The sequence below is a fragment of the Pseudomonas sp. ICMP 460 genome (assembly GCF_002723595.1).
Classification (GTDB): domain Bacteria; phylum Pseudomonadota; class Gammaproteobacteria; order Pseudomonadales; family Pseudomonadaceae; genus Aquipseudomonas; species Aquipseudomonas kitaguniensis.
Genome location: NZ_LKBR01000036.1, coordinates 1 through 47,755, shown reverse-complemented (window position 1 = coordinate 47,755; position 47,755 = coordinate 1). Strand labels below are relative to the sequence as shown.

43 protein-coding genes are annotated in these 47,755 nt (G+C 60.8%); 15 read left to right on the top strand and 28 right to left on the bottom strand.

The window, feature by feature from the left end; genetic code table 11:
- Positions 1-172: 172 nt before the first annotated feature.
- Positions 173-2,236 carry a transketolase gene (tkt, locus tag AO240_RS21845; RefSeq protein WP_099239166.1) on the bottom strand — a complete coding sequence of 688 codons (2,064 nt, stop codon included), beginning with the start codon at positions 2,234-2,236 and terminating at the stop codon, positions 173-175.
- Positions 2,237-2,411: 175 nt separating this feature from the next.
- Between tkt and AO240_RS21840 the strand changes: the two genes are divergently transcribed.
- A complete protein-coding gene (locus AO240_RS21840; RefSeq protein ID WP_099239164.1) occupies positions 2,412-2,636 on the top strand; it encodes a YdcH family protein in 225 nt (74 codons plus the stop codon).
- A 159-nt stretch (positions 2,637-2,795) separates the two neighbouring features.
- Here AO240_RS21840 and AO240_RS21835 read toward each other — a convergent pair whose 3' ends face one another.
- Positions 2,796-4,172, bottom strand: a complete 1,377-nt coding sequence (locus AO240_RS21835) for a VOC family protein (RefSeq protein WP_099239162.1) — start codon at positions 4,170-4,172, stop codon at positions 2,796-2,798.
- A 231-nt stretch (positions 4,173-4,403) separates the two neighbouring features.
- Here AO240_RS21835 and AO240_RS21830 point away from each other — a divergent pair, with 231 nt between their 5' ends.
- Entirely contained in the window at positions 4,404-7,037 is a 2,634-nt protein-coding gene (locus AO240_RS21830) for a glucosidase (protein ID WP_099239161.1), read from the top strand.
- 5 nt (positions 7,038-7,042) lie between these two features.
- Here AO240_RS21830 and AO240_RS21825 read toward each other — a convergent pair whose 3' ends face one another.
- The 3 genes from AO240_RS21825 to AO240_RS21815 form a co-directional block, all read right to left on the bottom strand.
- Entirely contained in the window at positions 7,043-7,375 is a 333-nt protein-coding gene (locus AO240_RS21825; protein ID WP_099239159.1) for a hypothetical protein, read from the bottom strand.
- Positions 7,376-7,619: 244 nt separating this feature from the next.
- A complete protein-coding gene (locus AO240_RS21820) occupies positions 7,620-7,934 on the bottom strand; it encodes an SCP2 sterol-binding domain-containing protein (RefSeq protein ID WP_099239157.1) in 315 nt (104 codons plus the stop codon).
- A gap of 56 nt (positions 7,935-7,990) precedes the next feature.
- The gene (locus AO240_RS21815; protein WP_099239155.1) at positions 7,991-8,701 is read right to left on the bottom strand and encodes a histidine phosphatase family protein; all 711 of its coding nucleotides are present in this window, start codon (positions 8,699-8,701) and stop codon (positions 7,991-7,993) included.
- On the opposite strand from AO240_RS21815, the gene AO240_RS28465 reads away from it, so the two are divergent.
- Together AO240_RS28465 and sohB are read left to right on the top strand one after the other, a co-directional pair.
- A complete protein-coding gene (locus tag AO240_RS28465) occupies positions 8,675-8,887 on the top strand; it encodes a hypothetical protein (protein ID WP_143505429.1) in 213 nt (70 codons plus the stop codon). The genes AO240_RS21815 and AO240_RS28465 overlap by 27 nt on opposite strands.
- Positions 8,888-8,908: 21 nt before the next feature.
- Positions 8,909-9,934, top strand: coding sequence for a protease SohB (sohB, locus tag AO240_RS21810; protein WP_099239153.1), 1,026 nt, complete (start codon positions 8,909-8,911; stop codon positions 9,932-9,934).
- Between the two features lie 269 nt (positions 9,935-10,203).
- Here the strand turns inward: sohB and dhaL are convergent, their stop codons facing one another.
- The 7 genes from dhaL to AO240_RS21775 form a co-directional block, all read right to left on the bottom strand.
- Positions 10,204-10,848 (bottom strand): dihydroxyacetone kinase subunit DhaL, encoded by a 645-nt coding sequence (dhaL, locus tag AO240_RS21805; RefSeq protein ID WP_099239151.1) that lies wholly within the window; start codon positions 10,846-10,848, stop codon positions 10,204-10,206.
- Positions 10,849-10,851: 3 nt separating this feature from the next.
- Positions 10,852-11,853 (bottom strand): dihydroxyacetone kinase subunit DhaK, encoded by a 1,002-nt coding sequence (locus tag AO240_RS21800; RefSeq protein ID WP_099239149.1) that lies wholly within the window; start codon positions 11,851-11,853, stop codon positions 10,852-10,854.
- A gap of 62 nt (positions 11,854-11,915) precedes the next feature.
- Positions 11,916-13,031: an alcohol dehydrogenase catalytic domain-containing protein gene (locus AO240_RS21795; RefSeq protein WP_099239147.1), complete on the bottom strand. Its 1,116-nt coding sequence runs from the start codon at positions 13,029-13,031 to the stop codon at positions 11,916-11,918.
- A 26-nt stretch (positions 13,032-13,057) separates the two neighbouring features.
- Entirely contained in the window at positions 13,058-13,813 is a 756-nt protein-coding gene (locus AO240_RS21790; protein WP_099239145.1) for an SDR family oxidoreductase, read from the bottom strand.
- 25 nt (positions 13,814-13,838) lie between these two features.
- Positions 13,839-14,846, bottom strand: a complete 1,008-nt coding sequence (locus AO240_RS21785; RefSeq protein ID WP_099239143.1) for a substrate-binding domain-containing protein — start codon at positions 14,844-14,846, stop codon at positions 13,839-13,841.
- 58 nt (positions 14,847-14,904) lie between these two features.
- Complete coding sequence (locus tag AO240_RS21780; RefSeq protein WP_099239141.1) at positions 14,905-15,882, bottom strand: ABC transporter permease; 978 nt, start codon at positions 15,880-15,882, stop codon at positions 14,905-14,907.
- Positions 15,879-17,366: a sugar ABC transporter ATP-binding protein gene (locus AO240_RS21775; RefSeq protein ID WP_099239139.1), complete on the bottom strand. Its 1,488-nt coding sequence runs from the start codon at positions 17,364-17,366 to the stop codon at positions 15,879-15,881. Before AO240_RS21775 ends, AO240_RS21780 begins: the two co-directional genes overlap by 4 nt.
- Positions 17,367-17,649: 283 nt before the next feature.
- Here AO240_RS21775 and rpiB point away from each other — a divergent pair, with 283 nt between their 5' ends.
- The 3 genes from rpiB (at position 17,650) to AO240_RS21760 (ending at position 21,035) form a co-directional block, all read left to right on the top strand.
- Positions 17,650-18,111, top strand: coding sequence for a ribose 5-phosphate isomerase B (gene rpiB / locus AO240_RS21770; RefSeq protein ID WP_099239137.1), 462 nt, complete (start codon positions 17,650-17,652; stop codon positions 18,109-18,111).
- A 63-nt stretch (positions 18,112-18,174) separates the two neighbouring features.
- Positions 18,175-19,155 (top strand): sugar-binding transcriptional regulator, encoded by a 981-nt coding sequence (locus AO240_RS21765; protein WP_058412610.1) that lies wholly within the window; start codon positions 18,175-18,177, stop codon positions 19,153-19,155.
- A gap of 317 nt (positions 19,156-19,472) precedes the next feature.
- Complete coding sequence (locus AO240_RS21760; RefSeq protein WP_099239135.1) at positions 19,473-21,035, top strand: TerC family protein; 1,563 nt, start codon at positions 19,473-19,475, stop codon at positions 21,033-21,035.
- Between the two features lie 183 nt (positions 21,036-21,218).
- Here the strand turns inward: AO240_RS21760 and AO240_RS21755 are convergent, their stop codons facing one another.
- From AO240_RS21755 to AO240_RS21745, 3 genes are all read right to left on the bottom strand, one after another.
- On the bottom strand, positions 21,219-21,962 hold the full coding sequence (locus tag AO240_RS21755; protein ID WP_256586021.1) for a hypothetical protein: 744 nt from the start codon (positions 21,960-21,962) through the stop codon (positions 21,219-21,221).
- 205 nt (positions 21,963-22,167) lie between these two features.
- Entirely contained in the window at positions 22,168-22,536 is a 369-nt protein-coding gene (locus tag AO240_RS21750) for a thioredoxin family protein (RefSeq protein WP_099239133.1), read from the bottom strand.
- Between the two features lie 93 nt (positions 22,537-22,629).
- The gene (locus AO240_RS21745) at positions 22,630-22,878 is read right to left on the bottom strand and encodes a hypothetical protein (protein WP_099239131.1); all 249 of its coding nucleotides are present in this window, start codon (positions 22,876-22,878) and stop codon (positions 22,630-22,632) included.
- 331 nt (positions 22,879-23,209) lie between these two features.
- On the opposite strand from AO240_RS21745, the gene AO240_RS21740 reads away from it, so the two are divergent.
- The 8 genes from AO240_RS21740 to AO240_RS21705 all read left to right on the top strand — a co-directional run bounded on the left by AO240_RS21740 (position 23,210) and on the right by AO240_RS21705 (position 29,801).
- Positions 23,210-24,058: a transporter substrate-binding domain-containing protein gene (locus tag AO240_RS21740; protein WP_058412605.1), complete on the top strand. Its 849-nt coding sequence runs from the start codon at positions 23,210-23,212 to the stop codon at positions 24,056-24,058.
- Positions 24,059-24,110: 52 nt separating this feature from the next.
- A complete protein-coding gene (locus AO240_RS21735; RefSeq protein WP_058412604.1) occupies positions 24,111-24,773 on the top strand; it encodes an amino acid ABC transporter permease in 663 nt (220 codons plus the stop codon).
- An 11-nt stretch (positions 24,774-24,784) separates the two neighbouring features.
- On the top strand, positions 24,785-25,447 hold the full coding sequence (locus tag AO240_RS21730; protein WP_058412603.1) for an amino acid ABC transporter permease: 663 nt from the start codon (positions 24,785-24,787) through the stop codon (positions 25,445-25,447).
- Entirely contained in the window at positions 25,444-26,226 is a 783-nt protein-coding gene (locus tag AO240_RS21725; RefSeq protein WP_099239129.1) for an amino acid ABC transporter ATP-binding protein, read from the top strand. The genes AO240_RS21730 and AO240_RS21725 overlap by 4 nt, the downstream gene beginning before the upstream one ends.
- Before the next feature lie 14 nt (positions 26,227-26,240).
- Entirely contained in the window at positions 26,241-26,630 is a 390-nt protein-coding gene (locus AO240_RS21720) for a RidA family protein (protein ID WP_099239127.1), read from the top strand.
- A 166-nt stretch (positions 26,631-26,796) separates the two neighbouring features.
- Entirely contained in the window at positions 26,797-27,561 is a 765-nt protein-coding gene (locus AO240_RS21715; protein ID WP_099239125.1) for an IclR family transcriptional regulator, read from the top strand.
- Between the two features lie 10 nt (positions 27,562-27,571).
- Positions 27,572-28,780 carry an amino acid deaminase gene (locus tag AO240_RS21710; protein WP_099239123.1) on the top strand — a complete coding sequence of 403 codons (1,209 nt, stop codon included), beginning with the start codon at positions 27,572-27,574 and terminating at the stop codon, positions 28,778-28,780.
- Between the two features lie 115 nt (positions 28,781-28,895).
- Positions 28,896-29,801: a sugar kinase gene (locus AO240_RS21705; protein WP_099239121.1), complete on the top strand. Its 906-nt coding sequence runs from the start codon at positions 28,896-28,898 to the stop codon at positions 29,799-29,801.
- A gap of 127 nt (positions 29,802-29,928) precedes the next feature.
- On the opposite strand, the gene AO240_RS21700 is transcribed toward AO240_RS21705, so the two are convergent.
- The 13 genes from AO240_RS21700 to AO240_RS21635 form a co-directional block, all read right to left on the bottom strand.
- The gene (locus AO240_RS21700; RefSeq protein ID WP_058412597.1) at positions 29,929-30,204 is read right to left on the bottom strand and encodes a peptidylprolyl isomerase; all 276 of its coding nucleotides are present in this window, start codon (positions 30,202-30,204) and stop codon (positions 29,929-29,931) included.
- A 50-nt stretch (positions 30,205-30,254) separates the two neighbouring features.
- Positions 30,255-32,792, bottom strand: coding sequence for a PAS domain-containing protein (locus AO240_RS21695; protein WP_099239119.1), 2,538 nt, complete (start codon positions 32,790-32,792; stop codon positions 30,255-30,257).
- A 171-nt stretch (positions 32,793-32,963) separates the two neighbouring features.
- The gene (locus AO240_RS21690) at positions 32,964-33,737 is read right to left on the bottom strand and encodes a 3-hydroxybutyrate dehydrogenase (RefSeq protein WP_099239117.1); all 774 of its coding nucleotides are present in this window, start codon (positions 33,735-33,737) and stop codon (positions 32,964-32,966) included.
- A gap of 110 nt (positions 33,738-33,847) precedes the next feature.
- A complete protein-coding gene (locus AO240_RS21685; RefSeq protein ID WP_099239115.1) occupies positions 33,848-35,425 on the bottom strand; it encodes an ABC transporter ATP-binding protein in 1,578 nt (525 codons plus the stop codon).
- Between the two features lie 10 nt (positions 35,426-35,435).
- The gene (locus AO240_RS21680; protein WP_099239113.1) at positions 35,436-36,458 is read right to left on the bottom strand and encodes an ABC transporter permease; all 1,023 of its coding nucleotides are present in this window, start codon (positions 36,456-36,458) and stop codon (positions 35,436-35,438) included.
- A complete protein-coding gene (locus AO240_RS21675; protein ID WP_099239111.1) occupies positions 36,458-37,519 on the bottom strand; it encodes a microcin C ABC transporter permease YejB in 1,062 nt (353 codons plus the stop codon). The genes AO240_RS21680 and AO240_RS21675 overlap by 1 nt, the downstream gene beginning before the upstream one ends.
- Positions 37,519-39,378, bottom strand: coding sequence for an extracellular solute-binding protein (locus AO240_RS21670; RefSeq protein ID WP_099239109.1), 1,860 nt, complete (start codon positions 39,376-39,378; stop codon positions 37,519-37,521). The genes AO240_RS21675 and AO240_RS21670 overlap by 1 nt, the downstream gene beginning before the upstream one ends.
- Before the next feature lie 134 nt (positions 39,379-39,512).
- Positions 39,513-39,794, bottom strand: a complete 282-nt coding sequence (locus AO240_RS21665) for a peptidylprolyl isomerase (RefSeq protein WP_058412590.1) — start codon at positions 39,792-39,794, stop codon at positions 39,513-39,515.
- 241 nt (positions 39,795-40,035) lie between these two features.
- A complete protein-coding gene (locus tag AO240_RS21655) occupies positions 40,036-41,646 on the bottom strand; it encodes an ABC transporter ATP-binding protein (RefSeq protein WP_099239105.1) in 1,611 nt (536 codons plus the stop codon).
- A gap of 1 nt (position 41,647) precedes the next feature.
- Entirely contained in the window at positions 41,648-42,667 is a 1,020-nt protein-coding gene (locus tag AO240_RS21650; RefSeq protein WP_099239103.1) for an ABC transporter permease, read from the bottom strand.
- A 1-nt stretch (position 42,668) separates the two neighbouring features.
- Complete coding sequence (locus AO240_RS21645) at positions 42,669-43,742, bottom strand: microcin C ABC transporter permease YejB (protein WP_058412587.1); 1,074 nt, start codon at positions 43,740-43,742, stop codon at positions 42,669-42,671.
- A complete protein-coding gene (locus AO240_RS21640) occupies positions 43,743-45,581 on the bottom strand; it encodes an extracellular solute-binding protein (protein WP_099239101.1) in 1,839 nt (612 codons plus the stop codon).
- Positions 45,578-47,407, bottom strand: a complete 1,830-nt coding sequence (locus AO240_RS21635; RefSeq protein ID WP_099239099.1) for an extracellular solute-binding protein — start codon at positions 47,405-47,407, stop codon at positions 45,578-45,580. Before AO240_RS21635 ends, AO240_RS21640 begins: the two co-directional genes overlap by 4 nt.
- Positions 47,408-47,755 lie beyond the last annotated feature (348 nt).

Here is a 47,755-nt window from a genome sequence, read left to right as displayed (position 1 = left end):
GCTTTTTTCTCAAACCGCGCTAGAACTTCTGCCCACATCGATTTCGTTCCCCTGACTGGCGTTTTGGGGGATTTTATCAAAGACCTTGAAAGGGCTGGCTGTAAGAGCGGAACCGATATAAGCCATAACCTCAATAACGGATACGCACTCAAAACCCCAGCCCCCCCCACACTCAAGCCTGCGCGAGTTGAATCTGCTCCTTGGCCAACTTCACCACATTCTCAGCCGTAAACCCGAACTTCTCCTGCAGCTTGGCCAGCGGCGCCGAGGCGCCAAAACTGTTCATCACCACCTTGGCGCCGGTCTGCCCGACATACCGGTCCCAGCCCAATGGCCCGGCCTGTTCCACCACCACCCGGGCTTTCACCGCCCGCGGCAAAACGCTGTCACGGTACGCCTGGTCCTGGTCTTCAAACAGCTCCCAGCTCGGCATCGATACCACCTGCGCGGCGATCCCTTCGGTCTTCAACTGCTCATAAGCCGCCACCGCCAGGCTGACCTCGCTGCCGGTCGCCAGCAGCAACACCTTGGGCTCATCAGCACTCGCCAAAACGTAAGCCCCTTTGGCAGCACCCGAGGCGCTCGCGTACTTCGTACGGTCCAGCGTCGGCAATGCCTGACGCGACAACACCACGCAACTTGGCCGATCAGTCTGCGCCAGCGCAACCTTCCACAGCTCCAGGGTTTCATTCGCATCGCCTGGGCGCAAGGTCAGCAACCCCGGCGTCGCGCGCAGTTGCGTCAAGTGCTCGATCGGCTGATGCGTCGGCCCATCCTCACCCACGCCGATGGAGTCATGGGTAAACACAAACACCACCGGCAATTCCATGATTGCCGCCAGGCGGATCGGCGGTTTCATGTAGTCGCTGAACACCAGGAACGTCGAGGTGTAGGGCCGCAGGTACGACAGCGCCATGCCATTGGCAATTGCGCCCATGGCGTGTTCGCGGATACCAAAATGCAGGTTGCGCCCGCTGTAGTCGTCCGCGCTGAAACGCCCCGCGCCGTCGAAGGTGAGGTTGGTCTTGGTCGACGGTGACAAATCCGCCGAGCCGCCCAGCAGCCAGGGGATTTGCTGCGCGAAGGCATTCAGCACCTCGCCACCGGCGGCGCGGCTGGCGACGCCCTTGGCGTCGGTGTCAAAGGTCGGCAACGCGGCTTGCCATTGCTCGGGCATTTCACCGGCGCGCATGCGGCGCAGTTCATCGGCCAATTGCGGTTCGTGCTGTTCAAGCTGCGCCAGGTGCCGGGTCCATTCTTCATACAGCGGCTGGCTGCGCTCAAGCAGCGCGTCACGCAGCACGGTGCGCGCCTCATCGGGCACCAGGAAGCTTGAATCCTGCGGCCAGCCGTAAGCGGCTTTGGTCAGGCGAATTTCTTCCTCGCCCAGCGGTTCGCCGTGGGCAGCAGCGGTGTTGTGTTTGTGCGGCGAGCCGTAGCCGATCACGCTGTCGACCACAATCAGGGTCGGCGCGCCGGTATTGGCCTTGAACGTCTCCAGGGCGGCGCTCAGGGCTTGCAAGTCGTTGGCATCGGTTACGTGCACCGTATGCCAGCCGTAGGCCTGGAAACGCTTGATCACGTCTTCGCTGAAGGCAAGCTCGGTATGGCCCTCAATGCTGATGGTGTTGTTGTCGTAGATCCAGCACAGGTTGGCGAGCTTCAAATGCCCGGCCATCGAGGCCGCTTCGCTGCTGATGCCCTCCATCATGTCGCCGTCACCGCACAGGGTGTAGACGTTGTAATCGAACAGCGCCTTGCCCTCGCGGTTGAAACGCTGGCCCAGCCAACGCTCGGCCATGGCCATGCCCACACTGTTGGCGCAGCCCTGACCAAGCGGACCAGTGGTGGTCTCAACGCCGGTGGTCATGCGGTACTCGGGGTGGCCGGGGGTTTTCGAACCCATCTGCCGGAACTGCTTGATGTCGTCCAGGCTGATCGCCGGTAGGCCGGAGCGCTTGCCGTGGGCATCAATCTCAACCACGCCCGCGAGGTGCAGCAGCGAATACAAGAGCATTGACGCATGCCCCACCGACAACACAAAGCGGTCGCGGTTAGGCCAATCGGGATGCTCGGGGTGGTAACGCAGGAACCGGCTCCACAGCGTGTAACCCACCGGCGCCAGGCCCATGGGCGTGCCGGGGTGGCCGGAATTGGCCTTCTGCACGGCGTCCATGGCCAGCGTGCGAAGTGTGTTGATGCAGTGCGTGTCGACAGCAGTGGCAGCGTGATTCATGAAACCGTTCTCCCTCGGGTGGCGATTTACAGTGGAGGGCAGTGGCCGGCAAAGGTTTGATCCCATCGCCGTGGCAGCGACGAACGGGGCAGCGCTGCGCGCAAATATGACAAGCGCCCCAAGAATGGTCTAGCTTCAAGAGCGTAGGCCATTGATCAACTTGCGGAGGTACTCCATGCCAGTGAAACACGACCTGTATCAGGATTTGGGTTTGACCAAGGAAGTCGTTCACGAACGCAGGAGGCGCGATGACCGTTTGAATTCGCTGCTTGAGCAATACGAGGCCGCCGATAAGGAGGTGCTGGCTTTCGAGTCGTCAGGCGGGGCCGATGAAGCGTTGGAGAAGCTCAAGAAAAAGCGCTTGCAGGTTAAAGACAAAATTGTGCTGCAACTGGGCTAGGCGCGAGCGCGCGCACGCCTGCAGCAAGGCGGTAATATTTATTCAGAATTGTCTGAAGGACAAGGCGCTTTTGCCTGATTATGATGCGCACCGTCCGCTCGGCTCTGGGGGCTGTTACGGCGCAAGGATTGCGCTGTTGAGCCGGGCGGGCAGCTTGTTTCACGCCAGCAGCGCTTGAGTGCACTCATCCATTGAGCGCTGTTGCGTCTCGCCATACAGCTGCAACTCGTCAAGCGTCTTGCGGCCCAGCGCCTGCCCGAATTCGGCCTGGTTCGAATTCGCTGCATAGTGGCTCTGCGCGGCATCGCCCAAATTCGACTGAAAAATACCCGCCGCACTTACCGGCAGAAAATCCTCGTACACCAGCGGCTCCACGTCGACGTGGCCGGCTACAATCAGCGCGTCCAGCGTTTGCGGTTGATTGGCTTGGCCGCGTGCGGCCAGACCTTGCTCGGTGGCGAAGTAGCGAAAATACGCCAGGCCCTGTTCGCGCATCTGCATGTGGTTGTCAGGGAAGGCCTCGAAATGCGCTTCCAGCAAGTGCACATAACGTGCGGCATTCGCCTCATTCGGGAACGCGCCCAGTGCATCGCGCGCGGCGTTCAGCAGTTGGTCATACAGCGCGCGGCCCTTGGGCGTGAGCGCCACACCGCGCTGTTCGATTTCGCCAAAGCGTGCGCTGTGGCTGCCTTGGGCGTCGGTGAAGGCGATGGGCTCGTCGAGGGCCTTGAAGCTGGTTTGGCGCAGCAGGATCGGGCAGCGACGGCGCGGCGGTCCTTCGATCACCGCTTTGGGCGTGATGCCTTTGCCGGGCATGGCCGCCTGGACGTGGTCGATGTCCAGCGTGCGCGGGGTCAGGTGGTTGATGTGCGGGCCTTTGAACGCCACCACGTCGGCGACCAAACGATGCTGGTTGCTCAGTTGCTGGTACTGCGCGCGGGTGACGGTGGCGGTGGGGTGCCAGCGGAAGGTTTCGAGGGCCTGACGAACAAATTCATCAGCCTGCGTCGTGTTCAGGCCGCCGTGCTGCTCGGCTTGTTCGATCAGCCCCAAGGCGCCGGGGGTAAAGATTTTGCGCTTGGCCAAAACGCTTTCGGCGAAGGCGCGCAGGTCGGTATTTTCGATCAGTTCCAGGCGCAGCAATGAAGTAAACACGCGGAACGGGCTGGCCTGCAGCGCGCGTTCATGCACGGCGCGAAACGCCGTGGAGTGCACCGGAACCCCGGCCGGCGTGAGGTCGTAATAACCCACCGGTTGCATGCCCATCACCGCAAACAAGCGGCTGATGGTCGCCAGTTCCTCAGCGCTGCCCAAGCGGATCGCGCCGTGGCGTTCCATGCCCAGCCGCTCGATCTCTGCGGTGCGTTGTAACTGCCGGGCCAGGGCCGAATCATTCTCCAGCGCGTGGGCGTTGGTCGCCGTGACCAGCTCCATCAACGCGCCATACAGCGGCACTTCCTCGCGGTACATGTCGGACATGGCCTTGGAAAAGGCCTTGCGAATCGCGTCCGGGCTGACATGGGCGGCATTTGGCATAGAAAAATTCCTGAACGCTGTGGCGCCGAGTGGGCCGTTCTGAGGATTTTGTTGAGCTTGCGGCGGTGTTGCAAACGAAGATTCCTCAGGACTTCATTCTGCAAATGACTGAAACGCTTGGCAGCGCAGACGCGTGAGCGTGTTTTTTGTGCGCACGCCGCAGACTTCATGTGCATCCGGGCGCGCATGGGTTCTACACTGCCCCCAACTGTGCCAGTGATGGAGGACCCGATGACGGCCACGCCCGCAACCCACATCCTTGAAACGATTGAAGGCCAGCGCCTGGCCACTCAACAGGCCGAACGCTGGCGCGAGTGGGGGCCGTATTTAAGTGAACGCCAATGGGGCACGGTGCGCGAGGACTACAGCGCAGACGGCGACGCGTGGGCGTATTTCCCGCATGAACATGCACGCAGCCGCGCCTACCGCTGGGGCGAGGACGGCTTGGCCGGGTTCAGCGACAAGGCGCAACGCTGGTGCCTCGGCCTGGCGCTGTGGAACGAGCGCGACACCATCATCAAGGAGCGCCTGTTCGGCCTGAATAACGCCGAGGGCAACCACGGTGAAGACGTCAAGGAGCTGTACTTTTTTGTCGACGGCGTGCCCAGCCATGCCTATATGCGCATGCTTTACAAGTACCCGCACGCGGCCTTTCCGTATGCCGACCTGACCGCCGAAAACGCCCGCCGAGGGCTTGCAGATGCCGAGTACGAGGTGCTCGACACGGGCGTGTTCGAGGACAATCGCTACTGCGATGTCAGCGTCGAATACGCCAAGCATCAGCCTGACGATATTTTTATGCGGGTCACCGTGCACAACCGCTCGGACCAACCGACGCGCCTGCAGGTGCTGCCTCAAGTGTGGGCGCGCAATGACTGGAGCTGGACGCTTGACGCCGCCAAGCCGCAGTTGCGGCTGGACGCTGAGCACGTGCTGGCGTGTCACCCTGAACTGCCTGACCGGTACCTCAGCGCGTGGGGCCAGGACGGCGTGGAGTGGCTGTTCTGCGAAAACGAGAGCAATTATCCCAAGCTGGACGGGCAACCGGCGCCGGGGCCGTTCAAGGATGGCATCAACGACTACGTGGTAGATGGCGTTCAATCGGCGATTCGCCGCGACGCCGGCACCAAGGTCGCCGCGCGCTTTATTGTTGAGCTGGCGGGCCTGGAAAGTAAAAGCCTGTACCTGCGTTTTGCGCCCGCCGACGCGCCGCAGGTCAACGCGCGCAAGCTGTTTGAACAACGCCGACAGGAGGCCGACGACTTTTATGCGGCCCTGCAACAGGGCATCGCCGATGAAGACGCGCGCAACGTGCAACGCCAGGCACTGGCCGGTTTGCTCTGGTCCAAACAGCTCTACTATTTTGACGTGAACCAATGGCTCGACGGCGACCCGGCCCAGCCCGCGCCACCGCCTGAGCGCCTGCATATACGCAACACGCATTGGCGGCACCTGTCCAACTTCGACATCCTGTCCATGCCCGACACGTGGGAATATCCGTGGTACGCCTCGTGGGACCAAGGCTTTCAGGCGGTGGCCATCGCACTGATTGACCCTGAGTACGCCAAGCAACAGTTGTTGCTGTTGGTGAAGGACCGCTTCATGCACCCCAACGGCCAACTGCCGGCGTATGAATGGCGGTTCGACGACGCCAACCCGCCAGTGCATGCCTGGGCCAGTTGGCGCGTGTATCAGCAAGACAAAGCGTTGACCGGCGTAGGCGATATGGATTTCCTGGAGCGGATTTTCCACAAGCTGCTGCTGAATTTTTCCTGGTGGGTCAACCGCAAGGATGCCGAAGGGCGCAACCTGTTTCAGGGCGGCTTTCTGGGGCTCGACAACATCGCCTTGTTCGACCGCTCGGCCGCGTTGCCGCCGGGTTATCAACTGGATCAGGCCGACGGCACCGCGTGGGTCGCCGCCTATGCGCTGGACCTGATGCGCATGGGCCTGGAACTGGCCAAACGAAATGCCGTGTACGTGGATATTTCGGTGAAGTTTTTCGAGCACTTTTTGTACATCGCCGGGGCCATCAACCGGGTCGACGACAGTGCCGAAGGGCTGTGGGACGAGCAGGATCTGTTCTTCTACGACGTGCTGCATCGCCCCGACGGCCAGAACGAGCCGGTGCGCCTGCGTTCCATCGTCGGCTTGATGCCGTTGTTCGCGGTGCTGGTGCTGGAGCAGCGCGAACATGAAGGTTTGGACGGTTTGCGCGAGCGGCTGTTGGGTTTCATGCAGCACCGGCCGGACCTGGCCAAGTTGGTCTCGCGCTGGAACGAGCCGGGGCAGGGTAACCGCCTGTTGCTGGCGCTGTTGCGCGGCGAACGCACCAAAGACCTGCTGCGGCGCATGCTCGATGACAACGAGTTCTTGTCGACGTTTGGCGTGCGCTCTTTGTCCAAAGCCTATGCCGAGCAGCCGCTGGCGCTGAAGATGAACGGCGACACGTTGTGCGCACGCTATCAGCCGGGTGAATCCGACTCACGCTTGTACGGCGGTAATTCCAACTGGCGTGGGCCGTTGTGGATGCCGGTGAACTACATGCTGATTGAGTCGCTGCGCGAGTTTCACCGTTACTACGCCGACAACTTCTCTGTGGAATACCCCACCGGCAGCGGCTATCTGGCGTCGCTTGAGGAAGTGGCCGACAGCCTCAGCCAACGTCTGACGCGGTTGTTTTTGCGTGATGAAGATGGCCTGCGGCCGTCGATGGCGGGGTATGCGCAATTGCAGGCAGACCCGGCCAGCCGCGATCTGGTGCTGTTCCATGAGTACTTTCATGGCGAGACCGGGCGTGGGTTGGGGGCTTCGCATCAGACCGGCTGGAGTGCGTTGGTGGTGCTGTTATTGCAGCCTCGATAGTAGGGTTATGTTAACGGCACCCTAATTCCATTGATGTAAGTGAACGTCAGGGGAGGGTTCGGCTTGGCACCGCCGGCTACGGTTGTAGCAAGGTTGCCAGCAGCCAATGTGATACCGCCGAAGAGTCTCGCCGTAATCGGTTTGGTCGCCGGGGAAACCTCGACGATCTCATCAATTTTAATATTATCGCCCAACGCTGTGATAATGCTCGCTTGGTCCTCACTCAGCGCGACGATCTTGGTCGTAATCGTACCGTTGTTTTTTGTCGTTATAGTGACCTGTTCGTCCGGACTGATCGATACCGTTACATTCCCGAGCGCAGTAGATTGGCTTTGCATTTTGAATACCCTCTTGAGTGTTAGAGGGTTTTACTGTGTGGCTATCACTGGTCGGCGACTACTGTCAGAAATACCAGTAATGAAGACTCTTTAGCGATAAACCACTGGGTTGTTATTGTTTATGCTTCCTTGTTGGCGAGACCGCCCCTAGTGTGGGCTTCACAGGAGACTGGGTGGTAGCCCCAACCCTATAAACGAAAAATCCCGCCAGTTGGCGGGATTATTGTTTGGACCGCGGCGTTTATCAGGCCGGGAACAGGTCGCTCAGCTTCATCGCCAGCATCATGTCGCCTTCGGTGCGCAGCTTGCCGCCCATGAAAGCCTGCATGCCGTCGGTTTCGCCGCTGACGATGCCTTTCAGGGTGTCGCTGTCCATCACCAGGGTCACTTGGGCGTCCGGGTTTTCACCTTCGAGCAGCTCGCAGGTGTTGTCCTTGACCACCAGCGAGAAGTTCTGGGTCTCGTCAATACGGAAACCGAATACCAAGTCCAGGCCATCAGCAGCGCTTGGGTTGAATTTGGCTTTCATTGCTTCTACAGCTTTAGCTACGTCAGTCATGGTTTCGATCCTTTAGGGTTGAGTCCAGTGACCTTGGGGTCACGGTTGGCCGCACTTCATCGGAAAGTGATGAGCTGCGGCGCCTTCATCAGTTGCAAGTGGGTATGACTGTTGAAGGAAGCCAGCGCCACCTCGCGACCACGGAATTTCAGCTGGTTGAGCGAGGTGTTAACAATTTGCCAATTCAGTTCGAAGGCCTGGGCGGCGGGCATTCGGGTTATCAGATGGAGCAGGGCGGTGATGCTGCCGCCGGAGGTAAACACGGCGATCTTGTGCGAGCTGTCGGCCGCTTCAAGAATGCGTTGCAGGCCACCTTGTACCCGTTCGACAAACCCCAGCCAGCTTTCCAGCCCCGGCGGGTCATACGTGCCGGCCAGCCAGCGCTCGATGATCAGGGCGAAGATGCGCTGGAATTCGCTGCGGTGTTGCGCGGCGTTGCGCAGAACCTCTATGGCGTTGGGTTCGGCGCCCAGCAGGTCGGGGAGCAGGGCGCGGATGATCGCTTCGGCGTCGAACTCATTGAACGCAGGGTCGATTTCCAACGCCGGAACCGACAGGCCCAGGGCAGCGTACTGATCGAAAGCGGCGGTAGCGGTGTGCTGCTGGCGGCGCAGGTCGCCGGCGATACAGCGGTCGAACCTTATGCCCAGCGCTGCGAGATGGCGACCGAGCACGTGCGCTTGCTCCACGCCGATGGGCGACAGCACGTCGTAGTCGTCTGCACCGAAGGAGGCCTGGCCATGTCGAATCAGGTAAATGCTGCCCACGTCCGTTTTCCCGGTACGTTGAAAGTCTGGCGAGGTTATGAGGATGCCTGCAAGCTGTCAATGGAAAAACATACGCTCGTTTTAAAATCTCATTGGAGCTCGCTTGGTGGCGGTTTGATGACTGGCTCGAACGCCGTGCCGCCGGTATGCTGGGGCAATCTGCGCCTGGCGCACCGCCATCTGTAAACCGCACCTGTAAGGAGTCACATGGATTTTCTGGCTGAATACGCAAGCTTTTTGGCTAAGACCGTCACCCTGGTGGTCGCCATCCTCGTGGTGTTGATCAGTTTCGCGGCGCTGCGCAGCAAAGGCCGTCGCAAATCGGCCGGTCAATTGCAGGTCAGCAAGCTCAATGACTTCTACAAGGGTTTGCGTGAGCGCCTGGAGTCGAGCTTGCTCGACAAGGACCAGCTCAAGGCCCTGCGTAAGTCCGAAAGCAAAAGCCAAAAGAAGAACAGCAAGAAGAAAGCCGAGGCCAAGCCACGGGTGTTTGTGCTGGATTTCGACGGCGACATCAAAGCCTCGGCCACCGAGAGCCTGCGCCATGAGATCACGGCGCTGCTGAGCCTGGCCACGGCGAAAGACGAAGTGGTGCTGCGCCTGGAAAGCGGCGGCGGCATGGTGCACAGCTATGGTTTGGCGTCTTCGCAACTGGCGCGTATCCGCCAGGCTGGCGTGCCGTTGACCGTGTGCATCGACAAGGTCGCGGCCAGCGGCGGCTACATGATGGCGTGCATCGGCGAGAAGATCATCAGCGCGCCGTTCGCCATCCTCGGCTCGATTGGCGTGGTGGCGCAGTTGCCCAACGTTAACCGCTTGCTGAAAAAGCACGACATTGACTTTGAAGTGCTGACTGCCGGTGAGTACAAACGCACGCTCACGGTGTTTGGCGAAAACACCGAGAAAGGCCGCGAAAAGTTCCAGGAAGACCTGGACATTACGCATCAGTTGTTCAAGAACTTCGTCTCGCGTTATCGCCCGCAGTTGGCGATTGATGACGTGGCGACGGGTGAGGTGTGGCTGGGTGTTGCAGCCCTCGACAAGCAACTGGTCGACGAGCTGCAAACCAGCGACGAATACCTGGCCAGCAAGGCCAAGACCGCCGAGGTGTTCCACCTGCACTATGCCGAGCGCAAGAGCCTGCAGGAACGCGTAGGCCTGGCCGCCAGCGGCTCGGTGGACCGCGTGTTGCTGACCTGGTGGAGCCGTTTGACGCAACAGCGCTTCTGGTAACCGAAGCACATCCCCCGGCAGGCTTATTCTGGCAAGCGGGCTTTTGTGAAAACCCGGCTCGTGTGGCGAGCGGGCTTGTGTGGCGAGCGGGCTTGCTCGCGTTGGGCTGCGCAGCAGCCCCTCTAAAACCCCCGCGGTGCATCAGATCAAACCAGCCAGCTCAGCAAGGGGCTGCTTCGCACCCCAACGGGAGCAAGCCCCCTCGCCACAGGGGCATTTGCAGCTCATGCCACATGCAAGTTCCCTCGTCACAACAGCCAGTTGCAACATCACCTCAACCGCTGCTCAACCGAACCGGCCAAACACGTCAGGATCAGGCAGCACGACACCGCCCCAGCGTCCAGCACGCCCAGCGAGCGCTCGCCCAAACGGCTGGCCCGGCCGATTTTAGCCACCAGGTCTCTGGTCGAGTCACGCCCTTGCGAGGCGGCGCGCTTCATCGCTTCCAGCGCCTGATTGAATGACGCCCCACTTGCATGCGCACGCTCAAAGGCCTCAACCGCCGGGATCAACGTGTCCATCAAACACTTGTCGCCCACACCGGCCTCGGTGATGTCTTGCAGCGACGTCAGCCCGCCGCGCAATAGACCGGCAAAGGTCGCGGCGTCGATGTCTTCGCGGTTGCGCACTTCATCGGCCATGCCGATAAACAGGCTGCCGTACAGCGGGCCCATGGAGCCGCCGATGCCTTCCATCAGGCTCAAGGTCAGTTCATCCAGGGCTTCGGCGAGGCTCAATTGGCGGCCCTCGATGTTGCGCCCGCAGTCGGCGAAGCCTTTGGCCATGTTGATGCCGTGGTCGCCGTCGCCAATCGCGCCGTCGACTTCGCTGAGGTATTCACGGTTGGCCACGATCACGCGGACCAGGTCGGCAACGATGGCGCTGCCGTCGTCACTGCAAAAATGCTCGCTCATGGTTCATTCCGCCTGGGTCATGCCGATGGAACGGCAGGGGTGGTCGATCAGGGTTTTCAGTTCGGCATCGAGGCCGAGCAGGGTCAGGGTCACGCCCATCATCTCCAGGGAGGTGAAGTAGTTGCCTACGTAGCAACGGTGAATCTGCAAGCCCTTGGCCTTGAGCTGGCGTTCCACTTCGGCGTAAAAAATGTACAGCTCCATCACCGGTGTCGCGCCGAGGCCCGAGACCAAGACCACCACGCTGTCGTCCTGGCTGAAATCGCGGTCGGCGAGGATCGGCGCGAGCATGCGCTCGGCCATCGCAGCGGCGGATTCGATGGGGATGACCTGAATGCCCGGTTCGCCGTGGTGGCCGATGCCTAATTCCATCTGGCCATCGGCAATCTGGAAATTCGGCTTGCCCACGGCGGCAATGGTGCAGGGCGTCAGGCCGATGCCAATCGAGCGGCAGTGGTCCACCGCCTTCTGCGCGACGCGAATAACCCCGTCCAAATCATACTGGTGTGCGGCGGCGGCACCGCCGACCTTCCACATGAAGATCTCCCCGGCCACGCCGCGCCGTTTGGCGATCTCGGCCTTGGGCGCGGAGGCCACGTCGTCATTCGCCACCACGGTGCGGATGTGCAGGTCTTTGCTGGCGGCCATTTTCATCGCCAGCTTCACGTTCATATTGTCGCCGGCATAGTTGCCGTACAGGCAGGCCACGCCCGCGCCACGCTCGGCCGCGCGGAAGGCATCGAAGAAACTTTTGGCGGTGGGCGAGGAGAAAATCTCGCCGACCGCCACGGCGTCCACCAAGCCCGGGCCGACATAGCCGAGGAAGGCCGGTTCATGCCCTGAACCGCCGCCGGTGACGATGCCGACACGGCCTTGCGCAGACGGTTCGGCTTTGACGATCACCCGCGGGTTGCTTTCGTATTGGTGCAGTTCGGGGTGCGCGAGCAGAATCCCGCGCAGCATGTCTTCGACCACTTGGTCTGGATCGTTGATGACTCGATTCATAACGCGGTGTCCTGTTGTTGTTTTCAAAGGCACAAAAGATCAAGCGGCGGCGCTGTTTGGGCTCAGGGCTGCAAGACGACTTTGAGCGATTTGTCGCCGCGCTCCATCACCGCGAACGCTTCCTTGAAGTCCGCCAGTGCAAACGTGTGGGTCACCACGTCGCGCATGTCGATCTTGCGGTTGCCGATAAAGTCGATGGCGCGCGGGTACATGTACGGCCCCAAGTGCGAGCCGAGGATGTCCAGTTCCTTGCGGTCGCCAATGATCGACCAGTCCACCGTGGCCTCGTCATTAAACACGCTGAACTCAACAAAACGCCCAAGCTTGCGCAGCATCGCCAAGCCTTGGTTCACGGCTTTGTGGTGCCCGGTGGCTTCGATATAAATGTCGCAACCATAACCGTCGGTAATTTCACGGATCCTGGTCAGCACGTCGACTTCGGCCGGGTTCCACACCTCGTCGGCGCCCATGCGCAGGGCGAGGGCGGCGCGCTCGGGTTTCATGTCCAATACGATGAGTTTTTTCGGGTTGCGCAGGCGCACCGCACCGATAATACCCAAGCCCAGCGTGCCGGCGCCGGCCACCACCACCACGTCGTCGAAATCGACATTGGCGCGTTCGGCCGCGTGCAGTGAGCAGGCCAGCGGTTCGATCAAAATCGCCTCTTCCGGCGCAATCGAGTCCGGCACCTGATGCACGATGCCTTCCTTGGTGAAGATCATGTATTGCGCCATGGCGCCTTGCACATTGTTCTGGAAACCATAGAGGTCATGCTTCTGGCACATCCAGTACTGCCCGTGATTGCAGAAGCGGCAGCCCCAGCACGGCACTATCTGTTCCGAGATCACCCGGTCGCCGACCTTGACTCCGCGCTTTTCTGCGCCGGGGCCGAGGGCAACCACGCGACACACAAATTCATGCCCTGGAATCATTGGCGGTTTGACGTAGCGCGGTTGCTCGGCATCGCCCCAAAACGACGGCGCGCCGCGATAGGTCTTGATGTCGCCCATGCAAATACCGCACAGCTCGACTTTGGTCAGAATCTCATCGGGGCCAGGCGTGGGCACGTCGACGGTTTCCAGGCGATAGTCTTCCGGACCATGGCAGACCACGGCCTGCATGGTTTTGGGGATGCTCGGCGCGCGTTGTTCGGGTGTGCTTTCGGTGACGTTGGACATGACAAAACCTCACGACAAAAGATGAATTACTGAATGCTGTAGCCGCCGTCGATCAGCATGTTGGCGCCGGTGATCATCTGCGCGGCATCGCTGAGCAGGTACAGCGCCAGCCCGGCAATTTCTTCCGGCTGCGCAAAACGCCCCGCCGGAATCTGCAATTTGGCCCGCTCACCGACTTCACCGGCCCAGGCTTTTTTACCCAGCGCGGTCTCGACGATGGTCGGAGAGATGGCGTTGACGTTGATCTGCGGCGCCCATTCCATCGCCAATACTTTGGTCATGCCGACGATTGCGGCTTTGCTGGCGCAGTACGCGACGTGGCGGTCCAGGCCAATCACGGCGGCCTGCGAGGCGAGGTTGACGATGCGCCCGTGGCCGCCGGCGAGCATGTGTTTGGCGCAGGCCTGGGCCACGAAAAAGCTGGCCTTGAGGTTAATGTTCAAGGTGCTGTCCCAGGCGCTTTCGCTGACATCCATGGCCTTGTCGAGCAGGGCGATGCCGGCGCTGTTGATCAAGTAATCCAGGCGTTGGAAATGCTCGAACACGGTGTCGATGGTGCTGTGTATCTGGTCGACCCGGCTGAGGTCGACGGCAATGCCCAAATGCCCGGCGCCCAGGCTGGCCGCGACGTCGACCACTGCCGGGTCGCGGTCGAGCAAGGCCACACGCGCGCCGCGCTCCACCAGCAGGCTGGCACAGGCCAGGCCGATCCCGGCGGCGCCGCCGGTGATCACTGCGCAACGGCCACTGAGGTCGAAGGCTTGGTTCCAGAATCCAGACATGTAAGTGACTCCACTTTTTGATCCGTTACTTGCCGCCGCTGACTTGTTTGTACAGCGCGTCGGCGTTGGCATTGGTCACCGGCACCCACGGCAATATGTAGTTCTTGGCCGTGCCATCGCCCCATTTCAGGTCTTTGGCATAGCGCTGCCAAATCACCGACTGCGGCGTGTAGTCCTTGCCCGCCAGCGCGCGCAAAGCCACGTCCAGCGCGCCTTGGGATTGCGCCTGTGCGTCTTGCAGGAACGTAGTGATTTCGTCTCTTTTCGCCGCCTGGATCGCGTCCGGCATGCCATCAATCGAGGTCACCGGCACCTCTTTGGAGGTCAACCCGTGCGATTTCAGCGCCTGCACGGCGCCGAGGGCCATGTCGTCGTTCTGCGCGATCACACCGTTGATGCCTTTGGGGTGGGCGTTCAGCCAGTCTTCGGTCAGCGTCATGGCCTGGGCGCGGTCCCAGTTGGCGGTCTTTTTCTCGATGATCTTGATGTCGGGGTGCTTGCCCAACACTTCCAGCTCGCCTTTTTCGCGATCGATTTGCGCCGACTGGCCAATCGGGCCTTGAATGATCACCACGTTGCCTCGGCCCTTGAGCTTGTCGACCATGGCCTGGGCCTGCAAACGGCCGCCTTCGACGTCGTCATTGCCCACATACGGAACGGCGGCATCGGCGACTTTGGTGTTCGAGGCGATCACCACCACGTCGTTGCTCATGGCTTGCTTCACGGTGCCGACACCCGCCTTGGTGTCGATCGGCACGAACAGGATGGCGTCGTAGTGCTGGGTCACCATGTTTTCGATTTGGTTATTCTGGGTCAGCGCGTCGTAGTTGCCGTCGAACACGGTCAGTTGCACGGTGCCGTCCTTGACCGCCGGATGCTCCTTCAATTCGCGCACCCAGTTCTGCATGAACTGGCCCTTGAGGCCGTAGACGGCGGCGCCGATTTTGTAGGTCTTGCCATCGGCCGCCAGGGCGATACTGCTGGCGAGCAGGGAGAGGGCCGCGACAGCAGCCAAAGACATTCCAGCTTTCATGGTGAGAACTCCGCTTATTGTTGTGGGTCGTTCAGTTCATTTTTTTGGGCAAAAGCGACTAGCGTTTTTTCTTGCGCCACACGTCTATCAGTACTGCGAACACGATGATCAGGCCCTTGGCGACCTGTTGGTAATAAGACGAAACCCCGAGCAGGTTCAGCCCGTTATTGATCACGCCGATCAGCAGCGCGCCAAACAGCGTGCCGACAATGCTGCCGGTGCCGCCCGACAGGCTGGTGCCGCCGATGACCACTGCGGCGATTGCGTCCAGCTCATAGGAAACCCCGGCTTGCGGCAGGGCAGAGGTGGTGCGTGCCGACAACACCACGCCGGCCAGGCCTGCGAGCAAACCCGAGACCACGTACACCGAAAACATGACCTTGCGCACACCGATGCCCGAGGTGCGCGCGCTCTTTTCATTGCCGCCCACCGCGTACACATAACGGCCATAAGTGGTGTAGCGCAGAACCATCCAGAAAATCAGCGCGACCACGGCGAAGATCACGATGGGCACCCCAATCGGGCCGATCTTGCCGATGCCGAGTGCCAGGTAAGTGTCGGGCAGGTCGGTAATCGGGCTGCCGTCGTTGAGGATGAAGGTCATGCCCCGCGCGATGCTGAGCATGCCGAGGGTGGCCACGAACGGTGGGATCGACAGGTTGGCGACCATAAAACCGTTGACCACGCCGAGCATCGCGCCAGCAAACATCCCCGCACTCGCCGCCGCCAGCACGCCGTAGCCCTGGGTTGCGACCATAGCGCTGCACAGCCCGGCAAAGGCCAGGATCGAGCCCACCGACAAGTCGATGCCCTTGGTCAGGATCACGTAGGTCATGCCCACGGCGAGGATGCCGTTAATTGAGGTCTGGCGAAGGATGTCCATCCAGTTGCGCCAGGTCATGAAGTATTCGCTGGAAAACGCCATCACCACGCACAGCAAAATAAACACCAGTGGCAGGCCAAAGCGGTCGAGGGACACCCGCAGGCGGTTGCGCGGCGCGGCAGTAATCGGTGCAGTCAGGGTTTTGGCAGTCATGAGGCAAGACTCAACAAGGCTTCCTGGGAAAGGGCGGTGTCGCTGCTGATGGTCACCAGCCGGCCGCCTTTGAATACCGCGATGCGATCACTCAGGTGGAGCAATTCCGGGGCTTCTGACGACACCACAATGGCCGCGCCGCCGGCGCGCACAAACTGGTCCAGCAGGTGATAAATCTCCTGCTTGGCGCCCTCATCAATGCCGCGGGTCGGCTCATCGCACAGCAGGCACACCGGCTCGGTCGACAGGCATTTGGCGAGCACGACTTTTTGCTGGTTGCCGCCGCTCATCGAGGCCACCGGCAACGCCAGTGAGGTCGCCTTGATCTGCAGGCGCTTGACCATCTCTTGTGCCAGTTCGGTTTCCTTGCGCGCATTGATCAGCGACCAACTCGACAGGCGCTTGTAGGCCGACAACGCGATGTTCGACAGAATGCTGCCGGTGAGTATCAGGCCGCTGTCTTTGCGGTCTTCGGTGACCAGCGACACACCGGCGCTGATCGTTGCTTTGGGCATGCCGATGGGCATCGGTTTGCCTTGCAGGGTCACGCTGCCTGCGTCCGCGACCGTGAGGCCGTAAATGCAATTGAGGAACTCGCTGCGCCCTGAACCCATCAGGCCGTAAATGCCGAGAATTTCACCCTGGCGCAGTTGCAGGCTGATGTCGTGGAACTCGCCGTTGCGGCTCAGGTGGTCGACTTGCAGGCAGGTGGCGGCGGCACATTCGCGGCCGACCTTGTGGTCGATGCGCGTCAGTTCCTGGCCGACAATGCCGCGCACCAAGTGGTTGCGGTCGATGTCGGCCATGCGCCCGCTTTCGACAAAGGCGCCATCGCGAAAGATGCTGTAGTCATCCGCGATCTGCGCCAGTTCGCTCAAGCGGTGCGACACATACACGATGCCGGCGCCGCGCGCAGTGAGGCGCCGGATGGCCTTGAACAGCGTTTCGGCCTCGCGCTCGCCGATGGCCGAGGTCGGTTCGTCCATGATCATCACTTGGCAGTCATGGCTGAACGCTTTGGCGATTTCCACCAGTTGAATCTGCGCCACGCTCAGGCGATGCATGGGGCTGCTGGCGTCGACCTCGAACTCCAGGTTGTCGAGCAGCTCGCGGGTGCGCCGGTTGAGCGCCTTGCTGTCGACGATGCAGCCGGCGCGGCGCGGCTCGCGGCCCAACCATATGTTTTCGGCGACGCTCATGTAGGGGATGGGTTCGAGCTCTTGGGTGATCATCGCGATCCCCGCCGCCAACGCTTCACTCGGGCGGTTGAACTGCACGGGCGCGCCGTTGAGCAAAATGCTGCCGGCATCCCGCGCGGTGATGCCCATCAAAATGTTCAGGAAGGTCGACTTGCCCGCGCCATTGCCGCCACACAGCGCATGAACGCTGCCGGCCCGCAGGGAGAGGCGCCCGTCACGCAGGGCAGGCACCCCGGCGTAAGCCTTGGCGACGTGTTCAGCCTGGAGCAGTAATGGCGTGGCCATTGGCGTGTCCTCGTGCTGTGAATTCTTATTAGGTCGCACAGTCATGTTTCGCTGTGATCATATGTGTATCAAATGAAATTCTGATCAGTCAATCTGTTTCAGATAAAACCTGTAAATCTCAGGTCAACTGTCAATAACGCCTGCCTATAGGGCTTTGACTGCCAAGTCAGCTAAAACTTGCTTGACAGAAGCGAGTGAATACTTGAGAAATGACTGAGTGAAATTTCATCGAGTGATCATATGATCATTCTAAAATACGATCACGGCAGCGGAGCCAGACGCCATGAACACACCTTTCCCGGTGGCTATCGGATGCGATGAAGCGGGTTTTGAGCTCAAAGAGCTGTTGAAGCGCCATATCGAGGCGCTGGGTTACCCGGTGACCGACTTCGGCACCCATTCCACCGCGCCGGTGCTTTACCCGGACATCGCCCTGGCCGTGGCCAGCGCGATTAATGCCGGGCAGCAACGGCTGGGCGTGCTGGTGTGCGGCACCGGAATCGGCATGGCGATTTCGGCCAACAAGGTCCTCGGCATTCGCGCGGCCCAGGCCCACGACACCTATTCGGCGGAGCGCGCGCGCAAGAGCAACGATGCGCAGATCCTGTCCATCGGCGCGCGGGTGATCGGCGCGGAGTTGGCCAAAAGCGTGGTCAAGTCGTTCCTTGAATCGGAGTTCGAAGCGGCGCGCTCCGGGGCCAAGGTCGAGCGCATCAATGCGATCGAGCGCGATGGGCATCAATAGTGGACGGCACGGGGCAAGAGTCGGGAGAATGCGCCTTTGACGTCGAAACGGAAGCCCGTCCCCATGAGTGACAGTACCCAGCGTATCGCCAGCGATATCGATCAAATGACCGAAGTGGCGATGCTCTATTACCTTGAGAACGTCACTCAGGAGGCGATTGCCAAGCGCTTCGACCTGTCGCGCGCGAAAGTCAGCCGCTTGCTCAAACGTGCGCGCGATGAAGGCATTGTCGAGGTGCGCGTATTGCAGCACCCGGCGATGAACAACGAATTGGAGCGGGCGCTGGTCGAGCGCTTCAAGCTCGACCGCGCCTTGATCGCCGTCGACCACAGCGACCCCGACACGCAGCGCTCGGCCGTCGCCAGCCTGGTCGCCAACTACCTGAACAAGACCCTGAGCGACGGCATGATCGTCGCCGTGGGCATGGGGCGTAACGTCGGTGCGGTGGCCGATAACGTGTTTTTGCCGGTGACGCGCAATTGCACATTTGTCTGCGCCATCGGCGGTTCGCTCAAGGCCGGTGAATACATGAACCCCGACCATATCTGCCGGCGCCTGGCCCTGCGTTTTGGCGGCGAAAGCGAAAGCCTGTACGCCCCGGCGCTGGTGGCCAACCCGGAGCTGCGTGGGGTGCTGATCAACAACGACACGGTGCGTTCGACGCTGGACCGGGCGCGACGCGCGGACATTGCGCTGATCGGCATCGGCGACATGAGCGAAAACAGCAACATGGTGCGCATGGGCTGGTTCTCGCCGCAGGAAATTGCCCAGGCGCGCTTGTCCGGCACCGTCGGCGACATGATGGGCTACGACTTCATCGACATCCACGGCCAGCCTGCGGTCAACGCGATTCAAGGGCGGGTGATCGGGCTGACGGTGCAAGAGCTGTTTCGCATTCCGGACGTGGTCGCGATTGCCAGCGAGAACACCAAGGCCGCGGCGACGCTTGGCGCACTGCGCTCGGGCGTGATCAACACGCTGGCGACCACGGTGACCAACGCGCACACGATTCTGGCGCTGGACGACGCCACCCGAAAGCCTTGATTCAACACAGATCAAACGGTGTGCGAGTCGATCGTTCCCACAGAGCGTGGGAACGAGCATCGCTGTTGCGCTTACAGATTTTGTAATAGTTTTGCGTTGTAGGAAATCCGTGTTTCGGTTGTACGATTCAAGTCCTTTTCTTAGTGCAGGACTTGCATGAACACCCTCTCGGAGCCTCCCAGTCGTCTTTCCTCAAGACCGCCACTGCCTCTGTTCCCGCTGAAGCACCCCGTATACCCACGGCTAACCATGCGCCGGTCGACTGACCGCACTTTGCCGTGCCCGGCATTCTGAACATCAATAAAGAGACCCTATAAATGGAATGGTTAGCGGACCCAACGGCCTGGCTTGGCTTGTTGACGTTGATTGTGCTGGAGCTGGTGCTGGGCATCGACAACCTGGTGTTTATCGCGATTCTGGCCGACAAGTTGCCGCCCGAGCAGCGTGACCGGGCGCGCTTGATCGGTTTGTCCCTGGCGCTGTTGATGCGCCTCGGCTTGCTTGCGAGTATTTCCTGGTTGGTCACGCTTACTCAGCCGCTGTTCGAGGTGTTCGACAAGAGCTTCTCTGGCCGCGACCTGATCATGCTGTTTGGTGGTGTGTTCCTGCTGTTCAAGGCCACCATGGAATTGCACGAACGTCTTGAAGGGCATGTGGCGCAGCGCTCGGGCAATGTGGCCTATGCGATGTTCTGGCCGATCGTGGCGCAGATCGTGGTGCTCGACGCGGTGTTCTCGCTCGACGCGGTGATTACTGCCGTCGGCATGGTCGATGAGCTGGCGGTGATGATGATCGCGGTGATCGTATCCATCGGCCTGATGATCGTCGCGAGCAAGCCGCTCACGCGGTTCGTCAATGCGCACCCGACGGTGATCATGCTGTGCCTGGGCTTCCTGATGATGATTGGTTTTGCCCTGACCGCCGAAGGCTTGGGCTTCCATATTCCAAAAGGCTACCTGTACGCCGCGATTGGTTTCTCGATTCTGATCGAGATGTTCAACCAGATTGCCCGTTCGCGCCGCAAGAAGTCGGCGCAAGGCGTGTTGCCGGTGCGCGAACGCACCGCGCATGCGGTGATGCGTTTGCTCGGCGGCCGCAGCCTGGCGGTGGAGGAAGTGGGTGATGAGGTGGCTGACTTGCTCGGCGAGCCCGACGCTACCCAAGGCCCACTGTTTGATCGACGCGAACGCGTGATGATCAGTGGCGTGTTGCAATTGGCCGAGCGGCCGATCCGCAGCCTGATGACGCCGCGCGCCAAGGTCGACTGTATTGATTTGGCCGACGACGCCGAGACTATCCGCCTGAAGTTGATGCACTCGCCTTACTCGCGCCTGCCGTTGATTCGCAACGGCGCAGTCGACGAGCCGTTGGGTTTTGTGCACAAAAAGGAGCTGCTCAAGGAATACTTGGCCGGCACCGAACCAAACCTTGAGCACCTGGCACGCCGTGCGATCAACCTGCTGGAGAGTTTTTCGATTCTCAACGCCTTGGAACAAATGCGTCAGGAATCGACGCACATTGCCTTCGTGATCAACGAATTCGGCGACTTCATGGGCGTGTTGAGCATGACCGACATCCTCGAATCGATCGCCGGCGAGTTACCCGATGCCAGCGAAATCGAAGGGCCGGACATTGTCGAGGACGGCGATGGGTTTCGCGCCAACGGCGCCTTGAACCTGAACCTGGTTCGTCAACGCACCGACTTCAAAGCCGTCGCCACCGAGGACTATCAAACCCTGGCGGGCTTGGTCATGAGCCTGCTCGACCGCCTGCCTGCGGTGGGCGACAGCCTTGAGCATGAAGGCTGGCGCCTTACCGTGGCGGCGGTGGAGGAGCGGCGGGTGACTCAAGTGCTTTTGCGTCGAGCTGAGGCTGCTTGACCGGCAGCGCAGCGATGCAGATTGATAGTGCATCGCTGGCTGCGCGTGTCTGAGTCATCATTCAGATGCGTTCGGCGATGAAGATCAAGCATCCGCTGAACAGCGCGAAACGCACTGCTCAGGCTGCCGTCCCTGGGTGGCCTGCGCGAGCGGTCCAAGACTCATCGATCATGCCGCTGCTCTTCAGTTAACCGCTACATCACTGAACTTCACCACGTTGTCCTCACCCTTGAGGCTGCGGAACTTGACCTTGAGTGCGGGAATACTCTCCAGCTTGCCGCGTACCGGCTGGAAGATCAGGGTGATGCGGGTCGGCACATTGCGCACCAAGGGGAAATCATTCCAGCTCTTGATTTTCGTTTGACCAACCTGCAGTTGATCGATATCCAGCGAGCCACCGGTTTTTTCAAACAAGGTGCTGTTACTGATTCCGCGCAAATCACGGTCAACATTGGTATTGGTCAGTTCCAGCACGCAACTGGGGGCTTGGCCAATCTGCTCGCATTCCACCAGTTCGATTCGCACGCCATCGACCAACTCGATACGCTTGCCGAACAAGTTGGCCCCATCATTTTCCACGATCAGCTTTTGCGACTGCGCAAATTCGAAGGTGGGTTTGGCGTATTCACTGCCGAGGGTAAAGAACCCGCCAGCCAGCAAGGCTGCAAGGATCAACGAAAGTGTGCCTTTCATCGCGTCTGGCAAACGGCGCGCCTGCCAGCCGATAGACAATGCTGCCAGGAACAGAAATACGCTGATGAGCAGGATCAGGTTCTTCCAATTGACGAAGCCAAAACCAAATACGCTGGGGTCAGGAAAAACATAGGTGATCAGTGCCCACATGGCGCCAAGCGTGGCGCTGATTCCGGCCATGATTTTGGTGATTGCGATGTTAAGACGGTTTTGTGGAAGAGGCGAAGTGTCCATACAGGTTTAAAAATCCATCGAAGCCAGAAGGGGAAGCCGATCGCTGACAATGCGCAGTCGCGGCTCCCCGCCATTATCCAGTAAGTAGCTGCCGGGTAAAGCCGTGCGATTGAAGATCGCGCAATCGGCACACACTCGGCGCGAGGGCAGCGCTCTGGTTTGGCGGCTGTTGGCTCGGCTAAAGGTGCATCAAACCTTGCGATTATTAGTCGGCGGCGTGCAGGCGAGTAGTCGCGAGGGTATCGCTTGTGGCGTAGCGTTTGAACGTGCGCATCAGACGCTTTGCCTGGCCCTCGTAATCGCCAAAGCCCTTGAGTTTTTCCTGCAATTGCCCGTTGAGATACACCAATAGCGTCGGGGTACCGCTCACTTCGGGGTGTCTCGGGGTGTTTTCGCAGTCCAGCACCAGGCTCACTGCGAGCGGGTATCGAGCGGCGACCAATTCGAATAACTCCACGGCATCCGGGCAGGCAAAGCAGTGTTGCGAGGCAAATAACAAGAATACCGGGTGAGGTGTACTCAGAATTCTTTGATAATCCTCTGCATTGGCAATGGTTGCGCTGGCAATTACCATCACAGTTTGACTCCTGGGCAATAGTGGGCGTGACCGACACTAGGCCCACAGATCACCCGCGTCTACTGTCAACCTTCACAGGGTGCCCGGTGTTCACGCGTCCTGCGCACGCTCCACGCGCTCGCGTGCCTTGCGCGCCTGGCTCGCACATTTGCGGTATTCCTCATTGTCCCTGGAGGCCTTCGCCTGCCGGTAGCCATGGTGGTTCTGGCTGGTGTAGTTGGTGCTGAAAGCTTCCTTGAGCTTTCGCAGTTCTTCTTTGCATTCGCGGCGGTCGTTACTGGCCGAGGCGCTGCCGGCCGCCAGAAAGCACAATACAAGCACAGTGAGACGCAGCTTCATGGCAAACGGGTCCTTGTCGGGCTGATGTGCCAAGGCTAGCCCAACGCCGGGAATTTTCCACGCCGCCGCGTGCTGCATTCGTGCGCGGTAACGCCCTGATAGCGCACTCGCGTGGGGCCTTTCACCGCAGGGTGGGGCGTTGGGTAGCAATTTGATGCCAAGTGCTGGCGCAACGCCGCCTGGCGTTTAAAGATTTATCTGGCTGATTTTTAACGTATTTGTACCTGTCATATTTTTGTGTTGCTGCGTGTGGCACACTTTCTGCTGTTTATTCCGTTGTTACATACCAAGTTCCGGTATAGCGGAATACACAACTCCTGGAGTGCTTGTCATGCATCACCGACCTTCCGTGTTTAAAGCGTGTGTTTTTCTCTTCGCCGCATCGGCTTGCCTCGCCAGCACTGTGCAGGCTGCGGGCAGCAAGCTGGACGATGTGCTCAAACGTGGGCATCTGATCGTCGGTACAGGCAGTACCAATGCGCCGTGGCACTTCCAGGGAGCGGATGGCAAGTTGCAGGGTTTTGATATCGACATCGGCCGCATTGTGGCCAAAGGGTTGTTCAACGACCCGAGCAAGGTCGAGTTCGTGGTGCAGTCGTCCGACGCACGCATTCCCAACTTGCTGACCGACAAGGTCGACATGAGTTGCCAGTTCATCACCGTCACCGCCAGCCGTGCGCAACAGGTGGCGTTCACCTTGCCGTACTACCGCGAAGGCGTCGGCCTGCTGTTGCCGAACAACAGCAAGTACAAGGAAATCGAAGACCTGCAAGCGGCGGGCGACGGCATCACTGTGGCTGTGCTGCAAAACGTTTACGCCGAAGAACTGGTGCACCAGGCGCTGCCAAAAGCCAAGGTTGACCAATACGACAGCGTCGACCTGATGTACCAGGCAGTCAACTCGGGCCGCGCCGATGCCGCCGCCACCGACCAGTCTTCGGTCAAATACCTGATGGTGCAGAACCCCGGCCGCTACCGCAGCCCGGCCTACGCATGGAGCCCGCAAACCTACGCGTGCGCGGTCAAGCGTGGCGACCAGGACTGGCTGAACTTCGTCAACACCGCGCTGCATGAAGCCATGACCGGTGTGGAGTTCCCTACCTACAAGGCCTCGTTCAAGCAATGGTTCGGTGTCGACCTGCCAGAGCCTGCGATTGGTTTTCCTGTTGAATTCAAGTGACGTGTAAACCGGGGGCGCTGCGTTTGGCGCCCCGCTTCAGGTACTGCCGACCATGAACTATGAGTTGAATTTTGCCGCCGTGTGGCGTGATTTCCCCAGCTTGCTGGCGGGGCTCGGTCTGGGCCTCGAACTGGCCTTGCTGTCGATCGCGATTGGCTGCGTGATCGGCCTGATGATGGCGTTTGCCATGCTGTCCAGGCACCGCGCGTTGCGACTGTTCGCCTCGGTGTATGTGACGGTGATCCGCAACACGCCGATCCTCGTGCTGATCTTGCTGATCTATTTCGCATTGCCGTCGCTGGGGATTCGCCTGGATAAAATCCCTTCATTCATCATCACCTTGTCGTTGTACGCCGGTGCCTACCTCACCGAAGTTTTCCGCGCCGGGCTGCTGAATATTCCCAAGGGCCTGCGTGAAGCCGGCTTGGCCATCGGCTTGGGTGAGTGGCGTATTCGCGCCTACATCACCGTGCCGGTGATGCTGCGTAACGTGTTGCCGGCGCTGTCGAACAACTTTATTTCGCTGTTCAAGGACACCTCGCTGGCCGCCGCTATCGCGGTGCCGGAACTGACGTATTACGCCCGCAAGATCAACGTCGAAAGCTACCGGGTGATTGAAACCTGGATGGTCACGACCGCGCTCTACGTGGCGGCCTGTTACTTCATTGCCATGCTGCTCCGATACCTGGAACAGCGTTTGGCGATCCGTCGTTAAGGAGGGGTTCCATGTACGAGTCCCCAAGCTGGTTGCATGAGTTGTGGGTCGCCCGGGATACCCTCTGGGCGGGGTTTCAGACCAGCGTGTATTGCTCGGCGCTGGCGATTTTTTTTGGCACGCTGATCGGCATCGTCGCCGGGTTGGTGCTGACCTACGGCAAGTTCTGGATGCGCGCGCCGTTTCGTCTGTATGTCGACCTGATCCGCGGCACGCCGGTGTTTGTGCTGGTGCTGGCGTGTTTCTACATGCTGCCGGCGCTCGGTTGGCAAATCAGCGCGTTCCAGGCCGGTGCGGTCGGGTTGACCTTGTTCTGTGGCTCGCACGTGTCGGAAATCGTGCGCGGCGCGCTGCAAGCCATTCCGCGTGGGCAACTGGAAGCGGGCAGGGCGATTGGCCTGACGTTCTACCAGTCCCTCGCTTACGTGCTGTTACCCCAGGCGCTGCGGCAGATATTGCCCACGTGGGTCAATTCTTCCACGGAAATCGTCAAGGCCTCGACCTTGCTCTCGGTGATCGGCGTGGCTGAATTGCTGCTGAGCACTCAGCAAGTGATCGCGCGCACCTTCATGACCCTGGAGTTCTACCTGTTCGCCGGGTTTCTGTTCTTTGTCATCAACTACGCCATCGAGTTATTCGGGCGCTACATTGAAAAGCGGGTGGCCTTGCCATGAACCAACCTCTTACAAACCAACCGCTGCTGAACATTCGCGGCCTGCGCAAACAGTACGGCGCGGTGGAAGTGCTCAAGGGCGTCGACCTGTCCATGCAGCGCGGTAACGTGGTGACTTTGATCGGCTCCAGCGGCTCGGGCAAAACCACGCTGTTGCGATGCGTGAACCTGCTGGAAGAATTCCAGGGCGGGCAGATCACCCTCGACGGCGAGTCCATCGGCTACAGCGACATCGCCGGCAAACGCGTGCGCCACCCCGAGCGGGTGATTGCCCAGCACCGCGCGATGACCGGCATGGCGTTCCAGCAATTCAATTTGTTCCCGCACCTCAGTGCCCTGCAAAACGTTACCCTCGGCCTGCTCAAGGTCAAAAAAATGGGCAAGGACGAGGCGGTGGCGCTGGCTGAAAAATGGCTCGACCGCGTCGGCCTGCTGGAGCGGCGCAACCACTTCCCCGGCCAGCTCTCGGGTGGCCAGCAACAACGCGTGGCGATTGCCCGCGCCATCGCCATGAACCCCAGCTTGATGCTGTTCGACGAAGTCACCTCGGCGCTCGATCCGGAGCTGGTCGGCGAAGTGCTCAGCGTGATCAAGGGGTTGGCGGAAGAGGGCATGACCATGCTGTTGGTCACCCACGAGATGCGGTTTGCCTACGAGGTCTCGGACAAGATCGTGTTCATGAACCAGGGCCGCATTGAAGAGCAGGGCACCTCGAAGGACATCTTCGAACGCCCGCAATCGCCGCGCCTGGCGGAATTTTTGAAGAACATTCGTTTTTAATCAGGAGCAATTTTATGAGCATTACTCGTTACGGCACCGGCAGCACCGCTGGCGGCGGCCAACCCCGTCCTTTCGCGCGTGCGGTGGAAGCCGACGGCTGGCTCTACGTCTCGGGCCAGGTGCCGGCGGTGGACGGTGAAATCATCAACGGCGGCATTGTTGAGCAAACCCGCCAGACTATGCGCAACGTGGTGGCGATTCTTGAAGAGGCCGGCTTTGAGCTCAAAGACGTGGTGCGCGTCGGCGTATGGCTGGAAGACCCTCGCGACTTCTGGAGTTTCAACAAGGTGTTCGGTGAGTATTTCACCCCGGAACACGCACCGGCGCGTGCCTGTGTGCAGGCCAACATGATGGTCGATTGCAAGGTTGAGATTGATTGCGTGGCCTACAAGAAAAAAGGCTAAATGCAGCGATCTTAAGACCACCCAGAATCCAATGTGGGAGCTGGCTTGCCTGCGATGACGGCGTGTCAGGCAACCCATGTGCGACTGAACCACCGCCATCGCGGGCAAGCCCGCTCCCACAGGGTTTCGCTGTGCAGCATACAACTATGACCGGACCGACACTGCCATGACCGAAGACACCATCAAACGCCGCGCCAAAGGCCTGGACCGTGCATTCGATATCCTCGATTTTCTCAAGGAAGTCCGCCAGCCGCTGCGCCCGAATGATATTGCCAGCGGCATCGGCAGCCCCAAATCCACGGTCTACGAACTGGTCGCCTCGTTGCTCGAACGGCGCATCCTCGAAACAGTCGGCAAGGACGGCCACGTCTACCTCGGCCGCCAACTGTACTTTCTTGGTCAGGCGCACTTGCGCCATTTCGACCTGACCCGCGAGGCCGACCACGCCCTGCAGGAAATCGTCAGCCAAACCCACGAAACTGCGCAGATGTGCCTGCTCAACGGGCGTAAATACACGGTGGCGCTGATGCGCGAAGGCGAGCGGCATTTTCGTATTTCTTCAGACATCGGCGAAAACGCACCCATCCCGTGGACAGCCTCCGGGCGCCTGCTGCTGGGGCACTTGAGCGACCAGCAAATCATCGACTTGATCGACAGCGACGACTTCATCCTGCCGGACGGCCAGCGCCTGGCGCTGCCAACCTTTCTGGCGCAGATCCGTCAGGCCACCCTCGATGGCTTTTTCTCCTTCGACAGCGTGGCGGACACCTTTACCCATTGCTTCGCCGCCCCGGTGCGGGATGCGCAGGGCATCAGCATCGCGACCTTGTGCATCGTCGCCCCGCGCGCCGATGCGCTCAAAAATTACAGTGACTATCGCCGGGTGTTGATCGACAGCGCCAACCACCTGGCCCGTCGCATTAACGAATAGGAGCTATTGCATGTCAGCCCTCAACGCCGTTGAAAAAGGCGCCGCCGCCGTTGGCGCCCACCTGGTCCGTGATGTCAGCCTGCCGGCCATGGTGCTGCACCGTGACGCGCTGGAACACAACATTCGCTGGATGCAGGCGTTTGTCAGCCAGAGCGGTGCGCAACTGGCGCCCCATGGCAAAACCAGCATGATGCCTGCGCTGTTTCAGCGCCAGATCGAGGCGGGCGCCTGGGGTATCACGCTGGCGAACGCCGTACAAACGCGGGCCGCGTATGCCGGTGGTATTCGCCGCGTGTTGATGGCCAACCAACTGGTGGGGGCGCCGAACATGGCGTTGATCGCCGACCTGCTGGCTGACCCGAGTTTCGACTTCCATTGCATGGTCGACCACCCGGACAACGTCGCCGACCTCGGCCTGTTCTTCGCCGCCCGTGGCCTGCGCCTGAACGTAATGATCGAATACGGCGTGCTCGGCGGCCGCTGCGGGTGCCGCAGCGAGCAGCAAGTGCGCGACCTCGCCAAGGCGATCAAGGCCCAGCCCGCGCTGGCCCTTACCGGTATCGAAGGCTACGAAGGCGTGATCCACGGTGATCACGCTGTCAGCGGCATCCGCGGGTTTGCCGCCAGCCTGGTGCGCTTGGCGGTGGACCTGCAAGACGACGGCGCTTTCGATCTGGCCACACCGATTGTGACGGCATCGGGTTCGGCCTGGTACGACCTGATCGCCGAGTCGTTCGAAGCGCAAAACGCTGCGGGGCGCTTCCTCAGCGTGCTGCGCCCTGGCAGTTACGTGGCGCACGACCACGGTATCTACAAGGATGCGCAATGTTGCGTGCTCGAGCGTCGCAGCGACCTGGCTGAAGGCCTGCGCCCGGCGCTGGAAGTCTGGGCGCATGTGCAATCGTTGCCCGAGCCAGGGTTTGCGGTGATTGCCCTGGGCAAGCGCGACGTGGCCTATGACGCCGGTTTGCCGGTGCCGCTGATGCGCTACAGGGCCGGTATTGTGCCGGCGCAAGGCGATGATGTGACGGCGTGCAGCGTTACCGCGGTGATGGACCAGCACGCGTTTATGCGTGTGGCGCCGGGGGTTGAGCTGAGGATCGGCGACATCATTTCATTCGGCACCTCGCACCCTTGCCTGACCTTCGACAAGTGGCAAGTGGGCTGCCTGGTGGATGAGCAACTGCAAGTGATCGAGTCTTTGCACACCTGTTTTTAGACCGCGTCGCGCCTATCGCGAGCAAGCCCGCTCCCACAATTGAATGTATTCACATTTCCACTGTGGGAGCGGGCTTGCTCGCGATGAGGCCCCACCATTCACCGGAGACCTCAGCATGAGCCCGCAACCGCGCATCGCCCTGATCGGCGAATGCATGATCGAACTGCAACACCGCGCCGACGGCAGCCTGCATCAAAGCTTCGGCGGCGACACGTTGAACGCGGCCGTGTACCTGCGCCGCGAGCTGGGCGACAGCGCCAGCGTTGACTACGTCACCGCGTTGGGCGACGACAGTTTCAGCGACGCCATGTGCAAGCACTGGGCTGAAGAAGGCTTGGGGTTGGGCCTGGTGCAGCGCCTGCCGGGGCGTTTGCCGGGTTTGTACTGCATCCAGACGGACGCGAATGGCGAGCGCAAGTTTCTGTACTGGCGCAACGAGGCGGCGGTGCGTGACTGTTTCACCACACCGGCGGCCGAGCCGATCCTGGCCGCGTTGCCGGATTACGCCGTGGTGTATTTCAGCGGCATCACCTTGGCGGTGTTGGGGCAGATGGGGCGTGAGCGTTTACTGCAAGCGCTGATCGAAACCCGTAAACGCGGGGGCAAGGTGGTGTTCGACAACAACTACCGGCCGCGTTTGTGGGCCAGCGTGGCGGCGGCGCGTGCGGCGTATCAGCAGGTGTTGGCGCAGGTCGACATGGCTTTGCTGACGGAGGATGACGAGTGTGCGTTGTTTGGGTATGAGGGCAGTGAGCAGGTGTTTGCGGCGTACCCGGCGATTGAGGAGGTGGTGCTCAAGCGCGGTGCGGATGCGTGTTTGATTCGCTGCGCAGGGCAGCGTTTTGCGGTGCCGGCGTTAAGGGTTGAGAAGGTGGTGGACACGACGGCGGCGGGGGATTCGTTCAGTGCGGCGTATTTGGCCAGTCGGCTCACGGGAGGCTCGCCTGAGCAAGCCGCGTTGGCCGGACATCGCTTGGCCAGCCGGGTTATCCAGGTACCGGGTGCGCTGATTCCGAGGTAGCGGGTGTATGGCCGCCTGCGGCGGATCGCGGGCAAGCCCGGCTCCCACATTGACGGCATTCCTTCAGTTGAAACGCGGTCAACTGTGGGAGCTGGCTCGCTTGCGATAGCAGTCTCAAGCCAAACACTCAATCGCGGTAGAACACCTGCACCAAGTGGTACCCAAACTTGCTCTTGATCGGCCCGTGCACCACGCGCAGGGGTTTCTTGAAAATCACCGCGTCGATCGCCCCGACCATCTGCCCTGGCCGAACCTCGCCCAAATCGCCGCCGCGCTTGCCGGACGGGCAGGTCGAGTGTTTCTTGGCCAACACATCAAACGCTTCACCCTGGGCGATACGCTGCTTGAGCTGTTCAGCTTCTTCACTGGTTTTCACCAGAATATGACGGGCTTGGGCTTTCATCCGGTTACCTTGCAACGGTCAAACGTAAGGGCGCGCGATTATGCCTGAAGTCACTCATCATCGTTGATCATGCCGCGGATTTTTGTCGCCAGCACGTCGACAGAAAACGGCTTGGCCACCATGTCCATGCCGTCCTCCAGAAAGCCTTGGCGTTCGGCGGCTTTTTCGGCGTAACCGGTCATGAACAATACGCGCAGGCCCGGCCGGTGCTGGCGGGCGATTTCCGCCAGTTGGCGGCCATTCATGCCCGGCAGGCCGACGTCGGTGACCAGCAAGTCCACGCGCAAATCCGATTCCAGCAACGGCAGCGCCGTGCGCGAATCCGCTGCCTGGTGGGCGGTGTAGCCGAGTTCGTTGAGCACGTTGACCACCAGCATGCGCACGGCGGGGTCATCCTCGACCACCACCACGGCTTCGCCAGCCAGCGCCAGCGGGGCTTCGCCCAAATGTTCCGGCAGGTTGCTTTCCAGCGCGGTGCCGTGCAGGCGCGGCAGGTACAAGCGCACGCAAGTGCCCTGGCCGGGTTCGCTTTGAATGGTCACGTGGCCACCGGACTGTTGCGCAAACCCGTAGATCATCGACAGCCCAAGGCCGGTGCCCTGGCCGATGGGCTTGGTGGTGAAAAACGGGTCGAACGCCTTGGCGAGAATTTTCGGGGCCATGCCGGTGCCGTTGTCGCACACGCCGAGCATCACGTAGTCGCCGGCCTTGACCGGTTCGAGGGTGGTGATGTCGGTGCCGTCCAGGTAGCTGTTGGCGGTTTCGATGAGGATTTCACCGCCGTCGGGCATTGCGTCGCGCGCGTTGATCACCAGGTTGAGCAGGGCGTTTTCCAATTGGCTGGCGTCGGTGTTGACCGCCCAGATGTCTTTGCCCAATTGCACCTTTAGCGCGATGTGCGCGCCTTTGGTGCGGCGGAATAACTCTTCCAGCGACGCCACCAGTTGGTTGGGGTCGAGCGGCTGGCGGTCCAGCGACTGGCGGCGTGAGAACGCCAGCAGCCGGTGGGTCAGGGCGGCTGCACGGTGCGCGGACGCCACGGCGGCCTCGGTAAACCGGCCGATCTCGTCGCTGCGCCCGGCGGCGATGTAGCGCTGCATCAGGTCGAGGCTGCCGATAATTCCCGTCAGCATGTTGTTGAAATCGTGGGCGATGCCGCCGGTAAGCTGGCCCACCGCTTCCATTTTTTGCGCATGGCGCAACGCGTCTTCGGCGCGCTCGCGTTCGAACATTTCATTTTGCAGGCGCTGGTTGGCCTCAGCCAGCGCCTGGGTGCGCTGGGCCACACGCTCTTCGAGGTTCTCGTTGAGGTGGCGCAGGGCTTCTTCGGTGAGTTTGCGTTCGGTCTCGTCGATCACAAAAATGTAGAAGCCGTTGACCGAGCCGTCATTGCTGAAGCGCGGCAGGTACTTCATCAACGCATGCCGCGGCCTGCCGTCTTGATGCGGCGTCACGGTCATAAAACTGCAGGCCTTGCCGTTGAGCGCGGCGGTGATTTTATCCTCGCGCCCGGCATACACCTCGTCGCCGAGTACTTCGCGGATGCTCTTGCCGTACAGCTCCTGCGGGGTCATGCCGTACCAGTCGAGGTAGGCGCTGTTGTTCAGGCGAAAACGCTGTTCGTGGTCGACATAGCCGATCAACACCGGCATGGCGTTGATGATCAACTGCAACTCGGTCTGGCTTTGGCGCAGCGCCTGCTCGGTGTGCTTGCGCTCGGTCAGGTCCAGCGCGGCGCCCAGAAACCGCGCCGGGCGGCCGTGTGGGTCCTTGTAGCAACGGCCGCGGGCAAACACCCAGCGCACTTGGCCGTCGGCTTGCAGCAAGCGGTATTCCTCGGCGTATTCGGTGCCGAAGGTGATGCAATGCTTGATGCTTCTGGCGACCGTGCCACGGTCTTCGGGGTGCACGCCTTGCAGGTAGTCGCTGATCGGCAGCAGGCCGGCGTCACTCGGGTCGACGCCGTGCAGGTAGGCGAAGTGCGCGTCGGCGATAAAGTGGTCTTCGCCGATGTCCCAATCCCAGGTGCCGACCGCATCGGTGGCGGCCAGCGCCAGTTGCAGGCGTTGCTCAGTATTGTGTTGGGCCTTGAGGCTGTCTTCGGAGCGCTGTTGCAGTTCGAGGGTTTTGCTGCGGCGCTCGTTGGTTTCGATGGTGGTGACCAGAATACCGGCGACCGCACCGCTTTCATCGCGGATCGGGCTGTACGTCAGGTCGAGCCAGATCTCGGTGTCGCGGTGATTGCGTTGCAGCACAAAGCGCTGTTCGCTGAAGGTGCGCACCTGGCCGCCCAGCACGGCGGCGTAGATCGGCGCGGTGAAGCTGATCAGCTCCGGCCAGGTCTCATGCGCTGGCTGGCCCATCGCGCCGGGGTGTTTGTTACCCGCAAGCGCGGCAAAACCGTCGTTGTAGAGCTGAGTCAGTTGGCTGCCCCACAGCAGCAGCATCGGCATCGGTGAATTGACGACGATGTCCACGGCCGTGCGCAGGCTTTGCGGCCACTCATTGGCCTCACCGAGGGGGCTTTGCGCCCAGTCCAGCCGCGCAATCAATGCAGCGGCTTCGCTACCGGTGGCTGTTCCATTCATGTAAAAACCCTACGCATAGCACTCTGAAATATGACAAAAGCCGATTATCCCGTGAGAGGGCAGCGGCTGACTACCCCCGAAAAATAGCACGCCGTGGCGCTGAGTCTTCAAAACTGTGCGTGGGTGCTGAAACCTTTCATCTTTGATCGCCTCTTGCCGCAAGGTCGGGGTTTACTGGGCGAGCCAGCCGCCGTCGATATTCCATGCGGCGCCGCGTACCTGGCTGCCAGCCTCGCTGCACAAAAACAACACCAGCTCGCCCAACTGCGGCGGCGTCACAAACGCCAGCGACGGCTGTTTCTCGGCGAGCAAATCATGTTGTGCCTGCTGCGGGCTCACGCCGTTGGCGGCGCGGTCATCAATCTGCTTTTGCACCAGCGGCGTCAGCACAAAGCCTGGGCAAATGGCGTTGCAGGTGACGTTGCTGGTGGCGGTTTCCAGGCCCACCACTTTGGTCAAGCCAATCACGCCGTGCTTGGCCGCTACATAGGCGGCCTTGCCCACCGAGCCGACCTGGCCGTGCACCGAGGCGACATTGACGATGCGCCCCCAGCCTTTGGCCTTCATGCCCGGCAGGCTCAAGCGCGTGCTGTGGAACACCGACGACAGGTTGATCGCGATGATCGAATCCCAGCGCTCGGCGGGGAAGTCTTCCACCGCCGCCACGTGCTGGATACCGGCGTTGTTGACCAGAATGTCGACGCCGCCGAACTCGCGCTCGGCGTAGGCGAGCATGTCGGCGATCTGCGCCGGGTCGCTGACGTCGGCCGGGTGATGGCCGACCTTGCCGCCAAACGCCTGCACCTGCGCGATCACCGCGCAGGCGTCGCCGAAGCCGTTGAGGATAACGTTGGCGCCAGCCTTGGCCAGGCTCAGCGCGATACCCAAGCCGATGCCGCTGGTGGAGCCGGTAACCAGGGCGGTCTTGCCGTTCAATGGGGTCATGAACACCTCATGCAATGCAGAATGTGGTCAACAGAAAGCAAAAAGCAGATCTGCTGTGTACTCTAAACCGGCTTTTGATCTATCAAAAGCCATAGCCAGGACCCGGCCGCCTACAGCGGAATATGCGCCGCCGCGAGCAATTCCTGAGTGTACGGGTGCTGCGGCGATTCAAAGACAGCATGGCTGGCGCCGCGCTCGACCACCTTGCCATCCTTGACCACGATCATGTCGTGTGCCATCGCGCGCACCACCGCCAGATCATGGCTGATAAACAGGTACGTCAGGCCATACTTTTCCTGCAACTCGCGCAACAACTCGACCACCTGCTTTTGCACCGTGCGGTCCAACGCGGACGTCGGTTCATCCAGCAGCATCAGCGCAGGTTTCAGCACCAGCGCGCGGGCGATGGCAATGCGTTGGCGCTGGCCGCCGGAAAACTCATGCGGGTAGCGATGCCGGCTGGCGGGGTCGAGGCCCACGTCCTTGAGCACCTGAACCACCTGCGCGTCGCGGTCGGCGAGGCTGCACGGCGCGTGCACCTCCAGGCCTTCGCTGATGATCTGCGCAACCGACATGCGCGGGCTGAGGCTGCCGTAAGGGTCCTGGAACACCACCTGCATCTGTTTGCGCCACGGGCGCATTTGCTGATGGCTCAGCAGGTGAAGCGCTTCACCCTGAAAGCGGATGCTGCCGGTGGAGTCGAGCAACCGCAGGATCGCCTGGCCCAAGGTGGACTTGCCCGAGCCGGACTCGCCGACAATCCCCAGCGTCTTGCCGCGCTGCACGCTGAGGCTGATGCCATCCACCGCGCGCAAGTAGGTCTTGCGGCGGAACATGCCACCGCCCAAGGGGAATTGCACGCTGAGGTCGTCGACCTGCAACACCGTTTCGCGCGCCTCGCTGCACAGCGCGTTGCCCGCAGGCTCAGCGTCCAGCAGCAGGCGGCTGTAAGGGTGTTGCGGGGCACTGAACAGCGCTTGGCAATCGGCCTGTTCGACGATTTCGCCGGCGCGCATCACGCACACACGCTGGGCAATGCTGCGCACCAGGTTGAGGTCGTGGCTGATCAGCAGCAATGACATGCCCAAACGTTGTTGCAGCGACTTGAGCAGCAGCAGGATCTTGCGCTGCACGGTCACGTCGAGTGCGGTGGTGGGTTCGTCGGCGATCAGCAGTTCCGGCTCGCAGGCCAGCGCCATGGCGATCATCACACGCTGGCGCTGGCCGCCGGAGAGTTGATGCGGGTAAGCCTTGAGGCGTTCCTGCGGCTTTTGGATGCCCACCAGTTCAAGCAATTCGAGGATGCGCGCCTGCGCCGCCTTGCCGCCCAAGCCCTTGTGCAACAGCAAGGTTTCGCCGATCTGTTTTTCGATGCTGTGCAGCGGGTTAAGCGAGGTCATCGGCTCCTGAAAAATCATCGCAATGCGGTTGCCGCGCAGTTTTTGCAGGGTCGCCGGCGAAGCGCCGATCAACTCCTGGCCGCGATACTTTACCGAGCCGGTGGTGTGCGTGCCGCCTTCCGGCAGCAGTTGCAAAATCGAATGCGCCGTCACCGACTTGCCCGAGCCCGACTCACCGACCAGCGCCAGGCACTCGCCGGGGCGTACTTCCAGGCTGAGGTTACGCACCACGCTCTGGCCGCTGAAGGCGACGCACAGGTCGCGGATCTCGATCAGGTTGTCGCTCATACAGACTCACTCATGCACGGGGGTCGAAGGCATCACGCAACGCCTCGCCGATAAATACCAGCAGCGACAGAATCAGCGCCAAGGTGAAAAACGCCGTCAGGCCCAGCCACGGCGCTTGCAGGTTCTGCTTGCCTTGCGCGATCAGCTCGCCCAGTGACGCACTGCCTGCCGGCATGCCGAAGCCGAGGAAATCCAGGGCGCTCAAGGTGGAAATCGCGCCGGTCAAAATAAACGGCAGGTAGCTCAAGGTGGCGGTCATCGCGTTCGGCAGGATGTGCCGACGGATAATCTTGCCGTCGCCCAAGCCCAGGGCGCGTGCGGCCTTGACGTATTCCAGGTTGCGCCCGCGCAGGAACTCGGCACGCACCACGTCCACCAGCGCGAGCCACGAAAACAGCGCCATGATGCCCAGCAACCACCAGAAGTTCGGCTCGACAAACCCCGACAGGATGATCAACAGGTACAGCACCGGCAGCCCGGACCACACTTCCAGAATGCGCTGGCCGAGCAAGTCCACCCAGCCGCCGTAGTAACCCTGCAACGCGCCGGCGGCGATGCCGATGGCGGCGCTGATCGCGGTCAGCGCCAACGCGAACAATATCGACACGCGTGCGCCAAACAGCACGCGCGCCAACACATCCCGCGACTGGTCGTCGGTGCCCAGCCAGTTCACCGCCGAGGGCGGGCTCGGGGCAGGGCGGGTCAGTTCGTAATTGGGCGTGTCAGCGCTGAACGGCACCGGCGGAAACAGCATCCAGCCGCCGTCCTGCTTGATCAGCTTTTGCACGTAGTCACTGCGGTAGTCGGCCTGAAACGGCAACTGCCCGCCGAACTGTTGCTCGGTGTAGCGCTTGAACACCGGAAAATACAGCTCGTTTTTGAAGCTGAGTACCAGCGGCTTGTCATTGGCGATCAACTCGCCGCCAAGGGTCAGGATAAACAGGCCGATAAACAGCCACAGCGACCACCAGCCGCGACGGTTCTTTTTGAAGCGCTCGAAACGCCGACGCGCTACCGGAGACAAATCAAGCATCAGGCGTTCCTCGCGGCGAAGTCGATACGCGGGTCCACCCACGTGTAGCAGAGGTCGCCGATGAGTTTTATCAGCAGCCCGAACAGGGTGAAGATAAACAGCGAACCGAACACCACCGGGTAGTCACGCGACACGGCGGCTTCGTAGCTCATGCGGCCGAGGCCATCGAGTGAGAAGATCACCTCGATCAGCAACGAACCGGCGAAAAACACGCTGATAAACGCCTGCGGAATCCCGGAAATAACCAGCAACATCGCGTTGCGGAACACATGCCCATACAGCACGCGCCGTTCGCTCAAGCCTTTGGCGCGCGCGGTGACGACGTATTGGCGGGTAATTTCATTCAGGAACGAGTTTTTGGTGAGGATGGTCAGTGTGGCGAACCCGCCGATCACCAGTGCCGTGACCGGCAACACCAAGTGCCAGAAGTAGTCGGCGATTTTGCCCACGGTACTCAGTTCTTCAAAATTTTCCGAGACCAGCCCGCGCACCGGGAACCAGTTCAACGAAGTGCCGCCGGCGAACAGCACAATCAGGAACATCGCAAACAGAAACGCCGGCATGGCATAGCCGATGACGATGGCGGTGCTGCTCCACACATCAAAGCTGCTGCCATGGCGCACGGCCTTGCGAATGCCCAAGGGGATCGACACCAGGTAGGTGATCAGCGTGGCCCAGAGGCCGAGCGAGATGGTCACCGGCATTTTTTCCAGGATCAGGTCGGTGACGGTCGAGCCGCGAAAGAAGCTGTTGCCGAAATCCAGCCGGGTGTAACTCTTGAGCATCAGCCACAGGCGTTCCGGGGCGGGCTTGTCGAAGCCGTATTGCTTTTCGATGTCTTTGATCAGCTTGGGGTCCAGGCCCCGGCTGGCCCGCGAACCGCCGCTGATGCCTTCACCGGACGAGCCACCGACAGCGCCGCCGCCAATGCCTTGCAAGTGCGCGATGGCTTGCTCCACCGGCCCGCCGGGCGCGGCCTGCACGATCACGAAGTTGACCAGCAGGATGATCACCAGCGTCGGAATAATCAGCAGCAGGCGCCGCACGATATAGGCAAACATCAGTGGGCACCTCCGCGCTTTTTCAACTCGGCGTTCATTTGCTCATTCGTCAGTGGCGTGGGGCTGATTTCCCACCAGGTTTCCAGCGCTTCGTCGTTTTTGGCGGCGATGGCCGGGCGGCCGAAGCGGTTCCACCACGCGGCGGACGTGCCGGGCGGGTAGTAATTGGGAATCCACAGGTAGTTCCATTGCAGCACACGGTCGAGGGCATGCGCATAGGTGAGCATCTGCGCTTGGGTGTTGGCCTTGACCAGGCCTTTGATCAGGCTGTCGACGGCCGGGTCCTGGAGCACCATGTAGTTATTTGCGCCGGGGTCGAAGGCGGCCGCCGAGCCGAAGAAGTTGTACAGCTCCATCCCGGGCGAGGTGGTGACCGGGAAGCCGCTGACGATCATGTCGTAGTCGCGGGCCATGACGCGGTTCACGTATTGCGAGGAATCGATGCGGCGGATATTCAGGGTGATACCGATTTGCGCCAGGTTGCGTTTATACGGCAGCAACAGACGCTCCACACCGCTTTGCGCGTTGAGAAAGGTGAACTCCAGCGGCTCGCCTTCGGCGTTCACCAGCCTGTCACCCTCGGGTTTCCAGCCGGCTTCTTCGAGCAAGGCCAGCGCTTGCAACTGCTTGTCGCGGATCATGCCGCTGCCGTCGGTGACCGGCGCCTTGAACACGTGGGTTAACACTTCTTCGGGCACTTGCCCACGCAGCGGCTCAAGAATCGCCAGCTCGTCTTTGCTCGGCAACTGGGTCGCGGCCAGCGGGCTGTTCGAGAAAAAGCTCTGCTGGCGGATGTACATGTTGCGCATCATCTGCCGGTTGGCCCATTCAAAATCCCACAGCATCGCCAAAGCCTGACGCACGCGGCGGTCTTTAAACATCGGCTTTTGCACGTTGAATACATAGCCTTGCGCCGGTTGCGGCATTTCTTTGGCCAAGTGCTCACGCTGCAATCGGCCATCGTCCAGCGCCGGGCCGTTGTAGCCGATGGAGTAACCGGTGGCAGAGAATTCGCGGTTGAAGTCGTAGGCGCCACCGCGCAACACCTGGCGGGCGACTTCGGTGTCGCCGAAATACTCCAGGCTCAACTGGTTGAAGTTGTACAGGCCACGGCTGACGGGCAAGTCCTTGCCCCACCAGTTTGGGTCGCGGGTAAAGGTGATGGTGCTGCCGGAATCGATTTTGCTGATGGTGTACGGGCCGCTGCCCAGCGGGGCTTCGTAGCCGCCGCCGTTGGCGAAGTCGCGGGTTTTCCACCAGTGCTCGGGGAACACCGGCAAGGTCGCAATATCCAGCGCCAACGTGCGGTTTTCATTGCTGGAAAAGTCAAAGCGCACCTGGCGCTCGCCTTCGACTTCGACGTGTTTGACGTCGGCGAACAGGGTGCGAAAGCGCAGGCTGCCCTGGGTCATCAGCAGGTCGAAGCTGTAGCGCACGTCTTCGGCGGTGATCGGTTTACCGTCGGCGAAGCGCGCCTTGGGGTTGAGGTAAAAGCGCAGCGACAGGCCGTCGTCGGCGCGTTCCATTTTTTCCGCGACCAGGCCATACACCGTGTAGGGCTCGTCCAGCGAACGCTGGGCCAACGGCGCGTAGAGCCAGCCGTCGACCTGGGCCACGCCGATGCCTTTGTCGATATACGGCAGCACATGGTCAAAACGCCCGATCTCGATGGCCGAGCGGCGCAGGCTGCCGCCTTTGGGGGCGTCGGGGTTGGCATAGTCGAAATGGCTGAAGCCGGCGGGGTATTTGGCCGGTTCGCCGTACACCGTCAGGTACGTCTGCGGGGCCGCGATCACGGCGGTACTGGCCAACAGCAGGGCCAGGGTGGAGCTGAGCAGAGATGAAAAAGCCAATCGCATTATCAGCCTTGAACGCCAGGTGACGAAGAATAATAGGGGGTTTGTACGCTAACGGCCTGAGCATCGCCAGTCGTCACATGCACAACGGCCCACCAAAAGGCGGGCCGTTGTTTAGAGCATCAGCGCAGACTGGATCAGTCCTGGCGGCTGGTGACTTCCAGCAGGTGATAACCGAACTGGGTTTTCACTGGGCCTTGCACGGTGTTGACCGGGGCGCTGAACACGACGCTGTCGAATTCTTTAACCATTTGGCCTGGGCCGAACGAACCCAAGTCGCCGCCTTGACGGCTGGATGGGCAGCTGGAGTTGGCTTTGGCGATTTCTGCGAAATCGGCGCCGCCTTCGATCTGGGCCTTGAGTTCGTTGCACTTGTCTTCAGTGGAAACGAGGATGTGACGGGCGGTGGCTTTGGCCATGGGGAGTAACTCCTTGAATAAAAAGGGTGAGCCTACCGGATTCAGGCGGTTATTTCCCGGCAAAGTTCCATTGGGTTTGGGTTGGGGCGCCAACGCCGACTGATCTCCCAAGCCGAATGCATTCAAACTGTGGGAGCGGGCTTGCTCGCGATAGCGGTGTGTCAGTTGAAAACTATTTATCTGACACACCGCAATCGCGAGCAAGCCCGCTCCCACAGAAAGCAGATCTGCTGTGTACCGGTCAAACCCCGGCGGCGGGCACCAAAAACGCTGCTTCCAGCAACTGCCGGGTGTAAGCATGCTGCGGCGCAGCAAAAATCGCCTGTGCGTCGCCCTGTTCCACCGCGCGGCCATGCTTGACCACCATCAACTGGTGGCTCAAAGCCTTGACCACCGCCAAATCATGGCTGATAAACAGGTAAGTCAGGTTGTACTTGGCCTGCAAGCCCCGCAGCAACTCCACCACCTGCCGCTGCACGGTGCGGTCCAGCGCCGAGGTCGGCTCATCGAGTAAAATCAAACGCGGTTTGAGCACCAGCGCGCGGGCGATGGCGATGCGTTGGCGCTGGCCGCCGGAAAACTCATGCGGGTAGCGATGCCGCGCATCCGGGTCCAGGCCGACCTCTTTGAGCGCCGCGATAATCGCCGCTTCCTGCTCGGCAGGCGTGCCCATCTTGTGAATCCGCAGGCCCTCGCCAACAATCTCGCTGACGCTCATGCGCGGGCTCAAGCTGCCGAACGGGTCCTGAAACACCACCTGCATTTCCCGGCGCAACGGGCGCACCTGTTGTTGGCTCATGCGGTCCAGTGGCTGGCCTTCAAAGCGAATCCCGCCGGTGCTCGCGATCAAGCGCAAAATCGCCAGGCCCAGCGTGGATTTGCCCGAGCCGCTCTCGCCGACGATGCCCAGGGTCTGGCCTTGCGGCAGGCTGAAGTTGATGCCGTCCACCGCCTTGACGTAATCGACGGTGTTGCGCAAAAAGCCTTTTTTGATCGGAAACCACACCTTCAGGTCATCGACTTCCAGCAGCGCTGGCCCAACCGCATTGGTCGCCGGCCCGCCACTCGGTTCAGCCGCCAGCAGTTCTTGCGTGTAAGGGTGCTGCGGCGCCTGGAACAGCGTCTCGCACTCGGCTTGCTCAACGATGCAGCCTTGCTGCATCACGCACACGCGGTGGGCAATGCGGCGTACCAGGTTGAGGTCATGGCTGATCAGCAGCAACGCCATGCCGAGTCGCGCCTGCAATTCCTTAAGCAGTTCCAGAATCTTCAGTTGCACGGTCACGTCGAGCGCCGTGGTCGGCTCGTCGGCGATCAGCAGTTCCGGCTCGTTGGCCAGCGCCATGGCGATCATCACGCGCTGGCGCTGGCCGCCGGACAGTTCGTGCGGCAAGGCCTTGAGGCGCTTGTGCGGCTCGGGGATGCCGACCAGCTCAAGCAGTTCCAGGGTGCGCGCGGTGGCGACCTTGCCGGTCAGGCCTTTGTGCAGGCCGAGCACTTCGTTGATCTGCTTTTCGATGCAGTGCAGCGGGTTCAACGAGGTCATCGGCTCCTGAAAAATCATCGCAATGCGGTTGCCGCGAATGTGCCGGATGGTTTTCTCTTTGAGGGTCAGCAAGTCTTGCCCGGCGTAGCCGATGGTGCCAGACGGGTGACGGGCCAGCGGGTAGGGCAGCAGGCGCAGGATCGAGTGCGCGGTGACCGATTTGCCCGAGCCGCTTTCGCCGACCAGCGCCAGGGTTTCGCCGCGCTTGATGTCGAAGCTGACGTTGTTTACCACGCGGTGGTGATGCTCGCCGGTGACGAACTCGACGCTGAGGTCGCGGACTTCGATCAGATTGTCCTGGTTCATCTCATTTCCTCGGGTCGAAGGCATCGCGAGCGGACTCGCCGATAAACACCAGCAGACTCAACATGATCGCCAGCACGGCGAAGGCACTCATGCCCAGCCACGGCGCTTGCAGGTTGGATTTGCCTTGGGCCACCAGTTCACCCAGCGACGGCGAGCCGGCGGGCAGGCCGAAGCCCAAAAAGTCCAGCGCGGTGAGGGTGCCGATGGCGCCGGTGAGAATGAACGGCATAAAGGTCATGGTCGAAACCATCGCATTCGGCAGGATATGCCGGAACATGATCGCGCCGTTCTGCATGCCCAGCGCCCGCGCCGCGCGCACGTATTCGAGGTTGCGCCCGCGCAGGAACTCGGCGCGCACCACGTCCACCAGGCTCATCCAGGAAAACAGCAACATGATCCCCAGCAGCCACCAGAAGTTCGGTTGCACAAAGCTTGCGAGGATGATCAGCAGGTACAGCACCGGCAGACCTGACCAGATTTCCAGGAAGCGCTGCCCGGCGAGGTCGACCCAGCCGCCATAAAAACCCTGCAGTGCCCCGGCGATCACGCCGATGATCGAACTGAGTACGGTCAGCGTCAGCGCAAACAGCACCGACACGCGGAAGCCGTAAATCACCCGCGCCAGCACATCGCGGCCCTGGTCATCGGTGCCCAGCAGGTTGACCGACGACGGCGGGGCAGGGGCCGGCACCCGCAGGTCGTAGTTGATGCTCTGGTAGCCAAACGGGATCGGTGCCCACAGCGTCCAGGCGTCTTTGGCCTTGAGCAGTTCCTGGATGTACGGGCTCTTGTAGTTGGCCTCCAGCGGGAACTCACCGCCAAAGGTGGTCTCCGGGTAGCGCTTGAGCGCCGGGAAGTACCAGCCGCCATCGAAGTGCACGGCCAGCGGTTTGTCGTTGGCGATCAATTCGGCGCCGAGGCTGAGCCCGAACAGAATCAGGAACAGCCACAGCGACCACCAGCCACGTTTGTTCGCCTTGAACCGCTCGAACCGGCGGCGATTGAGGGGGGACAAGTTCATCTCAATGCTCCCGGCTGGAAAAGTCGATGCGCGGATCGACCAGGGTGTAGGTGAGGTCGCCGATCAGTTTTACCACCAGCCCCAGCAGGGTGAAGATAAACAACGTGCCGAACACCACCGGGTAGTCGCGGTTGATCGCCGCTTCAAAACTCATCAGGCCGAGGCCGTCGAGGGAGAAAATCACCTCCACCAGCAACGAGCCGGTGAAGAAGATCCCGATAAACGCCGATGGGAAACCCGCGATCACCAGCAGCATGGCGTTGCGGAACACGTGGCCGTAAAGCACGCGGTGGTTGGTCAAGCCCTTGGCCTTGGCGGTGACCACGTACTGTTTGTTGATTTCATCGAGGAAGCTGTTTTTGGTCAGCAAGGTCATCGTCGCAAAGTTGCCGATCACCAGCGCGGTGACGGGCAGCGCGAGGTGCCAGAAGTAATCGCGGACCTTGCCGAACAGGCTCAGTTCTTCGAAGTTATTCGAGGTGAGCCCGCGCAACGGGAACCAGTCGAGGTAACTGCCGCCGGCAAACACCACGATCAGCAGGATCGCGAACAAGAACGCCGGGATCGCGTAGCCGACGATAATCGCCGAGCTGGTCCACACATCGAAATGGCTGCCGTGCCGGGTGGCCTTGGCGATCCCCAGCGGAATCGACACCAGGTACATGATCAGCGTGCTCCATAACCCGAGGGAGATGGACACCGGCATTTTTTCCTTGATCAGGTCGATGACCTTGGCGTCACGGAAAAAACTGTCGCCAAAATCCAGCTTGGCGTAGTTCTTGATCATGATCCACAAGCGTTCCGGCGCCGATTTGTCGAAGCCGTACATCTTCTCGATTTCCTTGATCAACGCCGGGTCCAGGCCCTGCGCGCCGCGATAGCTGGAACCGGCCACCGAGACCTCGGCACCGCCACCGGCAATGCGGCTGGTGGCGCCGTCAAAGCCTTCGAGCTTGGCGATCATCTGTTCCACCGGGCCACCGGGGGCGGCCTGGATGATGATGAAGTTGATCAACAGAATCCCGAGCAACGTCGGAATAATCAGCAACAGGCGACGAACAATATAAGCCAGCATTTAATCGCCTCCGCTCGCCGGATCGGCGGTTTCAGTGGTGCCCAGTGAGAGCGCCGGTTTTACCTCGGGTTTGGCCCACCAGGTCGCCGTGCCGACGTCGTAGCGCGGCGGCACCGCAGGGTGGCCCAAGTGGCTCCAATACGCCACGCGGAAAGTTTTGATGTGCCAGTTGGGAATCACGTAGTAGCCGAACTGCAACACGCGGTCGAGGGCTTTGGCGTGCGCCACCAGGCTTTTGCGCGAATCGGCATCGATCAACGCTTCGACCAACTGGTCGATCACCGGGTCTTTGAGGCCCATGTAGTTGCGGCTGCCGGGCTTGTCGGCGCTGGACGACTGCCAGAACTCGCGCTGCTCGTTGCCCGGCGAGGTGGATTGCGGAAAGCTGCCCACCAGCATGTCAAAGTCGCGCGAACGCAGGCGGTTGATGTACTGCGAAACGTCGACCCGGCGAATCACCAGGTCGATGCCCAGGTCGGCCAGGTTGCGTTTGAACGGCAACAACACCCGTTCAAAATCGGTTTGGGTCAGCAGGAACTCGATGCTCACCGGTTTGCCGGTGGTGTCGACCATCTTGTCGTCGACGATCTTCCAGCCCGCCGCTTGCAGCAACTGGTAGGCCTCGCGTTGCTGGGTGCGGATCATGCCGCTGCCGTCGGTTTTAGCCGGTGCGAAGGCTTCGGTAAACACTTGCGGCGCGATCTTGTCGCGAAACGGTTCGAGGATCGCCGTCTCGTCCGGGCCAGGCAGGCCGGTGGCAGCCATTTCCGAGTTCTCGAAATAGCTACGGGTGCGCACGTAGGCACCGTTGAACAGCTGTTTGTTGCTCCACTCAAAGTCCAGTAGCAGGCTGATGGCCTTGCGCACGCGCACATCCTGGAACATCGGTTTGCGCACGTTGAACACAAAACCCTGCATGCCGGTCGGGTTGCCGTTGGGGATTTCTTCCTTGATCAGCCGCCCTTGGGTGACGGCGGGAATGTTGTAGGCGTTGGCCCAGTTCTTCGCGCTGAACTCCAGCCAGTAGTCAAATTGCCCGGCTTTCAGGGCTTCGAGCGCCACGGTGCTGTCGCGGTAATAGTCGCTGATGCGGTTATCGAAGTTGTAGAGGCCTTGGGTCACCGGCAAGTCCTTGGCCCAGTAGTCCTTGACCCGCTCATAGCGAATCATGCGCCCCGGCTTGACCTCGGCGACCTTATACGGCCCGCTGCCCAGCGGGATTTCCAGGTTGCCCTTGGTAAAGTCGCGAGTTGCCCACCAATGTTTGGGCAATACCGGCAGTTGCCCGAGGATCAGCGGCAATTCGCGGTTGTTGGTGCGTTTGAACTTGAACAGCACGCGCAGCGGGTCTTCGGCCACCACTTCGTCGACGTCGGCGTAGTAGGTGCGGTAGAGCGGCGAGCCGTCCTTTATCAGCGCATCGAAGGTGAACAGCACGTCTTCGGCGCGGATCGGGTGGCCATCATGAAAGCGCGCTTCGGGGCGCAGGTAGAAGCGGACCCAACTGTTGTCCGGGGCCTTTTCGATCTTGCCGGCCACCAGCCCGTATTCGGTGATGGGCTCGTCCAGACTCTGTATCGCCAGCGTGTCGTAGATCAGTTGCAGGTTATCTGCCGGTACGCCCTTGCTGATGTAGGGGTTGAGGCTGTCGAAACCGCCCATGCTTGATTCGCGAAACGTGCCGCCCTTGGGGGCTGCGGGGTTTACGTAGTCGAAATGCTTGAAGTCAGCGGGGTACTTGGGCGGCTCGTTGTACAGCGTCAGCGCATGTTGCGGCGCCGCGTTCGCCGCCGTGCAGAGCAACAGGCTGCTGAGCAAAGCGTTGCGCAAAAACATCATTGGGCTTTCTCCGAAGCTTTCAGCCACCATGCGCTCAGGCCCAGGCTGTAGGGCGGCGTGGTGACAAAGGCGAACCGGTTGCGGTACGCCAAGCGATGATAGTTGAGGTACCAGTTGGGAATGCTGTAGTGCTGCCACAACAGTACCCGGTCAAGGGCACGGCCGGCGGCCAGTTGTTCTTCGCGGGTTTGCGCCGCGAGCAAGTGTTCCAGCAGGTGGTCGACCACCGGGTTGGCGATGCCTGCGTAATTCTTGCTGCCCTTGATGCCGGCTTGGCTGGAATGGAAGTACTGCCACTGCTCAAGGCCCGGGCTCAGGGTCTGGTTGAGGGTGATCAGGATCATGTCGAAGTCGAACTGATCCAGGCGCTGTTTGTATTGTGCGCGGTCAACCGTACGCAGGCGCGCGTCGATACCGATGCTGATCAGGTTCTCGACATACGGTTGCAGGATGCGCTCCAGGTTCGGGTTCACCAGCAAAATCTCAACGCGCAGCGGTTGCCCGTCACTGTTGAGCAGGCGTTGCCCCGACAGCTTCCAGCCGGCTTCGCCGAGCAGCCCCAGCGCATGCCGCAGGGTGTCGCGCGGGATGCCGCGGCCGTCGGTCTGCGGCAGGCTGAAGGCTTGGGTAAACAGCTTGGCCGGCAACTGCTCGCGGTACGGCGAGAGCATCAGCCATTCGTGGCCCACCGGTACGCCGGTCGCCGAGAACTCGCTGTTGGGGTAGTAACTCAAGCTGCGTGTGTAGGCGCTGCTGAACAGGCTGCGGTTGGTCCATTCAAAATCGAACATCAGCCCCAGTGCTTCGCGCACCTTGGCTTGGGCGAAGGTGGGCCGCCGCGTGTTCATGAACAGGCCCTGGCTCTGGGTCGGGATCTGGTGCGCAATCTGCGCCTTGATTACATCGCCACGGTTGACCGCCGGGAAGTCGTAGCCGGTGGCCCAGTTCTTCGCCTGGTGCTCGATATAGATGTCGAATTCGCCCGCCTTGAAGGCTTCAAACGCCACGTCGCTGTCGCGGTAAAACTCTACCTCGACCTTGTTGTAGTTGTAGAAGCCCTGGTTGACCGGCAAGTCTTTGCCCCAGTAATCCTTGACCCGTTCAAACACCAGTTGCCGGCCGGGGGTGACCTTGGTGATGCGGTACGGCCCGCTGCCCAATGGGGGTTCAAACGTGGTGGCTTTGAAGTCGCGGTTTTTCCAGTAGTGCTGGGGCAATACCGGCAATTCGCCGAGGCGCAGGATCAGCAACGGGTTGCCGGCGCGCTTGAACACAAAGCGGATGCGATGACGGTTGAGCACGTCGACCCGCGCCACTTCCTGCAGGTTGGTGCGGTACTGCGGGTGGCCTTCGGTCAACAGCGTGCGGTAGGAAAACGCCACGTCATCGGCGGTGATCGGCTTGCCGTCGTGAAAACGCGCCTCGGGGCGCAGGTTGAACACCACCCAGCTGCGGTCTTCGCTGTATTCGACCGATTGGGCAATCAGCCCGTAGCTGGAGGTGGGTTCATCGCCGGACGGCGCGTACTGGCCGGTGCCGACCATCAAAGGCTCGTTTAGCTCGTTGACGCCGTATTGCAGGAAATTGGGGGTGGAGACGGGGCTTGAGCCCTTGAATGTGTAGGGGTTGAGCGTATCGAAGGTGCCAAAAGCCATGACCCGCAGGGTTCCGCCTTTTGGCGCTGCAGGGTTTACCCAATCGAAGTGGGTGAATTTGGCCGGGTACTTGAGTGTGCCGAACTGCGTGTAACCGTGGCTCTCGGTAATCGTCGCGTTCGCAGCGAAGCTCAAGGCCAGAATTATTAGTAGAAGGAGGGGACGCTTCAAGTCAGAGATCCGATCCGGGCGGCTTGGGCTTTTATGGTCGGTACAGTAACAGCTTGCTCCGGTTGGAAAAAGGTGCGGGCCTCGTGGTTTGAGGGGGGGCTTCCAGGATCAGGATCAAAAGCGCTTTCCTGTGGGGGTCTACTGCATCTTTGATGTGGCGCTGTCGCGCATTGGGCTGGTTCGGGGTGTTCTTTGGATTTTCGTACATATCCGGTATTTGGATTATGTCTTATATCGGTTTCGCTCTTACAGCCAGCCCTTTCAAGGTCTTTTGAGCTTAGCTGCCTTGAGTACCCGATCCGTCGACACGTGAGCATTCGCGGCTTTGCCTTCCAGCCACTCTTTGGG

What these genes read in the sequence shown, in the direction of transcription:
- tkt (WP_099239166.1), bottom strand. Translation starts at nt 2,236, where the DNA reads ATGAATCACGCTGCCACTGCTGTCGACACGCACTGCATCAACACACTT.
- AO240_RS21840 (WP_099239164.1), top strand. Translation starts at nt 2,412, where the DNA reads ATGCCAGTGAAACACGACCTGTATCAGGATTTGGGTTTGACCAAGGAA.
- AO240_RS21835 (WP_099239162.1), bottom strand. Translation starts at nt 4,172, where the DNA reads ATGCCAAATGCCGCCCATGTCAGCCCGGACGCGATTCGCAAGGCCTTT.
- AO240_RS21830 (WP_099239161.1), top strand. Translation starts at nt 4,404, where the DNA reads ATGACGGCCACGCCCGCAACCCACATCCTTGAAACGATTGAAGGCCAG.
- AO240_RS21825 (WP_099239159.1), bottom strand. Translation starts at nt 7,375, where the DNA reads ATGCAAAGCCAATCTACTGCGCTCGGGAATGTAACGGTATCGATCAGT.
- AO240_RS21820 (WP_099239157.1), bottom strand. Translation starts at nt 7,934, where the DNA reads ATGACTGACGTAGCTAAAGCTGTAGAAGCAATGAAAGCCAAATTCAAC.
- AO240_RS28465 (WP_143505429.1), top strand. Translation starts at nt 8,675, where the DNA reads ATGTCGAATCAGGTAAATGCTGCCCACGTCCGTTTTCCCGGTACGTTG.
- sohB (WP_099239153.1), top strand. Translation starts at nt 8,909, where the DNA reads ATGGATTTTCTGGCTGAATACGCAAGCTTTTTGGCTAAGACCGTCACC.
- dhaL (WP_099239151.1), bottom strand. Translation starts at nt 10,848, where the DNA reads ATGAGCGAGCATTTTTGCAGTGACGACGGCAGCGCCATCGTTGCCGAC.
- AO240_RS21800 (WP_099239149.1), bottom strand. Translation starts at nt 11,853, where the DNA reads ATGAATCGAGTCATCAACGATCCAGACCAAGTGGTCGAAGACATGCTG.
- AO240_RS21795 (WP_099239147.1), bottom strand. Translation starts at nt 13,031, where the DNA reads ATGTCCAACGTCACCGAAAGCACACCCGAACAACGCGCGCCGAGCATC.
- AO240_RS21790 (WP_099239145.1), bottom strand. Translation starts at nt 13,813, where the DNA reads ATGTCTGGATTCTGGAACCAAGCCTTCGACCTCAGTGGCCGTTGCGCA.
- AO240_RS21785 (WP_099239143.1), bottom strand. Translation starts at nt 14,846, where the DNA reads ATGAAAGCTGGAATGTCTTTGGCTGCTGTCGCGGCCCTCTCCCTGCTC.
- AO240_RS21780 (WP_099239141.1), bottom strand. Translation starts at nt 15,882, where the DNA reads ATGACTGCCAAAACCCTGACTGCACCGATTACTGCCGCGCCGCGCAAC.
- AO240_RS21775 (WP_099239139.1), bottom strand. Translation starts at nt 17,366, where the DNA reads ATGGCCACGCCATTACTGCTCCAGGCTGAACACGTCGCCAAGGCTTAC.
- rpiB (WP_099239137.1), top strand. Translation starts at nt 17,650, where the DNA reads ATGAACACACCTTTCCCGGTGGCTATCGGATGCGATGAAGCGGGTTTT.
- AO240_RS21765 (WP_058412610.1), top strand. Translation starts at nt 18,175, where the DNA reads ATGAGTGACAGTACCCAGCGTATCGCCAGCGATATCGATCAAATGACC.
- AO240_RS21760 (WP_099239135.1), top strand. Translation starts at nt 19,473, where the DNA reads ATGGAATGGTTAGCGGACCCAACGGCCTGGCTTGGCTTGTTGACGTTG.
- AO240_RS21755 (WP_256586021.1), bottom strand. Translation starts at nt 21,962, where the DNA reads ATGGACACTTCGCCTCTTCCACAAAACCGTCTTAACATCGCAATCACC.
- AO240_RS21750 (WP_099239133.1), bottom strand. Translation starts at nt 22,536, where the DNA reads ATGGTAATTGCCAGCGCAACCATTGCCAATGCAGAGGATTATCAAAGA.
- AO240_RS21745 (WP_099239131.1), bottom strand. Translation starts at nt 22,878, where the DNA reads ATGAAGCTGCGTCTCACTGTGCTTGTATTGTGCTTTCTGGCGGCCGGC.
- AO240_RS21740 (WP_058412605.1), top strand. Translation starts at nt 23,210, where the DNA reads ATGCATCACCGACCTTCCGTGTTTAAAGCGTGTGTTTTTCTCTTCGCC.
- AO240_RS21735 (WP_058412604.1), top strand. Translation starts at nt 24,111, where the DNA reads ATGAACTATGAGTTGAATTTTGCCGCCGTGTGGCGTGATTTCCCCAGC.
- AO240_RS21730 (WP_058412603.1), top strand. Translation starts at nt 24,785, where the DNA reads ATGTACGAGTCCCCAAGCTGGTTGCATGAGTTGTGGGTCGCCCGGGAT.
- AO240_RS21725 (WP_099239129.1), top strand. Translation starts at nt 25,444, where the DNA reads ATGAACCAACCTCTTACAAACCAACCGCTGCTGAACATTCGCGGCCTG.
- AO240_RS21720 (WP_099239127.1), top strand. Translation starts at nt 26,241, where the DNA reads ATGAGCATTACTCGTTACGGCACCGGCAGCACCGCTGGCGGCGGCCAA.
- AO240_RS21715 (WP_099239125.1), top strand. Translation starts at nt 26,797, where the DNA reads ATGACCGAAGACACCATCAAACGCCGCGCCAAAGGCCTGGACCGTGCA.
- AO240_RS21710 (WP_099239123.1), top strand. Translation starts at nt 27,572, where the DNA reads ATGTCAGCCCTCAACGCCGTTGAAAAAGGCGCCGCCGCCGTTGGCGCC.
- AO240_RS21705 (WP_099239121.1), top strand. Translation starts at nt 28,896, where the DNA reads ATGAGCCCGCAACCGCGCATCGCCCTGATCGGCGAATGCATGATCGAA.
- AO240_RS21700 (WP_058412597.1), bottom strand. Translation starts at nt 30,204, where the DNA reads ATGAAAGCCCAAGCCCGTCATATTCTGGTGAAAACCAGTGAAGAAGCT.
- AO240_RS21695 (WP_099239119.1), bottom strand. Translation starts at nt 32,792, where the DNA reads ATGAATGGAACAGCCACCGGTAGCGAAGCCGCTGCATTGATTGCGCGG.
- AO240_RS21690 (WP_099239117.1), bottom strand. Translation starts at nt 33,737, where the DNA reads ATGACCCCATTGAACGGCAAGACCGCCCTGGTTACCGGCTCCACCAGC.
- AO240_RS21685 (WP_099239115.1), bottom strand. Translation starts at nt 35,425, where the DNA reads ATGAGCGACAACCTGATCGAGATCCGCGACCTGTGCGTCGCCTTCAGC.
- AO240_RS21680 (WP_099239113.1), bottom strand. Translation starts at nt 36,458, where the DNA reads ATGCTTGATTTGTCTCCGGTAGCGCGTCGGCGTTTCGAGCGCTTCAAA.
- AO240_RS21675 (WP_099239111.1), bottom strand. Translation starts at nt 37,519, where the DNA reads ATGTTTGCCTATATCGTGCGGCGCCTGCTGCTGATTATTCCGACGCTG.
- AO240_RS21670 (WP_099239109.1), bottom strand. Translation starts at nt 39,378, where the DNA reads ATGCGATTGGCTTTTTCATCTCTGCTCAGCTCCACCCTGGCCCTGCTG.
- AO240_RS21665 (WP_058412590.1), bottom strand. Translation starts at nt 39,794, where the DNA reads ATGGCCAAAGCCACCGCCCGTCACATCCTCGTTTCCACTGAAGACAAG.
- AO240_RS21655 (WP_099239105.1), bottom strand. Translation starts at nt 41,646, where the DNA reads ATGAACCAGGACAATCTGATCGAAGTCCGCGACCTCAGCGTCGAGTTC.
- AO240_RS21650 (WP_099239103.1), bottom strand. Translation starts at nt 42,667, where the DNA reads ATGAACTTGTCCCCCCTCAATCGCCGCCGGTTCGAGCGGTTCAAGGCG.
- AO240_RS21645 (WP_058412587.1), bottom strand. Translation starts at nt 43,742, where the DNA reads ATGCTGGCTTATATTGTTCGTCGCCTGTTGCTGATTATTCCGACGTTG.
- AO240_RS21640 (WP_099239101.1), bottom strand. Translation starts at nt 45,581, where the DNA reads ATGATGTTTTTGCGCAACGCTTTGCTCAGCAGCCTGTTGCTCTGCACG.